The organism is Streptomyces sp. NPDC085937 (assembly GCF_044540535.1).
Classification (GTDB): Bacteria; Actinomycetota; Actinomycetes; order Streptomycetales; family Streptomycetaceae; genus Streptomyces.
The window spans coordinates 1-57,671 of sequence record NZ_JBITSH010000021.1 but is presented as its reverse complement, the minus strand read 5'-3'; the positions used below and the strand labels follow the sequence as shown (position 1 = coordinate 57,671).

47 protein-coding genes are annotated in these 57,671 nt (G+C 72.7%); 27 read left to right on the top strand and 20 right to left on the bottom strand.

Annotated elements, in window-relative coordinates; translation table 11 throughout:
* Positions 1–24: 24 nt before the first annotated feature.
* Entirely contained in the window at positions 25–588 is a 564-nt protein-coding gene (locus ACIF8S_RS31015; protein ID WP_400003594.1) for an ATP-binding protein, read from the top strand.
* Positions 589–1,418: 830 nt separating this feature from the next.
* Here the strand turns inward: ACIF8S_RS31015 and ACIF8S_RS31010 are convergent.
* Positions 1,419–2,915, bottom strand: coding sequence for an oligopeptide:H+ symporter (locus ACIF8S_RS31010; RefSeq protein WP_400003592.1), 1,497 nt, complete (start codon positions 2,913–2,915; stop codon positions 1,419–1,421).
* 518 nt (positions 2,916–3,433) lie between these two features.
* On the opposite strand from ACIF8S_RS31010, the gene ACIF8S_RS31005 reads away from it, so the two are divergent.
* Positions 3,434–4,111, top strand: a complete 678-nt coding sequence (locus tag ACIF8S_RS31005; RefSeq protein WP_349791738.1) for a response regulator transcription factor — start codon at positions 3,434–3,436, stop codon at positions 4,109–4,111.
* 34 nt (positions 4,112–4,145) lie between these two features.
* A complete protein-coding gene (locus tag ACIF8S_RS31000; RefSeq protein WP_349791739.1) occupies positions 4,146–5,420 on the top strand; it encodes an ATP-binding protein in 1,275 nt (424 codons plus the stop codon).
* Positions 5,421–5,432: 12 nt separating this feature from the next.
* Here ACIF8S_RS31000 and ACIF8S_RS30995 read toward each other — a convergent pair whose 3' ends face one another.
* Positions 5,433–5,924, bottom strand: coding sequence for a GtrA family protein (locus tag ACIF8S_RS30995; RefSeq protein WP_400003590.1), 492 nt, complete (start codon positions 5,922–5,924; stop codon positions 5,433–5,435).
* A 166-nt stretch (positions 5,925–6,090) separates the two neighbouring features.
* Here ACIF8S_RS30995 and ACIF8S_RS30990 point away from each other — a divergent pair, with 166 nt between their 5' ends.
* From ACIF8S_RS30990 to ACIF8S_RS30975, 4 genes are all read left to right on the top strand, one after another.
* Positions 6,091–7,230: a 5-(carboxyamino)imidazole ribonucleotide synthase gene (locus ACIF8S_RS30990; protein ID WP_400003588.1), complete on the top strand. Its 1,140-nt coding sequence runs from the start codon at positions 6,091–6,093 to the stop codon at positions 7,228–7,230.
* Positions 7,227–7,751 carry a 5-(carboxyamino)imidazole ribonucleotide mutase gene (gene purE, locus ACIF8S_RS30985; protein ID WP_349791745.1) on the top strand — a complete coding sequence of 175 codons (525 nt, stop codon included), beginning with the start codon at positions 7,227–7,229 and terminating at the stop codon, positions 7,749–7,751. The genes ACIF8S_RS30990 and purE overlap by 4 nt, the downstream gene beginning before the upstream one ends.
* Positions 7,752–7,765: 14 nt before the next feature.
* Complete coding sequence (locus ACIF8S_RS30980) at positions 7,766–8,944, top strand: dipeptidase (protein ID WP_349791747.1); 1,179 nt, start codon at positions 7,766–7,768, stop codon at positions 8,942–8,944.
* A 125-nt stretch (positions 8,945–9,069) separates the two neighbouring features.
* Positions 9,070–10,197 (top strand): dipeptidase, encoded by a 1,128-nt coding sequence (locus tag ACIF8S_RS30975; protein ID WP_400003586.1) that lies wholly within the window; start codon positions 9,070–9,072, stop codon positions 10,195–10,197.
* Positions 10,198–10,540: 343 nt separating this feature from the next.
* On the opposite strand, the gene ACIF8S_RS30970 is transcribed toward ACIF8S_RS30975, so the two are convergent.
* Both ACIF8S_RS30970 and ACIF8S_RS30965 read right to left on the bottom strand, forming a co-directional pair.
* Positions 10,541–10,933 carry a VOC family protein gene (locus tag ACIF8S_RS30970; protein WP_400003584.1) on the bottom strand — a complete coding sequence of 131 codons (393 nt, stop codon included), beginning with the start codon at positions 10,931–10,933 and terminating at the stop codon, positions 10,541–10,543.
* A 16-nt stretch (positions 10,934–10,949) separates the two neighbouring features.
* Positions 10,950–11,309 (bottom strand): VOC family protein, encoded by a 360-nt coding sequence (locus tag ACIF8S_RS30965; protein WP_400003582.1) that lies wholly within the window; start codon positions 11,307–11,309, stop codon positions 10,950–10,952.
* Positions 11,310–11,417: 108 nt separating this feature from the next.
* Between ACIF8S_RS30965 and ACIF8S_RS30960 the strand changes: the two genes are divergently transcribed.
* Positions 11,418–11,924: a CGNR zinc finger domain-containing protein gene (locus ACIF8S_RS30960; protein ID WP_400003580.1), complete on the top strand. Its 507-nt coding sequence runs from the start codon at positions 11,418–11,420 to the stop codon at positions 11,922–11,924.
* Between the two features lie 100 nt (positions 11,925–12,024).
* On the opposite strand, the gene ACIF8S_RS30955 is transcribed toward ACIF8S_RS30960, so the two are convergent.
* The gene (locus ACIF8S_RS30955; RefSeq protein ID WP_400003579.1) at positions 12,025–13,368 is read right to left on the bottom strand and encodes a UDP-glucose dehydrogenase family protein; all 1,344 of its coding nucleotides are present in this window, start codon (positions 13,366–13,368) and stop codon (positions 12,025–12,027) included.
* Positions 13,369–13,560: 192 nt separating this feature from the next.
* On the opposite strand from ACIF8S_RS30955, the gene ACIF8S_RS30950 reads away from it, so the two are divergent.
* Positions 13,561–14,718, top strand: coding sequence for an acyl-CoA dehydrogenase (locus ACIF8S_RS30950; protein ID WP_400003577.1), 1,158 nt, complete (start codon positions 13,561–13,563; stop codon positions 14,716–14,718).
* Positions 14,719–14,808: 90 nt separating this feature from the next.
* Here the strand turns inward: ACIF8S_RS30950 and ACIF8S_RS30945 are convergent, their stop codons facing one another.
* Together ACIF8S_RS30945 and ACIF8S_RS30940 are read right to left on the bottom strand one after the other, a co-directional pair.
* Positions 14,809–15,453 carry a dihydrofolate reductase family protein gene (locus ACIF8S_RS30945; protein ID WP_400003575.1) on the bottom strand — a complete coding sequence of 215 codons (645 nt, stop codon included), beginning with the start codon at positions 15,451–15,453 and terminating at the stop codon, positions 14,809–14,811.
* A gap of 64 nt (positions 15,454–15,517) precedes the next feature.
* A complete protein-coding gene (locus ACIF8S_RS30940; protein WP_400003573.1) occupies positions 15,518–16,681 on the bottom strand; it encodes a phosphatidylserine/phosphatidylglycerophosphate/cardiolipin synthase family protein in 1,164 nt (387 codons plus the stop codon).
* A gap of 179 nt (positions 16,682–16,860) precedes the next feature.
* Between ACIF8S_RS30940 and ACIF8S_RS30935 the strand changes: the two genes are divergently transcribed.
* Positions 16,861–17,226, top strand: coding sequence for a four-helix bundle copper-binding protein (locus ACIF8S_RS30935; protein WP_400003571.1), 366 nt, complete (start codon positions 16,861–16,863; stop codon positions 17,224–17,226).
* A gap of 67 nt (positions 17,227–17,293) precedes the next feature.
* Here the strand turns inward: ACIF8S_RS30935 and ACIF8S_RS30930 are convergent, their stop codons facing one another.
* Positions 17,294–18,559: an LCP family protein gene (locus ACIF8S_RS30930; RefSeq protein ID WP_400003569.1), complete on the bottom strand. Its 1,266-nt coding sequence runs from the start codon at positions 18,557–18,559 to the stop codon at positions 17,294–17,296.
* A gap of 141 nt (positions 18,560–18,700) precedes the next feature.
* Between ACIF8S_RS30930 and ACIF8S_RS30925 the strand changes: the two genes are divergently transcribed.
* The gene (locus ACIF8S_RS30925) at positions 18,701–19,258 is read left to right on the top strand and encodes an acyl-CoA thioesterase (protein WP_349791765.1); all 558 of its coding nucleotides are present in this window, start codon (positions 18,701–18,703) and stop codon (positions 19,256–19,258) included.
* Positions 19,259–20,061: 803 nt separating this feature from the next.
* Here ACIF8S_RS30925 and ACIF8S_RS30920 read toward each other — a convergent pair.
* Positions 20,062–21,423: an LCP family protein gene (locus tag ACIF8S_RS30920; protein ID WP_349791788.1), complete on the bottom strand. Its 1,362-nt coding sequence runs from the start codon at positions 21,421–21,423 to the stop codon at positions 20,062–20,064.
* A 242-nt stretch (positions 21,424–21,665) separates the two neighbouring features.
* On the opposite strand from ACIF8S_RS30920, the gene ACIF8S_RS30915 reads away from it, so the two are divergent.
* Positions 21,666–22,703 (top strand): glycosyltransferase family 2 protein, encoded by a 1,038-nt coding sequence (locus ACIF8S_RS30915; RefSeq protein WP_400003568.1) that lies wholly within the window; start codon positions 21,666–21,668, stop codon positions 22,701–22,703.
* Positions 22,704–22,772: 69 nt separating this feature from the next.
* On the opposite strand, the gene ACIF8S_RS30910 is transcribed toward ACIF8S_RS30915, so the two are convergent.
* The 5 genes from ACIF8S_RS30910 to ACIF8S_RS30890 all read right to left on the bottom strand — a co-directional run bounded on the left by ACIF8S_RS30910 (position 22,773) and on the right by ACIF8S_RS30890 (position 30,465).
* Positions 22,773–24,347 (bottom strand): LCP family protein, encoded by a 1,575-nt coding sequence (locus ACIF8S_RS30910; protein ID WP_400003567.1) that lies wholly within the window; start codon positions 24,345–24,347, stop codon positions 22,773–22,775.
* Positions 24,348–24,506: 159 nt separating this feature from the next.
* Positions 24,507–26,165: an LCP family protein gene (locus tag ACIF8S_RS30905; RefSeq protein WP_400003565.1), complete on the bottom strand. Its 1,659-nt coding sequence runs from the start codon at positions 26,163–26,165 to the stop codon at positions 24,507–24,509.
* A 77-nt stretch (positions 26,166–26,242) separates the two neighbouring features.
* The gene (locus ACIF8S_RS30900; RefSeq protein ID WP_400003564.1) at positions 26,243–28,009 is read right to left on the bottom strand and encodes an LCP family protein; all 1,767 of its coding nucleotides are present in this window, start codon (positions 28,007–28,009) and stop codon (positions 26,243–26,245) included.
* Between the two features lie 242 nt (positions 28,010–28,251).
* Complete coding sequence (locus ACIF8S_RS30895) at positions 28,252–29,472, bottom strand: LCP family protein (RefSeq protein WP_400003562.1); 1,221 nt, start codon at positions 29,470–29,472, stop codon at positions 28,252–28,254.
* A 231-nt stretch (positions 29,473–29,703) separates the two neighbouring features.
* Complete coding sequence (locus ACIF8S_RS30890; RefSeq protein WP_400003560.1) at positions 29,704–30,465, bottom strand: TIGR03089 family protein; 762 nt, start codon at positions 30,463–30,465, stop codon at positions 29,704–29,706.
* A 140-nt stretch (positions 30,466–30,605) separates the two neighbouring features.
* On the opposite strand from ACIF8S_RS30890, the gene ACIF8S_RS30885 reads away from it, so the two are divergent.
* Positions 30,606–32,132, top strand: coding sequence for a peptidoglycan recognition protein (locus ACIF8S_RS30885; protein WP_400003559.1), 1,527 nt, complete (start codon positions 30,606–30,608; stop codon positions 32,130–32,132).
* Between the two features lie 97 nt (positions 32,133–32,229).
* A complete protein-coding gene (locus ACIF8S_RS30880; RefSeq protein WP_400003557.1) occupies positions 32,230–33,312 on the top strand; it encodes a sugar phosphate nucleotidyltransferase in 1,083 nt (360 codons plus the stop codon).
* Positions 33,313–33,825: 513 nt separating this feature from the next.
* Here ACIF8S_RS30880 and ACIF8S_RS30875 read toward each other — a convergent pair.
* Genes ACIF8S_RS30875 through ACIF8S_RS30860 form a run of 4 tightly spaced genes read right to left on the bottom strand, consistent with a single transcriptional unit; the run spans position 33,826 to position 37,735 of the window.
* Positions 33,826–34,827: a DNA-3-methyladenine glycosylase family protein gene (locus tag ACIF8S_RS30875; protein WP_400003555.1), complete on the bottom strand. Its 1,002-nt coding sequence runs from the start codon at positions 34,825–34,827 to the stop codon at positions 33,826–33,828.
* A gap of 60 nt (positions 34,828–34,887) precedes the next feature.
* The gene (locus ACIF8S_RS30870; protein ID WP_400003553.1) at positions 34,888–36,204 is read right to left on the bottom strand and encodes a coenzyme F420-0:L-glutamate ligase; all 1,317 of its coding nucleotides are present in this window, start codon (positions 36,202–36,204) and stop codon (positions 34,888–34,890) included.
* The gene (gene cofD / locus ACIF8S_RS30865) at positions 36,201–37,160 is read right to left on the bottom strand and encodes a 2-phospho-L-lactate transferase (protein ID WP_400003552.1); all 960 of its coding nucleotides are present in this window, start codon (positions 37,158–37,160) and stop codon (positions 36,201–36,203) included. The genes ACIF8S_RS30870 and cofD overlap by 4 nt, the downstream gene beginning before the upstream one ends.
* Positions 37,161–37,201: 41 nt before the next feature.
* Positions 37,202–37,735: a cysteine dioxygenase gene (locus tag ACIF8S_RS30860; RefSeq protein ID WP_400003550.1), complete on the bottom strand. Its 534-nt coding sequence runs from the start codon at positions 37,733–37,735 to the stop codon at positions 37,202–37,204.
* A 717-nt stretch (positions 37,736–38,452) separates the two neighbouring features.
* On the opposite strand from ACIF8S_RS30860, the gene ACIF8S_RS30855 reads away from it, so the two are divergent.
* From ACIF8S_RS30855 to ACIF8S_RS30845, 3 genes are all read left to right on the top strand, one after another.
* Positions 38,453–38,716, top strand: a complete 264-nt coding sequence (locus ACIF8S_RS30855) for a WhiB family transcriptional regulator (RefSeq protein ID WP_003975777.1) — start codon at positions 38,453–38,455, stop codon at positions 38,714–38,716.
* Between the two features lie 213 nt (positions 38,717–38,929).
* A complete protein-coding gene (locus ACIF8S_RS30850) occupies positions 38,930–42,697 on the top strand; it encodes a glycosyltransferase family 2 protein (protein WP_400003548.1) in 3,768 nt (1,255 codons plus the stop codon).
* Positions 42,694–44,295, top strand: coding sequence for a DUF5719 family protein (locus ACIF8S_RS30845; RefSeq protein ID WP_400003546.1), 1,602 nt, complete (start codon positions 42,694–42,696; stop codon positions 44,293–44,295). The genes ACIF8S_RS30850 and ACIF8S_RS30845 overlap by 4 nt, the downstream gene beginning before the upstream one ends.
* A gap of 63 nt (positions 44,296–44,358) precedes the next feature.
* On the opposite strand, the gene ACIF8S_RS30840 is transcribed toward ACIF8S_RS30845, so the two are convergent.
* A complete protein-coding gene (locus ACIF8S_RS30840; protein ID WP_349794198.1) occupies positions 44,359–44,742 on the bottom strand; it encodes a metallopeptidase family protein in 384 nt (127 codons plus the stop codon).
* Positions 44,743–45,094: 352 nt separating this feature from the next.
* On the opposite strand from ACIF8S_RS30840, the gene ACIF8S_RS30835 reads away from it, so the two are divergent.
* The 9 genes from ACIF8S_RS30835 to ACIF8S_RS30795 all read left to right on the top strand — a co-directional run bounded on the left by ACIF8S_RS30835 (position 45,095) and on the right by ACIF8S_RS30795 (position 55,200).
* Positions 45,095–45,514: a DUF3499 domain-containing protein gene (locus ACIF8S_RS30835; RefSeq protein ID WP_400003544.1), complete on the top strand. Its 420-nt coding sequence runs from the start codon at positions 45,095–45,097 to the stop codon at positions 45,512–45,514.
* Between the two features lie 153 nt (positions 45,515–45,667).
* Positions 45,668–47,284 (top strand): L-lactate permease, encoded by a 1,617-nt coding sequence (locus ACIF8S_RS30830; protein ID WP_400003542.1) that lies wholly within the window; start codon positions 45,668–45,670, stop codon positions 47,282–47,284.
* Between the two features lie 201 nt (positions 47,285–47,485).
* A complete protein-coding gene (locus tag ACIF8S_RS30825) occupies positions 47,486–48,850 on the top strand; it encodes a phosphomannomutase/phosphoglucomutase (protein ID WP_400003540.1) in 1,365 nt (454 codons plus the stop codon).
* A gap of 138 nt (positions 48,851–48,988) precedes the next feature.
* Entirely contained in the window at positions 48,989–49,159 is a 171-nt protein-coding gene (locus ACIF8S_RS30820) for a Trm112 family protein (RefSeq protein ID WP_078541071.1), read from the top strand.
* 66 nt (positions 49,160–49,225) lie between these two features.
* Positions 49,226–50,356: an SIS domain-containing protein gene (locus ACIF8S_RS30815; RefSeq protein WP_400003538.1), complete on the top strand. Its 1,131-nt coding sequence runs from the start codon at positions 49,226–49,228 to the stop codon at positions 50,354–50,356.
* Positions 50,357–50,441: 85 nt separating this feature from the next.
* A complete protein-coding gene (gene manA / locus ACIF8S_RS30810) occupies positions 50,442–51,593 on the top strand; it encodes a mannose-6-phosphate isomerase, class I (protein WP_400003536.1) in 1,152 nt (383 codons plus the stop codon).
* A 143-nt stretch (positions 51,594–51,736) separates the two neighbouring features.
* The gene (locus ACIF8S_RS30805) at positions 51,737–52,720 is read left to right on the top strand and encodes a cation diffusion facilitator family transporter (RefSeq protein WP_400003534.1); all 984 of its coding nucleotides are present in this window, start codon (positions 51,737–51,739) and stop codon (positions 52,718–52,720) included.
* Positions 52,721–53,019: 299 nt separating this feature from the next.
* Complete coding sequence (ahcY, locus tag ACIF8S_RS30800; RefSeq protein WP_400003532.1) at positions 53,020–54,477, top strand: adenosylhomocysteinase; 1,458 nt, start codon at positions 53,020–53,022, stop codon at positions 54,475–54,477.
* Between the two features lie 108 nt (positions 54,478–54,585).
* Entirely contained in the window at positions 54,586–55,200 is a 615-nt protein-coding gene (locus ACIF8S_RS30795) for a hypothetical protein (protein WP_400003531.1), read from the top strand.
* A gap of 22 nt (positions 55,201–55,222) precedes the next feature.
* On the opposite strand, the gene ACIF8S_RS30790 is transcribed toward ACIF8S_RS30795, so the two are convergent.
* On the bottom strand, positions 55,223–56,155 hold the full coding sequence (locus ACIF8S_RS30790) for an RDD family protein (RefSeq protein WP_400003530.1): 933 nt from the start codon (positions 56,153–56,155) through the stop codon (positions 55,223–55,225).
* Between the two features lie 146 nt (positions 56,156–56,301).
* Here ACIF8S_RS30790 and ACIF8S_RS30785 point away from each other — a divergent pair, with 146 nt between their 5' ends.
* Positions 56,302–57,309, top strand: coding sequence for a stage II sporulation protein M (locus ACIF8S_RS30785; protein ID WP_400003529.1), 1,008 nt, complete (start codon positions 56,302–56,304; stop codon positions 57,307–57,309).
* Positions 57,310–57,671: the final 362 nt, after the last annotated feature.

The following is a 57,671-nucleotide window of genomic DNA, read 5'->3' as shown; positions in this document are numbered from 1 at the left end:
GTGACACGGTGAGGTGAAGCGCTGATGAGCACCACCCGGCCCTACTCGCCGGGCGACCGCGGTCCGGAGCCCAGCGGTGCTTCCGGGACGCCCGGGGGCGCTGCACCGATCGGGGGCGCCCAGGACGGCGGTGTGGCTGTGCCGACGGCCCCGGAGCCGGCTCCTGGGCCGGCCGGTGACGCCCAGGTCCGCCGGCTGAGCTTCGAGGACCAGAGCGGTGTCGTGCCGCTCGCGCGGGACTTCACCCGGCAGGCGCTGTACGACTGGGGCTGGCTGCCCGCGGACACCGCGGACCGGCGGGCCGCCGCCGAGGACGTCCTGCTCGTCGTCTCCGAGCTGGTCACCAACGCGTGCCTGCACGCGGAGGGGCCGGACCTGATGACGATCACCTGCGACCGCAAAGTGATCCGGATCGAGGTCACCGACCGGGGCACGGGCCAGCCGTCACCGCGCACGCCGCACCGGGCGGGGCGGCCGGGGGGACACGGCATGTTCATCGTCCAGCGCCTCTGCCTGGACTGGGGCGTCGTCCGCTCCGCGGACGTGGCGGGCAAGACGGTCTGGGCCGAACTCGGCACCCCGTCGTAACCCGGGCCACCGCCCGGACCCCGGTCGCGCCCCACGCGGGCCGGCCGCGGGCCCGCGAGTCCGGCCCGGCGCAACGGCGGCGGGCCGCATGACGAGCAGCGCGCGGATCCCACGCGTCGCAGTCCGACGGCAGCGGCGGGCGGTGGCCGCGTACAGCGGCGGGTCCCCTGTACGGCCCTGAGACCGCCGCACACAGCACCTCCCGCCCGCGTACGCCCTGCCCCGCCCTCCGGGCCCTCAGCCCCCGCCTGAGCGCCTCCTCACCCCGCCCGACGCGCCCTGACAGCAACGACACAACCGGGCGCCCAGCCCCCTGATGCCACCGGCCCCGGCACCCCGAGCGTCCCGGCTCCCGCCGTCGCGCTCCGGCGACTCCCGCCACCGCGCCCGGCGCCCGTAAGCCACCCGCCGAGGGACGGCAGCTCCCGCGGCATCCCGTCGCCGCACCATGGCGCCCGCACGCGCCCGCCCCGGGCCTGCCCCACCCGTACCCGGGGTTCCAGGGCGCGGTCTCAGCTCCGGCAGCAGGCCGCCGCCGAGGCCCTCGACGCGGGGCGCCCCTGCACCCGTCCCGCTCCACGCCGGGGTGCTCCCCGTCCAGTGGCCCGAGGTGATGGCCTCGGTGGCGTGCCCGCCTCCGCCTCCGTCCCGCGCTCGGGAGGCGGAGGCGGGGCGCCCCCTGCCGCTCCGCCCCGCGCCCGCCCGCAACCGGCCCGCGCCCCAGGCGCACCACTCGCGCCCCGGCGCACCGCCCCCCGTACGCGCGGAGGGCCCCGCAGCTACTGAGCTGCGGGGCCCTCCGTCGAGTGGGGGTGCGGGTTACGGGCGGGTCAGCGGACGTCGCCCATCAGGGACTTCACCTTGTTGCGGTACATCCAGACCGCGATACCCGCCACGACGGCGAGCGTCGCCTCCAGGGCGACGATGCCCGTCCTGTTCAGGTCGACGCCGGCGATGGACAGCAGACCGGTCGTCGCGTCACCGGCGGTGACGGCGAGGAACCAGACGCCCATCATCTGCGAGGCGTACTTCGCGGGCGCCATCTTCGTGGTGACCGACAGGCCGACCGGGGAGAGCAGCAGCTCACCGACGGTCTGGACGAAGTAGATCGCCACCAGCCACAGCGCCGCCGCCTTGTGGCCGCCCTCGGCGATCGACAGCGGGGCCAGGAACAGGAAGAAGGAGACACCGACCAGCACCAGGCCGGACGAGAACTTCACGATCGTGCTCGGCTCCTTGCCGCGCCGGTTCAGCGCGAGCCAGATCCAGGCGAAGACCGGGGCCAGAGCCATGATCAGGACCGGGTTGACCGACTGGTACCAGGAGACCGGGAAGTCCCAGCCCAGCACGCTGTTCTCGGCCGACGAGTCGGCGAAGATCGACAGGGTCGAGCCACCCTGGTCGTAGATCATCCAGAAGATCGCGGCGGCGACGAAGAACCAGATGTACGCGGACATCTTCGACTGCTCGGTGCGGTCCAGGTCCTTGTCGCGCTTGATCCGGGCCAGCACCATCACCGGGATGATCACACCGAGCAGGGTCAGCGGGACCAGGACCCAGTTCAGGGTGTAGTGGCCGGAGAAGCCGAGGATCGCGTACGCGACGACGGCGATGCCCGCCCACAGCGCGGCCTTGCGCAGCGTGGACGCCTTCTCCTCGGCCGACAGCGGCTTCGGGACGACGCTGGACTGCGCGTCCAGGTGACGGCTGCCCAGCAGGAACTGCGTGACGCCCAGACCCATGCCGACCGCGGCGAGCGCGAAGCCCAGGTGCCAGTTGACGCTCTCACCGATGGTGCCGATGATCAGCGGCGCGGCGAAGGCACCGAGGTTGATGCCCATGTAGAAGACGGTGAAGCCGCCGTCCCGGCGCGGGTCGTCCGGGCCCTTGTAGAGCTGGCCGACCATCGTGGAGATGTTGGCCTTCAGCAGACCGGAGCCGATCGCGACGAGCCCGAGGCCCGCGTAGAAGGTGCCCGAGTTGGGCAGGGCCAGCGTCAGGTGGCCCAGCATGATGATGCCGCCGGCGACGGCGACGGTCTTGCGGGGGCCCCAGACCCGGTCACCGAACCAGCCGCCCGGCATGGCGAGCAGGTACACCAGGGAGAGGTACACCGAGTAGATGGCGGTGGCGGTGCCCGCGCTCAGACCGAGTCCGCCCGGCGCGACGAGGTACAGCGGGAGCAGGGCCCTCATGCCGTAGTAGGAGAAACGCTCCCACATCTCGGTCATGAAGAGAGTGGCCAGTCCGCGGGGGTGGCCGAAGAAGGTCTTCTCGGATCCGGGGGTGCCCGGGGAGACCGAGTCCTTCGTCAGGCTGGACGCCATGGTCGTTCCTTGCTGTCGGGACGCGTCGCGCGAGGAGCGGGTACGCGCCCGGTGGGGGGCTGGCCGGCACCGGCAGGCCGTACCGTCCGCCCCACGCCCGGGGGGTGCCGCTCCGGATCACGGAGCGACGGACGGCGACCACCGGGATCCACACCTCCGCCGTGCGTCGACGCGCGGTGAAGGCCCGGCCACAGGTCATTGCTTCGGGGCCGGTACGACATACCGGCCCGCACACAAAAGAGACCTTCAGCGTCAACTGCCGCCAAAGGTCCCCACGGTGCAACAGGCGTTGATTCACCATACGGCAGGACAGTGCCGGATATGGAAGGACTTGAGACGTGAATCACAGGTTGCAAGACGCCTTGATCACCCATTCGAAGGCCCTACCCAGCATCGCACCCCACACCCTCAGGTCCGTACCAGGGCTTGCGGAGGTGAGAAACGGGTGAGGCGACGGTAAGAACCGAGCCGGGCGATCACACCCCTGCGGCCCGACCGGCGGGTCTACCATCATCGGCATGACCCGTGTACTGCTCGCCGAGGACGACGCGTCCATCTCGGAGCCGCTGGCCCGCGCCCTGCGCCGGGAGGGCTACGAAGTCGAGGTGCGTGAGGACGGACCCGGCGCACTGGACGCCGGAATGCAGGGCGGCGTCGACCTGGTCGTGCTGGACCTCGGACTGCCGGGCATGGACGGCCTGGAGGTCGCCCGCCGGCTCCGCGCCGGGGGGCACACGATCCCCCTGCTGATCCTCACCGCGCGCGCCGACGAGGTGGACACGGTCGTCGGCCTGGACGCGGGCGCCGACGACTACGTCACCAAGCCGTTCCGGCTCGCCGAACTGCTGGCCCGGGTGCGGGCCTTGCTCCGGCGCGGCGCGGCCGAGCCGCAGCAGCCGCCGGCCACCCACGGGGTGCGCATCGACGTCGAGTCGCACCGGGCGTGGATGGGCGACGAGGAGCTGCAGCTCACCGCCAAGGAGTTCGACCTGCTGCGGGTTCTGGTGCGCGACGCGGGCCGGGTCGTCACCCGCGACCAGCTCATGCGCGAGGTCTGGGACACCACCTGGTGGTCCTCCACCAAGACCCTCGACATGCACATCTCCTGGCTGCGCAAGAAGCTCGGCGACGACGCGGCCAACCCCCGCTACATCGCCACCGTGCGCGGCGTGGGCTTCCGTTTCGAGAAGAGCTGAACCCCGCCGGGGTTCCGCCACCGGGTAAGAGAACATGCGCCGCCGTCTGATCCAGTCCACGCTCGCCGTGGTGCTCGTCGTGATCGCCGTCTTCGGCGTCTCGCTGGTGATCGTCGAGACCCGCACCATCACCGAGACCGCCAAGGAGCGCGTGGAGTCCGAGGCGGTGCGGCTGGCGAGCATCGTCGACAGTCGGCTGCTCGTCGAGGACAAGGTCACCGCCGGGATCCTCGCCGACCAGGTCACCGAGGACCGTTACGCCGTCGTCCGGATCCCCGGCAAGCCGCCCATCGAGCTCGGCTCCCGTCCGGACGGCGACGTCATCAGCGCCACGGCACCCGGCGAGGAGGGCGAGACGGTCACCGTGCAGGAGCCGCGCTCCTCGGTGACCCAGGAGGTCGCCCGCACCCTCCTGATCATCGGCCTGGTGGCGCTCCTCGCGGTGATCGCGGCGGTGCTGCTGGCGATCCGGCAGGCCAACCGCCTCGCCTCGCCGCTGACCGACCTCGCGGAGACCGCCGAGCGCCTCGGCTCCGGCGACCCGCGCCCCCGCCACCGCCGCTACGGCGTCCCGGAGCTGGACCGGGTCGCCGACGTGCTGGACGCCTCCGCCGAGCGCATCGCCCGCATGCTGACCGCCGAGCGGCGCCTGGCGGCCGACGCCTCCCACCAACTGCGCACCCCGCTCACCGCGCTGTCGATGCGCCTGGAGGAGATCACCCTCACCGACGACCCGGACACGGTGAAGGAGGAGGCGACCATCGCGCTCGCGCAGGTGGAGCGGCTGACGGACGTGGTGGAGCGGCTGCTGACCAACTCCCGGGATCCGCGCACGGGCTCCGCCGTCACCTTCGACCTCGACGAGGTGATCAAGCAGCAGCTCGCGGAGTGGCGCCCCGCCTACCGCAGCGCGGGCCGGGCCATCGTCACCTCCGGCAAGCGGGAGCTGCGGGCGGTGGGCACACCGGGGGCGGTCGCCCAGGTACTGGCCGCGCTGATCGAGAACTCGCTGATGCACGGCGGCGGCACGGTCGCCCTGCGCACCCGCGTCACCGGCAACCAGATCGTCGTGGAGGTCACCGACGAGGGGCCGGGCGTCCCCGCCGAGCTGGGCTCGCGGATCTTCGAACGGGCGATCAGCGGCCGCAACTCCACCGGCATCGGCCTCGCGGTCGCCCGGGACCTGGCGGAGGCGGACGGCGGCCGGCTGGAGATGCTCCAGGCCAATCCGGCCGTCTTCGGTCTGTTCCTCTCCAGCACGCCCCCGCGGAAGGACCCGGACGAGGAGAACCGCAGGACGGTGCGCTGAGCCGGACCCGGCCTACGGCACCCGCTGCCGAGCCCGGTCACCGGTGACCGGCGCCGAGCCGGCCACGGGCACGTCCCGCCCCGGCAGCGCACGGAACACCCACGTGCGGTAGGACCAGAAGCGGAACAGCGTGGCGACGCCGATGCCGACGAACTTGAAGATGTTGCTCTGCAGCGAGCTGTCCCAGCCGAAGCCGTACGTCGCGGTGTAGAGCACGCCGTTCTCGATCACCAGGCCGATGACGCTGAACAGCAGGAACAGCGACATCTCGCGGGTGCGGCGGGACTTGTCGCGGTCGCGGTAGGTGAAGTACCGGAACCCCACGTAGTTGAAGACGATCGCCACGACGGTGGCGATCACGCTCGCCCGGACCACCGGGAGATCGGACGCCTGCCGGACCAGATTGAACACACCGAGGTTGACCAGAACCCCGGCTCCCCCCACCGCGCCGAACTTGGCCACCTCACGGAAGAGCCGCCGAAGCCCCGAGGAACCTCGTTCCATCGCCCACAGGCTCCTGTCGGTAGAAGTGCGTCAACTCCGCCATGCTAACCACCAGCAGGCGCGATCTTCCTGCGGACGCCGTGCTCCGTCCGCCCCAGGTGCCCCGTGCGTCCCGCGCGGAGGGCGGGAATCGGCCACCCTGGCGCGGGCGGATACCCTGGGGGACGTGACGTTCCCGGTAGTCGGCATGGTCGGCGGTGGCCAGCTCGCTCGTATGACACACGAGGCGGGCATCCCGCTCGGCATCAGGTTCAAGCTCCTCAGTGACACCCCGCAGGACTCAGCGGCCCAGGTGGTGAGCGATGTCGTCGTCGGCGACTACCGCGACCTGGACACGCTGCGCGCCTTCGCGCGCGGCTGCGACGTGATCACCTTCGACCACGAGCACGTGCCCACCGAGCACCTCAGGGCCCTGGAGGCCGACGGCATCCCCGTCCGCCCCGGCCCCGACGCGCTCGTGCACGCCCAGGACAAGGGGGTGATGCGCGAGAAGCTCGACGCGATCGGCGTGCCCTGCCCGCGGCACCGCATCGTCTCCGGGCCCGAGGACGTGGCCGCGTTCGCGGCGGAGGGCGAAGGCTTCCCCGTCGTCCTGAAGACGGTTCGCGGCGGCTACGACGGCAAGGGCGTGTGGGTCGTCCGCACCGTCGAGGAGGCCGCCGAGCCGTTCAAGGCCGGCGTCCCCGTCCTCGCCGAGGAGAAGGTCGACTTCGTGCGCGAGCTGGCCGCCAACGTGGTCCGCTCCCCGCACGGCCAGGCCGTGGCCTACCCGGCGGTGGAGTCGCAGCAGGTGAACGGCGTCTGCGACACCGTGATCGCGCCCGCCCCCGCCCTCGACGAGGACCTCGCGCTGCGGGCCGAGGAGATGGCGCTGAACATCGCCAAGGAGCTCGGTGTCGTCGGCCACCTCGCGGTGGAGCTGTTCCAGACCCGCGACGGCCGCATCCTGGTCAACGAACTCGCGATGCGCCCGCACAACTCCGGTCACTGGTCCATGGACGGCGCGATCACCTCGCAGTTCGCCAACCACGTCCGCGCCGTGCTCGATCTGCCGCTCGGCGACCCGCGCCCGCGCGCGAAGTGGACCGTCATGGTCAACGTGCTCGGCGGTGACTACCCGGACATGTACTCCGCGTACCTGCACTGCATGGCCCGCGACCCCCAGCTGAAGATCCACATGTACGGCAAGGACGTGAAGCCCGGCCGCAAGGTCGGTCACGTGAACACCTACGGCGACGACCTGGACGACGTGCTGGAACGCGCCCGTCACGCAGCCGGCTACCTGAGAGGCACGATCACCGAATGAGCCCGGTTGTAGGCATTGTCATGGGGTCCGACTCCGACTGGCCCGTCATGGAGGCGGCGGCCAAGGCCCTCGACGAGTTCGAGATCGCCTACGAGGTCGACGTCGTCTCCGCGCACCGCATGCCCCGCGAGATGATCGCGTACGGCGAGCAGGCCGCCGACCGCGGGCTGAAGGCGATCATCGCGGGCGCGGGCGGCGCCGCCCACCTGCCCGGCATGCTCGCCTCGGTGACCCCGCTGCCCGTCATCGGTGTGCCCGTGCCGCTGAAGTACCTCGACGGCATGGACTCGTTGCTGTCGATCGTGCAGATGCCCGCCGGTGTGCCGGTCGCCACCGTCTCCGTGGCCGGCGCGCGCAACGCCGGTCTGCTCGCGGCCCGCATCCTCGCCGCCCACGACGAGGAACTCCTCGGCCGTATGAAGGAGTTCCAGCAGGAGCTGAACGACCAGGCGACCGAGAAGGGCAAGCGGCTGAAGGCGAAGGCCGAGGGCTCCGGCGCCGGCTTCGGCTTCGGCAAGTGAGCGGGGTGGGCGGCATGACATCCCTGGACGAAGCCCGCGCGCTGCTCGCCGAGTTCCCCGTCGTCGACGGGCACAACGACCTGCCCTGGGCGCTGCGCGAACAGGTCACCTACGACCTCGACGCCCGCGACATCTCCGCCGACCAGTCCGCACACCTCCACACCGACATCCCCCGGCTGCGCGCCGGCGGCGTGGGCGCGCAGTTCTGGTCGGTGTACGTCCGCGCCGACGCCCCCGACCCGGTCCCGGCCACCCTGGAACAGATCGACTGCGTACGGCAGTTGGCGGCCCGTCATCCGCGGGACCTGGCGCTTGCGCTGACCGCCGCCGACATGGAGGCCGCGCGCCGCGAGGGCCGTATCGCCTCCCTCATGGGGGCGGAGGGCGGTCACTCCATCGCCAACTCCCTCGGCACCCTGCGCGGGCTGTACGACCTCGGCGTGCGCTACCTGACCCTCACCCACAACTTCAACGTGGCGTGGGCGGACTCGGCGACCGACGAGCCCGCCGTGGGCGGCCTGTCGGCGTTCGGCCACGAGGTGGTGCGGGAGATGAACCGCCTCGGCATGCTGGTCGACCTCTCCCACGTCGCCGCCACGACCATGAGGGACGCGCTCGACACCAGCACCGCGCCGGTGATCTTCTCCCACTCCTCCGCCCGCGCGGTCTGCGACCACCCGCGCAACATCCCCGACGACGTGCTGGAGCGGCTGCCCGCCAACGGCGGCATCGCGATGGTGACGTTCGTGCCGAAGTTCGTGCTCCAGGCCGCCGTCGACTGGACGTCCGCCGCCGACGAGAACCTCCGCGCGCACGGCTTCCACCACCTCGACACCAGCCCCGAGGCGATGAAGCTGCACCGCGCCTTCGAGGAGAGCCGCCCGCGGCCCGTCGCCACGGTGTCCACCGTCGCCGACCACCTCGACCACATGCGCGAGGTCGCCGGCATCGACCACCTCGGCATCGGCGGCGACTACGACGGCACGGCCTTCACCCCCGACGGCCTCGACGACGTCTCCGGCTACCCCCGGCTGATCGCCGAGCTGCTGGACCGAGGCTGGTCCCGGGCCGACCTGTCCAAGCTGACCTGGCAGAACGCGGTCCGGGTGCTGGGCGCCGCCGAGGACGTGGCCCGCGACCTGCGGGCGACGCGCGCGCCGTCCAACGCTCGCATCGAGGCGCTGGACGGCTGACCGGCGGACGCGGCGCGGGGGCGGGCGGCCCGTCTTACCCCGAACGCCGCGTTCACCAGGAAGCCCGTGGGTGCTCCGTGCGACGGTGACCGTACCGCCGAGGTCACGACGTACGGAGCCCCGTGATGGCCGATCTCCAGGACGACCTGCATCCCGCCGCCGAGGTCGGCCGTGTCGACGAGCCGTTCCCGCAGGAGGCGGTGGTCGTCGGGCCGGAGGAGTACCGGCCCGTCTCCGACCCGGACGACGACCCTTTGTACCGCGCCCGGGCCGTCCTCGCCGCCCACCCCGTCGCCGACGGCTACAGCGGGCTGCCCTGGGCGCTGCGCGGACTGCCCTGGTACGACCTCGACCTCGGGGAGAGCGCCGTCGACGCGGACGTGCCCCGGCTGCGCAGGGGGCAGGTCGGCGCCGTCTTCTGGGCGCTGCACCTGCCCGAGGGACACGACGGCGACCGGGCCCTGACCACCACCCTGGAACAGCTGGACCTGGCGCAGGCGGTCGTCGCCGGCCACGACGAGGACCTGCGCCCCGCCCGCACCGCCGGGGAGTTCGTGGACGCCCGGAACTGCGGCCGGGTCGCCGTGCTGTTCGGACCGGCCGGGGCGCCCGCACTCGGCGATTCCCTGAGCGTCCTGCGGGCGCTGCACGCCCTCGGCCTGCGGGTGCTCACCCTGACCGGCACCTCATGGGCCGGTCCCGCCGGGCTCACCCGGTTCGGCGAGGAGGTCGTGCGTGAGATGAACCGGATCGGCATGGTCGCCGACCTCTCCCACGCCTCCACCCCGACGATCCGCCGGGCCCTCACCGTGTCCAAGGCGCCCGTGCTGTTCAGCCGGTCCGCAGCCCGTGACCTGCGCCCGCACCCGGCCAACCTGCCCGACGACCTGCTCACCGCGGTGGGCGAGGCCAAGGGCCTGTGCCTGGTGCCGCTGACCGCCGAGCAGGCGGGCCCGACCGTCCGGGACGTCGCCGACCACCTCGACCACGTCCGTACCCTCGCCGGCCCGGACTGCGTCGGCCTGTCCGGCACCTACGACACCGGAAGCGCCCACCCGCAGGAACTGAGCGACCCGTCGTGCTATCCGAGGCTGATCGCCGAGCTGCTGCGGCGGGGCTGGGACGAGGCCGACGTCGCCCTGCTGACCTGGGGCAACGTCCAGCGGGTGCTGCGCGCCGCGGCCTTCACCGCGCACACCGCGCAGCAGCGCCGCCCGCCGTCGACGGCGACGGTCACCGCCCTCGACGGCTGAGGCGCTGCCCGGACGCGGCCAGCCCCGGAGGTCCCGCACCCGCCCCCAGGGGCGCGGGGAACTGCGCGACCAGCCACAAACCACCCGCACCCGCCCCCCCGGGGGCGCGGGGAACTGCGCGACCAGCCACGGAGGTCCCGCACCCGCCCCCCAGGGGCGCGGGGAACTGCGCGACCAGCCACAAACCACCCGCACCCACCCCCCGGGGGCGCGGGGAACTGCGCGACCAGCCACAAACCACCCGCACCCACCCCCCAGGGGCGCGGGGAACTACGCGACCAGCCACAAACCACCCGCACCCGGCGTCGAAGCGGTGCCGCTCCTCTCGCGTCCCGAGCGCCGCCTAAGGCTGCTCGATGCGGCACAGACAGAAGGGATGGCCCGCCGGATCGGCGTAGACACGGAAGTCCTTCGTCTCCCAGTCCTCCCGGTCCAGCACCTTCGCCCCGAGCGCCAGCACCTTCTCCTCGGCCGCGTCGACCTCCTCCCAGGTCCCGCCCGCGTCGAAGTCGAGGTGGAACTGCTGCGAGTCGTGCTCGGCGCTCGGCCAGGCCGGCGGGGTGAAGCCGGGGGCCCGCTGGAAGGCGAGCCGCGGGCCCGAGGGGACCTGCAGGACCACCCAGTCCGCGTCCTCCGCCTCGGGGGTGCCGCCGGCGACGGCCGCGTAGAAGACGGCCAGCTCGTTGGGGTCGGGGCAGTCCAGGACGACACTGCGCAGTCGTGCCACGGGGGCCATCGGATTCCTCCTGATCTCAGCAGGCACAGAGGCAGAACGGGTGCCCGGCCGGGTCCGCGTAAACCCGGAACGTCCGCGAGCGGTCCTCCGTGTCCAGCGGCCTGGCGCCCAGCGCCAGGACCTCCTTCTCCGCCGCGTCCAGGTCCTCGACGGTCAGGTCGAGATGGAACTGCTGGGAGCGGTCGGCCGCGGGCCACCGCGGCGGCACGAACCCCTCGGCACGCTGGAAGGCCAGCGTCGGCCCACCGGGCACCTTCAGGTCCACCCAGTCGCCCTCACCCTCGGCCGCGCCGCCCACGACACCGGCGTAGAAGCCGGCCAGCGCGCTCGGGTCAGGACAGTCCAGGACGACGGCGCCCACCTTCGCTACGGACATGACTGCCTCCTCGTGTTACCGCCAAAAGCGGTCTGCTGGTAACCGTTACCGCATGCTCCCGCAGAGGCGGTAACGTTGCAAGGGATTTGAGAGAGGTGGCCTCGCGTCATGACCGAAAGAGCGGCCCCGCCCGGGCGACTGACCCTGGTGCAGGCCCTCGTCAACACGGTGGACCTGGCCACCGGCCGGGACGCGCTGGACACCCCCGAGGGCCGCGCGCCCTTCGGGCTCACCGAGGACACCGTGGACGCCGCCCGGGAACTGCGCGAGTCCCTCCGGGCCACCCTGCTCGCGCACGCCGGCCACCCCGCCCACGGCCCGGTCACCCCGCTCGGCGACCTGCTCGCCCGCGCGCCCCTGGTGGTCACCGTGGACCCCGCCGACGGCTCGGCCGCCCTCGCCCCGGTCGACGAGGGTCCGCTGCTCTCCCGGGTCGCCGTCGCCGTCGCCGAGGCGCTCACCGCCGGCACCTGGCAGCGCTTCAAGGCCTGCGAGTCCCCGACCTGCCACTGGGCGTACTACGACCGCAGCCCCGGCGGGCGTGGCCGCTGGTGCTCGATGCAGGTGTGCGGGGCTCGCGCGAAGATGCGCCGATACCGGGCGAAGCAGGGGTAGCGGCACCACATCCGCGCGCCGTGGGGCAGAATGCGATGCGACGCCGGTTCGGCCGACTGAGCCTCGGCCGAACCGGCGTCACCTGTGTCCGGTTCCTCGATCAGGCGCCGGGGCGGCCCATCGCCCGGTAGCGCCAGCCCGCCCGCCGCCAGGCCTCCGGGTCGAGGGCGTTGCGCCCGTCGAGCACCAGCCGGTCGGCCACGACCTCGCCCAGCTCCGCCGGGTCCAGCTCGCGGAACTCCTGCCACTCCGTCAGGTGCAGCACGACGTGCGCACCGCGCACCGCCTCCAGTGCCGAGCCGGCGTACCCCAGCGTCGGGAACAGGCTGCGGGCGTTCTCCATGCCCTTCGGGTCGTACACCGTGACCTGGCCGCCCTGCAGATGGATCTGCCCGGCCACGTTCAGCGCCGGCGAGTCGCGCACGTCGTCCGAGTCCGGCTTGAACGTCGCGCCCAGCACCGCCACCCGCTTGCCGAGGAACGCCCCGCCGCCCAGCGCCTGCCGGGTCAGCTCCACCATCCGGCCGCGCTGGCGCATGTTGATCGAGTCGATCTCCCGCAGGAACGTCAGCGCCTGGTCCGCGCCCAGCTCACCGGCGCGCGCCATGAACGCGCGGATGTCCTTCGGCAGGCAGCCGCCGCCGAAGCCGATCCCGGCCCGCAGGAACTTCCGGCCGATCCGGTCGTCGTAGCCGATCGCCTCCGCCAGCTTGGCGACGTCACCGCCGGTGGCCTCGCACAGCTCCGCCATCGCGTTGATGAACGAGATCTTGGTGGCCAGGAAGGAGTTCGCGGAGGTCTTCACCAGCTCCGCCGTCGGGAAGTCCGTCACCACGAACGGCGATCCCTCCTCGACCGGCGTGGAGTACACCTCGCGCAGCAGCTTCTCCGAGCGCTCGCTGCGCACGCCCACCACGATCCGGTCCGGGTGCAGGGTGTCCTGCACCGCGAAGCCCTCCCGCAGGAACTCCGGGTTCCAGGCCAGCTCCGCGTCCGCCCCGGCCGGCGCGTGCTCGGCGAGGTAGGCGGCCAGCCGGTCGGCCGAGCCGACGGGCACCGTCGACTTGCCCACGACCAGCGCGGGACCCTTCAGATGCGGGGCGAGCGAGGCGATCGCCGAGTCGACGTACGACATGTCGCAGGCGTACTCGCCGTGCCGCTGCGGGGTGTTCACGCAGACGAAGTGGATGTCGCCGAACTCGCCCAGCTCGGCCCAGTCCATGGTGAACCGCAGCCGGCCGGTCGAGCCCTCGATCCCGGCCACGTGTCGGCGCAGCAGCTCCTCGAGTCCCGGCTCGTACATCGGGACCTCGCCGCGGCGCAGCTTGTCGATCTTCTCCGGCACCACGTCGAGGCCCATCACCTCGAATCCCAGCTCCGCCATGGCCGCCGCGTGGGTCGCGCCGAGATAACCGGTGCCGATCACGGTGATCTTGAGGGCCATGGGTGCTCCAGGGGTCTGCGGCAGGCACGTGCGCGCCCGAGCATATCCGGGGCGCCCGCGGCCTTCCCGCCCGGCGGTCCCGCCGCTGTCGCCCAGCTCACCTATCCACGGCCAGGGGGGAGGGCTAACATTTGAGTTACTTAACGGTAGTTAGCGTGACCAGCATCGCAGTGTTTTGGAGCGTGAGAGACCTTGGCCGGATCGGCTGACTTCGACCTGTACCGCCCGTCCGAGGAGCACGACATGCTCCGTGACGCCGTCCGCTCGCTGGCCGAGGCGAAGATCGCGCCGCACGCCGCCGCGGTGGACGAGGAGGCCCGCTTCCCCCGCGAGGCCCTCGACGCGCTCGTCGCCAACGACCTGCACGCCGTGCACGTGCCCGAGGAGTACGGCGGCGCCGGCGCGGACGCCCTCGCCACGGTCATCGTGATCGAGGAGGTGGCCCGCGTCTGCGCGTCCTCCTCCCTCATCCCCGCGGTGAACAAGCTGGGCTCGCTGCCCGTCATCCTCTCCGGCTCCGAGGAGCTGAAGAAGAAGTACATGGGCCCGCTCGCCAAGGGCGACGCGATGTTCTCGTACTGCCTCTCCGAGCCGGACGCCGGCTCCGACGCGGCCGGCATGAAGACCAAGGCCGTGCGCGACGGCGACCACTGGATCCTCAACGGCGTGAAGCGCTGGATCACCAACGCCGGCGAGTCCGAGTTCTACACGGTGATGGCCGTCACCGACCCGAGCAAGCGCTCCAAGGGCATCTCCGCCTTCGTCGTGGAGAAGTCCGACGAGGGTGTCTCCTTCGGCGCGCCGGAGAAGAAGCTCGGCATCAAGGGCTCGCCCACCCGCGAGGTCTACCTGGACAACGTCCGCATCCCCGCCGACCGCATGATCGGCGAGGAGGGCACCGGCTTCGCCACGGCGATGAAGACCCTGGACCACACCCGCATCACCATCGCGGCACAGGCCCTCGGCATTGCCCAGGGCGCCCTCGACTACGCCAAGGGCTACGTCCAGGAGCGCAAGCAGTTCGGCAAGCCGATCGGCGACTTCCAGGGCGTGCAGTTCATGCTCGCCGACATGGCCATGAAGATCGAGGCCGCCCGCCAGCTCACCTACGCGGCCGCCGCGAAGTCCGAGCGCGGCGACAGCGACCTGACCTTCCAGGGCGCCGCCGCCAAGTGCTTCGCCTCCGACGTCGCCATGGAGGTCACCACCGACGCCGTCCAGCTCCTCGGCGGCTACGGCTACACCCGCGACTACCCGGTCGAGCGCATGATGCGCGACGCCAAGATCACCCAGATCTACGAGGGCACGAACCAGGTCCAGCGCATCGTGATGGCCCGCAACCTGCCGTAAGGGCGGAGGCAGAGCCTCGGGAGGGTGTCCGGTGACGGGCGCCCTCCTTCGCCGTGCGGGCCCTCGGCGCCGTCCGGGCCGCCGTGGCCGTCACTTACGCCAGAACAGGTGGTGCGCCACCCCGCTCGGGCTCGGCACGACCTCCAGGTGGAACCGGTCGAGCAGGTCGTCGGGGGAGTCCCACAGGCGCAGCCCGGAGCCGATCTTCATCGGTGACACCGCCACGTGCAGGGTGTCGACCAGACCGGCGTCCAGGAACTGCCGTACGGTGCTCACCCCGCCGCCGAGCCGCACGTCCTTGCCGTCCGCCGCCTCCCGCGCCAGATCCAGCACCGTCCTGGGGTCGCCCTCGACGAAGTGGAACGTGGTGTCGGACAGCGTGACGGACGGACGCGGGTGGTGGGTCATCACGAACACCGGCGTGTGGAACGGCGGCTCGTCCCCCCACCAGCCCTGCCATTCGTGGTCCCGCCAGGGCCCGCGCTGGGGCCCGAACTTGTTGCGCCCCATGATCTCCGCGCCGATGTTGTTCGCGAAGTCCCGGGTGAAGTAGTCGTCGATGCCCCGGGTCCCGCCGGGGGCGGTGCGGTTCGGCCAGCTCGCGGTCGCGCCGGCCCAGGCGAAGAGCGCGCCGGGGTCCACGTGGCCGAAGGGCCGCTCCAGGGTCTGGTCCTCGCCCGCGCCGACCCCGTCGCTCGAGACGTTGAAGTTCTGCACTCTCAGCAGCTGTGGCACTGTCCCTCCTCGCCAGGTGACAGTGTGAGGACTCCCCGGAAGGGGAGAACTCATCGCCGCCGGCTCACAGGAAACGCCGGATCGGGGTGACCGCCGCCTCGGCCAGACGCGCGGGCAGCGGACGGCGCCGCCAGCGCTCCGCGTCGATCGGCTCGCTCAGCTTGCGGTCGGCGTCGAAGTCGGCGTCGAGCGCGGCGGTGAAGTCCTCGTCGAGGACGGCCAGCATGACCTCCTCGTCGTGCTCCAGGGAGCGGCGGTTGAAGTTGGTCGAGCCGATCAGGGAGCAGACCCCGTCCACCGTGATGATCTTCGTGTGGAGCATGGTCGGCTGGTACTCCCGCACCTCCACGCCCGCGTCCACCAGCGTCTGGTAGTGCTGACGCCCGGCCAGCAGACAGGCGCGCTGGTCGGTGTGCGGGCCGGGCAGCAGGATCTCCACCTTCACGCCCCGGCGGGCGGCGGCCGCCAGCAGGTCGATGAAGTACTCGTCCGGCGCGAAGTACGCCGTGGACAGCCGGAACCGCTCCTGCGCCGAGGTGATCACCACACGCAGCAGGGTCTGCATGTCCTGCCAGCCGAAGCTGGCCGAGCCCCGCACCACCTGGACCGTGGCGTTGCCCGGCTGCTCCTGCGAGGTGAAGCGGTCGTGCTCGTCGTACAGCTCGTCGTGGCACTCCGCCCAGTTCTGCGCGAAGGCCGCGGCGATGCCGTCCACGGCCGGGCCCCTGACCTGCACATGGGTGTCGCGCCATTCGTCGGGGTTGCGGGCGTTGCCGCACCACTCGCGGGCGATGCCGACGCCGCCGGTGAAGGCGGTGTGCTCGTCGGTGACCAGCACCTTGCGGTGGCAGCGGTGGTTCTGCCGCATCGGCGACAGCCGGGTGGGCTTGCGGAACCAGGCCACGTGGACGCCCGCGTCCGCCATGGCCTCCAGCAGGCCCGGCTCGATCTCCTTGGCTCCGAAGCCGTCCAGCAGCAGCCGTACCCGCACCCCCGCGCGGGCCCGGTCCGCCAGGGCCTCGGCGAACTCGCGCGCGATGTCGCCCCGCCAGTAGACGAAGGTCATCATGTCGACCGTGTGCTCCGCGGCACGGATGGCCGCCAGCATCGCGGGGAAGATCTCGTCGCCGTTGCGCAGCGGCACGAGCTCGTTGCCCTCGGTCGCCGCTATGCCGATGAGCCGCTCCAGCCGTCTGCGCAGCCTCTTGCGCTCCGTCTGTGGTGTCACGTCCCTCTCCCCTGTGTGTCCTGCGACCGCCCCCTCGGCGCCGTGGTCAGGAGCGCCACCCCTCCTTGTTGCCGCTCCCGGTGCGGTCAAGCAGCGCCGCGTGGTGGTCATGGCCACAGGGGCGTAGGACGGAAGGTGCGGGGCCGAGCGGCGGCCCGCGCCGTCCCCCGGGAGGAACCATGACCCAGCAGCAGCCGACCGTCGAACCGCTGAGCAAGGAGATGCAGGACTGCGTCCAGGCGTGCATGGAATGCCACGGCGTGTGCGAGGAGACCATGAGCGCGTGTCTGCAGACGGGCGGCGAGGCCCAGACGCGGATCATGCGGGCGCTCCTGGACTGTTCGGAGATGACCCGCTCTTGCGCGGACATGATGATGCGCCGCTCGCCGCTGGCGAACGAGATGTGCATGATCTGCGCGCAGGCCTGCGACCTGTGCGCCGAGGCGTGCATGTCCATGCCGGACGACGAGCGGATGACGCGGTGCGCGGAGTCCTGCCGCCGCTGCTCCGAGACGTGCCGCGCGATGGCGGGCGCGCCCATGTGACCGACCGCTCCGGACGTGCGCGAGGGCACCCCCGCGGGGGTGCCCTCGTACGGTGCCGTTCGGGGCGTCAGTTGCCCTTGACGGTGACCTTCTCGTCGTTGTTCAGCTGGTCGACCAGCTGCTTCACCTTTGCCTTGTCCCACAGCAGGTTGCCGCCGGTGGAGCCGGAGATCGGCATGTTCATCGACGTGCCGTCGCCGCCGCTGACGCCCTTCATCGACCAGAACATGTCGGCCAGGTCGAACAGGCCCATGTCCTTGTCGACGATCAGGGAGTCCAGGCCGGCGCCCATCGTCGGGTACAGCTTGAAGGGGTTGAGCACGGTGCTGGGGGTCGCCACCTGGTTGGCCAGGGCGGACAGGAACTTCTGCTGGTTCTTGGTGCGGTCCAGGTCGGACCCGGCCAGGGCGTAGCGGGTGCGGACGAAGGCGAGCGCCTCCTCGCCGTTCAGGGTCTGCTTGCCCTTCTTGAGGTCGGCGCCGGACTTGGTGTCCTTGATGTCCTGCGGGATGTCGATCTCCACGCCGCCGACCGCGTCCACGATGTTCGCGAAGCCGCCGAAGCCGATCTCCACGTAGTGGTCGATGTGCAGCCCGGTGTTGAACTCCACCGTGCGGACCAGCAGCTCCGGGCCGTCCTCGGCGTAGGCGGCGTTCAGCTTCACCTGCCGGCCGGTCCCGGGGTAGGTCTTGCCCGACTCGGAGCCCTTGAAGGCGGGGATCTCCACGTTCGAGTCCCGGGGGAGGGATATCAGGGTCGGGCCGTTGTCCCCGGTGTGCAGGATCATCACCGAGTCCGTGCGCTTGCCGTCGGCGGAGCCGGTGTGCAGCTTCTTCTTGTCCTCGGCGGTCAGCCCCTCGCGGCTGTCGGAGCCGACGATGAGGTAGTTGGTGCCCTCGCCCTTCTCGGGCCGCTCGATCACCTTCGACAGGTCGACCTCGCGGTTGAGCTTGGAGTCGGCCCAGAAGTACGTCGCGACGGTCGTGACGAACAGCACGGTCACCAGCGTGATCGCCGTCCACTTGATACGACGGCGCCAGTCCGGGGCGGGGCGCTGCGGGCCGCCGTAGCCGTCACCGCCGCCGTGTCCGCCGGCGCCGCCGTAGACCTGGCCGGTGTTGTAGCCGCTGTCGTAGCCGCCGCCGTGTCCGCCGCCGTCGACGTAGTTGGGCTGCTGCGGCACGCCGCCGTAGGCGCCCTGCCCGGGAGGGGCCGGCTGTCCGCGGCGGACCTGCCGCATGACACGGGCGCCCTCGGGCTGTGCGCTCCCGCTCCCGCGTCCGTAGCGGCCGCCGCGGTTGTCGTCGGACCATGCCTCGGGCCAGTCATTCATGGGAGACAGTGTGCAGGTCCGGGTGGTGGGCCATACAAGGGTCGTCGGAAAATCAGGGCACCGCTGTTGCGAAGCTGACACATATCGGGCCTCTGTCACCGCCGTACAAGCCGGTTGTCACCAGCGCATAAGGTGGAGGCCATGACAGACCAGGCCCCTGCCGTGCCGACGGACAGTCCGGAAATCCCGGGCAAGCCCGTCTCGGCGTCCCGCACCACGCTCAGCCACATCATGACGCACAACGACACCAACCTTCTGGGCACCGTGCACGGTGGGGTGATCATGAAACTGGTCGACGACGCGGCGGGCGCCGTCGCCGGCCGGCACTCCGGGGGGCCGGCCGTGACCGCGTCCATGGACGAGATGGCGTTCCTGGAGCCGGTCCGCGTCGGTGACCTGGTCCATGTGAAGGCCCAGGTCAACTGGACCGGGCGGACCTCGATGGAGGTCGGCGTGCGGGTGCTGGCGGAGCGCTGGAACGAGTCGGCGCCGGCCACGCAGGTCGGCTCGGCCTACCTGGTCTTCGCGGCCGTCGACGCCGACGGCAAGCCGCGCCGGGTGCCGCCGGTCACACCGGAGACCGAGCAGGACCGCCGCCGCTACCAGGAGGCCCAGATCCGCCGCACCCACCGCCTGGCCCGCCGCCGAGCCATCATGGACCTCCGCGCGAAGCGAGCCGCGGAAGGCTTCGAGGACTGACACCCTCGGCCCGCCCGGCCCTCCCGGAGGCCGGGCCCTGACGCGCCGGCCCGGGGCCTGGAGAACCGACCGGGGCTGCCCAGCACCCCGGCCCAGGCACGCCAGGCCCCCGACCGGCCGTGGACCGAGGGCTCGGAACCCGCCGGTGCCGTCCGGCACCCGGAGCCGGGCCCACCCCGGCCGCCGACCGGGGAGGCGGCAGATCGCAGGGCGTTCGCCGTCAGGGCAAGGGCGGCGGCCGGACCTCGCCGGAGCCGACAGGCCGGAGCCCACGCCCTGCCGGGCCGCCCGCCGGTCCGGGGACCTGACAGTCCACCACGCGGTGCGACGACCCAGGGCGAGGCGCCCGCAGGGCGCGGCTCGAAACTCCGTCAGGCCTCAGGCAACCGTCGGGCAAGCGCCCTGCCTCACCGGGGCGCTTGCGTGTCGCGCCGGGCCCGCCGCCCGCGTCGGGCGGGGTGAGCTCCGCCGGCGAGCGGGGCGACATACCCGCCGGGACGGAACCCGGTCGCCCGCCTGCGGGGCTGTCCGGCGCCCGGGGCCGCGCCGCCGGGCCGCTTGCCCACGGGGCCGCGCCCGGAGCCCGGCCCGCCGCCCGACCCGGGCGGGGTGGGGCGGGCCCGGCTCACCAGGGTGCTCGTCTGCCGGGACGGGACCGGTCGCCGGGATGGTCCGTCCGTGCCGTCGGGGCGGTCCGCGATACCCAGAGCTTCGGCCGCCGTCGGGGGCCGGCGCCCGCCGGGGCGCCCTGCGGGCGAGGCTCCGCCCACGTGGTCGAAGAGGGGATCCGCCCATGGCGGGGCTCAGGAGCAGCTGACCTCGTCGCCTCGCACCACGCCCAGTTCGCCCTGGCCCGGGTCCTGGGCGCGGACCTTCCGGACCTTTTCGAAGTCGGTGCCCGCGATCACCTTCAGGGTGGCGCCCTGGCCCTTCACCGCGCGCAGCTCGCTGCCGGGCAGCGCCGTCGCGAGGGACTTCGCGGAACGGTCCCAGCGGGGGTCGTAGGCGACGACCGTGCGCCGGACGTCCTGCCGGTCCGCGTTGACCGGGGCCTTGGTGGTGGCGAAGCCGGTCGCCGCCAGGGCCGCGTCCACGCGGCGCCCGAGGCCCGGGGTGCGGGTGCCGTTCTCGACCTGCACCCGGATCTGCCGGGGGTCCACCGGCACCCGCCGGGCCGCGTCGGGCGCGGGGCGGGTGGACAGCGGCTGGTCCCGGCGCAGCGCGTCGAAGATGTGCTCGGCCTTGTCGGTGTCCCACTTCAGGGTCGAGCCGACGCCCTTCACGGCGTACCCCATCGTCGCGACCGGCACGGTGGTGAACTCGGATGACGACGGCGAGAAGTTCCGCATCGCCCGGCCCAGGTCGAGCAGCTCGCCGGTGCCGAACCCCTCGTCCGCCCGGACCGACCCCAGCACGGAGCGGGTGACGTCGCGGAACCGCATCGGGTTCAGCAGGATCCCGGACGAGGTGGCCCGGTCCACGAGCGCCGCGAGGAACTGCTGCTGGCGCCGCATCCTGCTGAGGTCGGAGGCGCCGTCGACGTGCCGGGCGCGGACGTACTGCAGGGCCTCGCCGCCCTTGAGGGTGTGCCGGCCGGCGGGCAGGTCGAGGCCGGTCTGGCGGTCCTTGAGCCGCTGGTCGGTGCAGATCTCCACACCCCCGACCACGTCGACGGTCTTCATGAAGCTGGTGAAGTCGACCTCCAGGTAGTGGTCGATCTTCACCCGGGTCATCTTCTCCACCGTCCGCACGGTCAGCTGCGGCCCGCCCTCCGCGTACGCCGCGTTCAGCTTGAGCGGGTGCCCCCTGTGCTGCTTGCCGCTGACCCGGTCGGTGTGCGGCGGGGTCTCCGCGTAGGAGTCGCGCGGCAGGCTGACGACGCTGGCCCGGTCCCGGTCCTCCGAGATGTGCACGATCATGATCGTGTCCGTGCAGTGGCAGGGCGCCCCACCGAGCCGGTACCTCTCCCGCTCCTCCTTGCCGACACTGTCCCGCCCGTCCGTGCCGACCAGCAGGATGTTCATGCCGTGACCGGCCCGCGGGCGGTTCTTCATGTCGCGGAACGGGTCGACCCGGGCGATGTCGTCGTCGAGCCCGCTGAGCAGCGCGTGCCCGATCCCGGCGGAGGCGAGCACCACCACCGACAGCGCGGTGACCGTCCGCATCACCCAGCGCGGCCTGCGCCGCGGGGGAGCGGGCGGGCGCGGTCCCGGGCGGGGCGGCCGCGCCGGACGCCGGTCGGGCGTTCGGGGCCGGGGGGAGCGCGGCGGCGTGGGCAAGGGGGCACCTCCGGACGACGGCCGAGCGTGGAATCGTGAGCACCGTAGGCCGATACGATCTGCGGCCCTCCGCACAGCACCCCGGCACGCGCAGACGTGTCCCCCGTTCGCGGTAACGTGAGGCTCCTATGAACGCCAATGCCGACGTGCGGCTCCCCGCCGTTTCCGTGATCATGCCCGTCCTCAACGAGGAGCGGCATCTGCGCGGCGCCGTCCGCGCCATCCTCGCCCAGGAGTACGCCGGCGAGATGGAGGTCGTGATCGCCCTCGGTCCGTCCACGGACCGCACGGACGAGATCGCCGCCGAGCTCGTGGCCGAGGACCCGCGGGTGCACACCGTGCCCAACCCCACCGGCCGCACCCCGGCCGCCCTCAACGCGGCGATCAAGGCCTCGCGCCATCCGGTCGTGGTCCGGGTCGACGGGCACGGGATGCTCTCCCCGAACTACATCGCCACCGCCGTCCGTCTCCTGGAGGAGACCGGCGCGCAGAACGTGGGCGGCATCATGCACGCCGAGGGCGAGAACGACTGGGAGCGTGCCGTCGCCGCCGCGATGACCTCGAAGATCGGCGTGGGCAACGCCGCCTTCCACACCGGCGGCCAGGCGGGGCCCGCCGAGACCGTGTACCTGGGCGTGTTCCGGCGCGAGGCGCTGGAGCGGCAGGGCGGCTACAACGTGGAGTTCATCCGCGCCCAGGACTGGGAGCTGAACTTCCGCATCCGTGAGGCGGGCGGCCTGATCTGGTTCTCGCCCGAGCTGAAGGTGTCGTACCGGCCCCGCCCGTCCGTGCGGGCGCTCGCCAAGCAGTACAAGGACTACGGCCGTTGGCGGCACGTGGTGGCCCGCTACCACTCCGGGTCCATCAACCTGCGCTATCTCGCCCCGCCGACCGCGGTGTGCGTGATCGCGGCCGGGATCGTGGTGGGCGCGGCGCTCACCCCGTGGGGCTTCGTGGTTCCCGGCGGCTACCTCGCGGCGATCGTCGCGGGGTCCATACCCGCCGGCAAGGGGCTGTCGCTCAAGGCGCGGCTGCAGATCCCGGTGGCCCTGGCCACCATGCACATGTCGTGGGGCTGGGGCTTCCTGACCAGCCCGCGCTCGCTGGCCAAGAAGGTCATCGCCTCCCGGCGTCCCGCCGTCCACGCGGACACCCAGGCGGCCTGAGGCTCGCACCCGGCACACCGAACGGCACGTCGAAGGCCCCTTCCCGCGACCGGGAAGGGGCCTTCGTGGTCACCAGCTGAAGTTCGGGTCGACGTGCATGCACGCCTCGTCGTCGGCCCCGTTGAGCGCCTGTGCCGACTCGGGCGTGGTGTCGTCCTCCTCGGTCGCCTCGTACCGCGCGCCCTCGCGCCAGTCCGCGCCCACCAGCAGCGTCACGCCGGACACGTCGGTGGACCGCTCCACCGCGTCCGCGGGGATGCCGAGGACCGCGGCGACCCGGCGGGCGTCGCCCTCCAGGTCGGCGCTCGGGTAGCGCACCACGGTCCGCTCCTCGCTGAGGGCGCTGGTGGTGTCGGCGGTGGCCTGGACGAAGCCCTTGTCCTTCAGCACCCCGGCGACGGCGCTCGCCCGTCCGGAGGCCGGCGCGAGGGTGTCGGTGCGGGTGCCGTTGCGGACCTGCACGGCGATGGCGGCGTCGGCGGCGGCCGGATCGGCGGGGGGCCTCTCCACGGCCGGCTTCGGCTTGGCGTCCCTGCCGTCCAGGGCGATGTCCTCGCGCACCAGCCGGAACAGCTTCTCGGCGTCCTCGGTGGGCTCCACCCGGGCACCCACGTACCGGTTGGGCATCGTGGTCATGGTGATGCGCTCCGGCTCGACCTTGCGCAGCTCGGTACTCAGGTCGTAGAGCTTCTTCACCGTGTCCAGGCCGGGGTCGACGGTGAGCGCCCGGGTGGCCTCCTCGGCCAGCCGGCGCAGGTTGTTGGGGCTGCTGAGGGTGGCGCTCTCCCGCAGCCGGCGGGCCAGCGAGTTCATGTACATGTGCTGGGCCTTGGCGCGGGCGAGGTCGCTGCCGTCCTCGAAGCCGTACCGGGTGCGCAGCCACTGCAGCGCCTGCTTGCCCTTGACCGGGTGGGTGCCCTTCGCCAGCTTCAGCCCGGAGCCGTGCCCCTGGCTGTCGCGCGAGTGGACGTTGGCGTCGACGCAGACCGGGACGCCGCCGACCGCGTCGGCCATGGCCACCACGCCGGCGAAGTCCACCATGACGAAGTGGTCGATGTGGATGCCGGTGAGCTTCTGCCAGGTGGCCACGGTGCAGCCGGGACCGCCGTGCCCGAGGCTCTCGTTGGCCATCCGGCGGCCCTCGCTCGCCGGGTACACCGTCCCGTCGTCCGGATCCGTGCACTTGGGGATGTGCAGCAGGGTGTCGCGCGGCATGCTGATCACCGACATGTTGCTGCGGTCGGCGGACAGGTGCACCAGCATCTGCACGTCCGCGAGCGGCGTGGAGCCGAACGTCTCGCGGGCGCCGCCGAGTTTCTGGTTGGCCTCGGAGTCCCGCGCGTCACTGCCGATGAGCAGGATGTTCAGCGGGGTCTGTCCGGCCGCGTTGGGCGTCGGCTCCGCGACCTTGGCGTCGCCGAGGTTCAGCGGGTCCTTCTTGATGTTGTCGTTCAGCTGCCGGTAGTACAGGTAGCCCGCACCGCCGGCCGCGAGTATCAGCAGCGCGAGGACCGCGGCCGACCACTTCAGTATCCGGCGGCCGCGCCGCGGACGGGGGCCCGCGTCGTCGGCGGGCGGCGCGTCGTCGGTGGCCGGTTCCTGTCCCTCGTCACCGGCCGTCTCCCGCGTGGCGTTCTGCGTCACTGCCCCCGTCCTTCCCACCCCTGGAAACACCTCGCTCCGACAAGCAGGCCCGCCCTGCGTCCTGTTAGACGCACGAAGGGCCCGTCAGTTGCCCCGGGAAACCCCTCGATTTCCCCAAGGCGCGGCCGGCGTCAGGCGTGCCCGCGGGCCCCGTGACCGTTACCAGCGGTAGGGCGCGTAGACGTTCATGCAGGCGCCCTTCTCGGCCGCGTTGAGGGAGTCGACGTCGGCCGGCAGGTCCCCCGCCTTCGGCGGTTCCTGCCGCGGATACGTGTCGCCCTCGCGCCAGTCCGCGCCGACCACCACGGTGACGCCCGCGACGTCGGCGGACCGGCGCACCGACGTCAACGGGATGCCCAGGGACTTGGCGACCCGCTGGGCGTCCCCCTGAAGACCGGCGGTCGGGTAGCGCACGACGGTCCGCTCCTCGGCGAGCGCCGGCGAGGTGTCCCGCACGGCCCGGGTGAAGCCCTTCGCGGCCAGCTCCTGCGCGATCGCGCCCGCCCGGCCGGTGACCGGGCCCTCGGTCACGGAGCGGGTGGCGTTGCGCACCAGAACCTCGATCCGGTCGTCCGGGGCGGAGGGGTCCGCGGTCCGCACCTGGCGGGACGTCTTCCCGCCGTCGTTCTTCGCGGTCCCGCCGCCCTTCTTGTCGAAGGACACGTCGTCGCGGAGCATGGCCCACATCCGCTCGGCGCTCTCCCCGGCCGGGAGCAGGTGGTTGGCGTTCTGCGGGTCCGCGACGGTGGGCAGCGTGGTCATGGTGATGCGGTCCGGCGGCACCGTCCTGAGCTGCATCGCCAGGTCGTACAGCTTCTTCACCGAGCCGATCTCCTCGGAGACCCGCAGCGACTTGGTGGCCGCCTCGGCGAGGTCGGTGAGCCGGCCGGTGTCGGTGAAGACGTTCTGGCCGCGCAGCGTGCGGATCATCGAGTTCATGTACATGCGCTGCGCCCGGGTGCGCAGGATGTCGCTGCCCCACGCGTGCCGGGTGCGCAGCCACTGCAGCGCCTCGACGCCCTCCACCTTGGTCGTCCCGGCCCGCAGCTTCAGCCCGGAGCCGCCCGGCACGCCGGGCAGCGGCCGGTCCCAGACGTTCTGGTTCACGCAGACGTCGACCCCGCCGACGGCGTCGGCCATCCGCACCACGCCCGCGAAGTCGATGGTCATCCAGTGGTCGACGTAGACACCGGTGAGGTTCTCCCAGGTGGCCAGCGTGCAGCCCGGACCGCCGCGGGCGAGCGAGGTGTTGATGATGTCGTTGGTCGCCGGGTACGTCGTCCCGCTGTCCGGGTCGGTGCACTTGGGGATGTCGACCCGGGTGTCGCGCGGGATGCTCACCACGGCCGCGCTCCTGCGGTCGGCGGCGAGGTGGATCAGCATCTGCACGTCGCCCAGCGGCGGGTTGCCGCGGGTGTCCCGGCCGCCGCCGAGCTCGACGTTGGCCTCGGAGGCGCGGCTGTCGGAGCCGATCAGCAGGATGTTCACGGGCGTCTGCCCGGCCGCGTTGGGCTCGGACCGCCGGGCCTTGGAGTCGCCGCTGCTGCGCTCGCCCTTGACCAGGTTGTCGTTGAGGTGGTCGTAGTACAGGTAACCGGCGCCGGCCGTGCCGAGTATCAGCGCTGCCAGGGTCGTCGCCGACCAGCGCAGGACCCGCCGGCCCCGTCCGCCGCGCGGCCTGCCGTGGCCTCTTCCCGGGCCGTCGCCGTTCCCCGGGGCGTGCCGCCGCCCCTCGGAACGGCCCCCGTCCGGCGGGCCGGACCGGCGCGGGGCGCCGTCCGGCCGTGCCCCCTCCTCGTGCACATCGCTTCGCGTCATCGTGAGGTCTCCCCACCCCTGGACATGGAACGGGCCCGTCCGCGCCCTGGAGGACGCGAGACGGGCCCGTCAGGTGCCTACTCGGCGCACACGACCTTGTCGGCCGTGGACTTGTTGGCGCTGTCGGGCACCTTCGCCGTGGGCGCGCTGATCTTGACGCCCGCGCCCTTGAAGTCCTTGCCGAGGGTCAGCGTCATCGCGGGCAGCCCCTGGGCGTTGGTGACGCTCTCGCCCGGCTTCATCGCTGATCCGGACAGGCCCATGATGTCGGCCAGCCGACGCGCCTGGTCCGCCTGGTCGGGGGCGTACTCGAGGGTGGTCTTCGCCAGTTGCGCGGGCGCGTTGCCCGCGTTCTCCGACTTGCCGACGCCCTGCTCGACCTGGAGCCAGCTCAGGGTCGACTGGGCGCTTCCGCCCGGCGCGCCGCCGTTGAGGATGCGCACCCGCACCTCGGACGCCGGGGCCTTCTCGCCCTTCAGGCGGGCGGCGACGGCGGCCTTCTCCTTCTTCTGCTGCTGCTTGACCTCGGTGAACGACACGTCGTTGCGGATCATGTCGAAGACCTGCGGCGCCTCCGCCTCGTTGAGGACGACGGTCGCCTTGACCTTCTCCGCCGGGTTGTCGAGCACCGGGATCGTGGCGAACGTCAGGTTCTTGACGTTGAGCTTGCCCAGCTCCATGCCGAGGTCCTTGAGCTTGTTGATGCTGTTCAGCTGGGAGTCGACGGTGAGCGCCTCGGTGCCCGCCTCGGCCAGCTTGAGCATCTTCGACGGGCTGGTGAGCGTGTCGTTCGACTTCAGCTCCCGCATCAGCGCGCTGAGGAACTGCTGCTGCAGCCCGATCCGGCTCAGGTCGCCGCCCAGACCCACCGAGTGCCGGGTACGGACGAACGCCAGCGCCTGCTCGCCCTCGATCCGGTGCGTGCCCTTGGGCAGCTTCAGGTGCGAGTCGGGGTCGTCGATGTCCTTGCCCAGACACACCTCGACGCCGCCGACCGCCGAGGTCAGCGTCTTCACCGCGTTGAAGTCCGCCACCATGAAGTTGTCCGGCTTGATGCCGGTCAGCTCGGTGACGGTCCGCATGGTGCAGCTGGGCGTACGGCCGCCCTGGCCGAGGCTGGTGTTGAAACGGACGCCGGTGGAGCCGGGGATGACCTTCTGGCTCCCGTCCTCCTGCTCGGTCGGGCAGTCCGGGACGTCGACTATCAGGTCGCGCGGGATGCTCAGCGCGGTCGCGTTGGAGCGGTCCTTGGACACGTGCAGCAGGATCGTCGTGTCCGCGTGTCCCTCGCTGCCCTTGTCGCCGTAGCCCTCGTTGCCCGCGCCGGTGCGCTTGTCGGTGCCGATCAGCAGGATGTTGATGGCCTGGTCCTTCTTGAAGCCACCGGTGCTCGCGCCGTCGTCGGACACGGACGTGATGTTGTCGTTCAGGTGCTCCAGGTACAGGTAACCGGCCACGCCCGTGCCGAGCACCAGGAAGGCCAGGGTGCCGCTGCCCCACAGCAGGACCTTCTTCGCCTTCTTGTTCTTCTTCGCCGGCCGGCGCCCGCGGCGGCCGGGCGGCGGCTCCTCCGGCGCCCCCCGGCGCCGGCGCTGCGGCGGCACGTCCCGCCCGGGCGCCTCACGCCCGGGTGAGGGCCGGCCGGGGCGCTCGGGCGCCTGCTCGGGCGACGCCGAACGGGGCCGCGCACTTCCCCCACCGGAGGGCCGGGGCCCACGCGGGGAGGGAATGGGCGACTGTGCGGAAGGGCTCAGTCGCAGTTCGTATTCGCCGGTGCTCGGATTGAGTACCCACTGGTCTGCGGGATCGATGTTCTCTCCCCGCCCACGGCCTTGCGCGTCCACGGTCGCTCGAATCCTCCGTCGGGGCCACGCGGCGCCTTTCCCCTCCCAGGCGCTCGGGTCTCGGTCACACAGTGCGGGATCTCAGGACGGACCTGAAGGAACGGACGCACCGGAGGGCTCACACTAACGGGCCCGATCGGCCCTGAGCGACGTCGGTGACGAATTGCACGCCCTCACAAGGGGCATTCCACCCATTTCCGTGGACAGGAGTTCGGAGTCTGTGAGTTCCCTTTGGGTTTCTTTTACGCGCAGCTGTCCTCGGCGGCCGTGTTCCCGGAGAACGTCGGTGCCGGGGAACTGCTCTGCGACGGCGCCCTTGTTTCCTTTTGCGTGGCCTTTTGCTCACCGTGCGTATTCACGCTCACGGGTTCGTCCTTGCGCAGACGCTCGAACAGTTCCCCGGCGGCGGGCTGGGCGAGCTGGTCCCGATTGACGTCCCCGGCATACGACTCCCGCGGCACGGTGAGGAATTGCACCCCTTCCGTGGGGATGTCGCGCAGTCCTCGTACGAGTTCGTACAAGCCGCGCAAGCTGGCCAGCTCGGGGTCCGTGGTCAGCGACGACGTGGCCGCGTCCAGCAGGGGATACAGCTTCACCGGATTCAGCAGGACGCCGTTGCTGCGGACCTTGTTCACCAGCGCGCCGAGGAACCGCTGCTGGCGCTCGATGCGGCCGGTGTCGCTGCCGTCCCCGAGCGTCTTGCGGGCGCGGACGTAACCGAGCGCCTGTTCCCCGTCGAGGGTCACCCGCCCCGCCGGGAGGCGCAGGTGGGCGTCCTTGTCGTCTATGGGCTCGCTCAGGCACACCTCGACGCCGTCCACCGCGTCGACCATGTCCTTGAAGCCCTCGAAGTCGACGACGACGTGGTGGTCCACGCGGATGTCGGTGAGCTTCTCGACGGTGCGGACGGTGCAGGCCGAGCCGCCCACCTCGAAGGCGGCGTTGAACTGCGCGAACATCGGCGCCGAACGCGAGCCGTCGGGACGGCGGCAGCCGGGCACGTCCACCATCAGGTCCCGGGGCATCGACACCGCGGTGGCGCTCTGCCGGCCCGCCGACAGGTGCAGCAGGATCACCGTGTCCGAACGCTCGGTCCCCGGGTCGTGCCCGTAGCGGCCGTTCTCCGCGCCCGCGCGCGAGTCCGAGCCGATCAGCAGGACGTTCAGGGCGTCCTTCACCAGCGCCGTGGGCCGGTCCTTCTCGTACCGGGCGAGCTCGGCCGCCGCCGCCTCGTCCGGGGTGATGTTCCCCTCCAGCTTCATGTACACCGCCCACCCGGCGGCCGCGCCGCCCACCAGCGCGAGGGAGACGGCGATGCCGGTGCCCCACACCCAGCGCCGCCGGCGCCGGCGGGCCAGGCCGCGCCCGCTCGGTGAGGAGCCGGTGCCGGGGCGAGGGCTCTGGCCGGGGGTGCGCCCCGGCGGTCCCTGCCCCTCGGGGGAGGCGCCTGCGGTGTCGCTCATACCGGGTCCACCCCTCCCTGCGTACGGCGTACGGGCCGGGACGGCGCACGGCTGCGTGCTGCGTGCCGCTCCCTACGACGATGACGCGAACGGGGGAGCGGCGGGGGGTGATGCTGAGCCGAACGGGTGAGGTGGGGCGACGACGGGACCGGCCGGATCGGGCGTGGCGGCGGGCGGGCCGGGGGGTGGACGGGGCCCGGGTCGGGTGGGCCCCGTCCGGTGGCGGGTGGGTCAGCGGGAGATGGTGGTGACCCGTTCGCTCTCCACCCTCTTGTCCAGGGCGTCCGCGACGAGCCGGTCCAGGTTCCGGCACAGCACGACGGAGCCGCCGGTCGCCAGCGGGGCGTACAGCCCCGCGCTGAGCCCCTCCCACGTGTCGTAGGGCAGCCCCGAGAGGATGCGCGAGGCGGGGCCGGTCAGGCCGAGCTCCGGCGCCTCGGCCCGGGCCCGCTCCACGACCTCCGCCCCGGTGAACTCCCGGCCCGCCACGATCAGCGCCGGCTCCTCCGGGTCGACGGGCGCGTACGGCACGAACCGGTCGCCCTGGCCCGGCACCTCCACGGCGTAGTCGGCGAAGCCCTCCGGCGGCTGCGGGAAGCGCCCGCCGAGCGGCCGCAGCGCCAACGCGATCCGGGGGCCGGAGCAGGCGCGGGCGGCCTCCAGCGTCTCCGGCTCCGGGCCGCTCACCACCACGTCCGCGGCGGACGGGTCGCCGGCCACGTCCGCGACCACGCCCACCGACGCGCACGCCAGCAGCCACACCGCGGTCTGCCAGTGCGCCGGCAGCAGGAGGGTCACCCGGTCGCCGGGTTCGACGGACAGTTCGTCCTGGAGGAGGTTCGCGGTCTTGGCCACCCAATTGGCGAAGGTGGCCACGGACAATTCGACCCGCTCGCCCGTGGCGTCGTCGTAGAAGGTCACCAGGGGGCGTCCCGGGTCCGCGGCGAGCGCGGAACTCAGCAGGTCGGCAGGGGTGCGGTCGGTGGCGTTCACCCGCGCAAGGGTACGCGGCCCCGGCCGCGCGCATCCTCCGCGCGGGCCAGGCGCGGGGCACCGGTTCGGGGGAACGGCAGCCAACGGACCGTCATCTGAGCGATGGACAGATTTGTCTGACTATGTCCAAGCTCAGGGGCATGCGTGGAATCCTTGCTTCCTCAATCGGCGTCACCTGCGCCGCGGCCCTCGCCCTCCCGCTCGCCCCGCCCGCCACCGCGTCGGCCGAGAGACCGGCGCCGACAGCGGACGCGGCCACGCGGGCGGCGGTGAACTCCCGTACCTCCAACGTCCCCGAGGTCCCCGGCAGCACCCAGTCGCTGCCCCTGGGGCCCCTCACCCACGACCGTGCCTCCGGCGCCGTGCTCGGCCTGGTGCCGCGAGCCGTACGGAACTTCTCCCTCCTCGGTGTCGTCTGGGACGACCCCTCCGCCGCCCTGCACGGCCGGGTGCAGGTCCGCACCCGTGCGGCCTCCACCGGGGAGTGGTCCGACTGGCAGGACGTCGAGACCCACTACACCGAGCACGGGGCGGACCCGGACTCCGCGGAGGCCGCCTCCGGACGGGTACGGGGCGCCACGGCACCGCTGTGGGTGGGCGAGTCGAACGGCGTCGAGGTGCGGGTGCGGCCCGAGGCCGGTGAGACGGAGACGGGTGAGACGGAGACCCGTGAGCCCGGGGGTGAGGCACCTGAGCCGGACGCGGAGGCGGGCGACGTGGACCCGGTCGACGTGGGTTCAGGTGACACGGACTCAGGCGTGGTCGGCGCGGGCGAGGCCGGGACCGGTGGCGACACACCCCCCGCGCTGCCCGCGGGTATGCGGCTCGACCTCGTCGACCCCGGCGACGCGGAGCCGGCCGAGGCCGCTCCTCCCGGCAGCGGCGCGGAGGCCCCCCGTACCGGCGTCATGACCGCCGCGGCGAAGGCCGCCTCCGCCGCCAACTCCGACATCGCGCCGCTCGGCGCCACCGAGATCCCGATGCTGACCGCCGAGGAGACCCGGCGGGAACTCGTCACCCTGCGCGGCTCCGAACTGACCGAGCAGCAGCAGGCCGACGCGCACATCGGGCCCCGCCCGTCCATCGTCACCCGGCGCGGCTGGGGAGCCGACGAGAGCCTGCGCGAGAAGAACTTCTCGTACACGAGCAAGGTCAAGGCGGCCTTCGTGCACCACACCGCGTCCGGCAACGGCTACTCCTGCTCCCAGGCGCCGTCCCTGATCCGCGGCTTCTACCGCTACCACACCAAGAGCCTGGGCTGGCGGGACATCGGCTACAACTTCCTCGTCGACAAGTGCGGCCGGATTTACGAGGGCCGGGCCGGCGGTGTGGCCAAGGCCGTCAAGGGCGCCCACACCCTCGGCTTCAACTCCAAGACCACCGGCATCGCCGTCATCGGCTCCTACGGCTCCAAGAAGCCGTCGTCCAAGGCGGTGAAGGCCGTCGCCCGGCTCGCCGCCTGGAAGCTGGGGCTGTACGGCATGAACCCCAAGGCCAAGACCACGCTGACGTCCGGCGGTGGAAACCTGTACGCGAAGGGCAAGAAGGTGAAGATGAAGGTGGTCTCCGGTCACCGGGACGGGTTCAACACCTCCTGCCCCGGGGGGAAGCTGTACAAGAAGCTGAGCAGCGTGCGCTCCAAGGCGGCCGGGTACCAGGGCCGCTGAGGCGGGCCGGCCGCTCCTCTCCTGCCGGGGACGGTCTGCATACACTGGCCGGCCGAAAGACAGTTCGGCCGGTCCCGGCAGGAAGCAGAGACGACAGGTGACAGAAGCGATCCTCCTGGTCGGCGGCAAGGGCACGCGGCTGCGTCCGCTCACGGTGCACACGCCCAAGCCCATGGTCCCGGCGGCCGGGGTGCCGTTCCTCACGCACCAGCTCGCGCGGGCGCGCGCGGCGGGCGTGGAGCACATCGTGCTCGCCACGTCCTACCTGGCCGAGGTCTTCGAGCCGCACTTCGGCGACGGGTCGGCGCTGGGATTGCACATCGAGTACGTCACGGAGGAGGAGCCGCTCGGGACGGGCGGCGCCATCCGCAACGTCGCCTCGCGGCTGCACTCGGGGCCGGACGAGCCGGTGCTGGTGTTCAACGGGGACATCCTCACGGGGCTGGACATCCGGGCGCTGGTGCGGACGCACGAGACGTCGGGGGCCGACGTCTCGCTGCACCTGACGCAGGTGACCGACCCGCGCGCGTACGGGCTGGTGCCGACGGACGGGACCGGGCGGGTGCTGGCCTTCCTGGAGAAGCCGCAGACGCCGGAGGAGATCGTCACCGACCAGATCAACGCGGGGGCGTACGTGTTCCGGCGGTCGGTCATCGACACGATCCCGGCGGGACGGGTGGTGTCGGTGGAGCGGGAGACGTTCCCGGGGCTGCTGGCGGCGGGGGCGCATCTTCAGGGGATGGTCGACTCCACGTACTGGCTGGACCTCGGGACGCCGGCGGCGTTCGTGCGGGGGTCGGCGGACCTGGTGCTGGGGAAGGCGCCGTCGCCGGCGGTGCCGGGGCGGTGCGGGGACCGGCTGGTGCTGCCGACGGCGCGGGTGGCGCCGGACGCGAGACTGGCGGGCGGGACCGTGGTGGGGGAGGGGGCGTTCGTCGCGGAGGGTGCGCGGGTGTTCGGCTCCACGATCCTGCCCGGTGCGGTGATCGAGCCGGGGGCGGTCGTGACGGACTCGCTGATCGGGACGCGGGCGCGGGTGGGGGAGCGGTCGGTGCTCACCGGGGCGGTGATAGGTGACGGCGCGGTGATCGGTGCGGGCAACGAGCTGCGGGAGGGTGTGCGGGTGTGGTGCGACGCGCGGATCCCCGCGGGGGCGGTCCGGTTTTCCTCCGACCAGTAGGCGGGTTGGGGCCCGGTGCCTGCGGCGCAGGATTCTGTCCGGTGGGGGCCGGTGCAGCGCCTGCGGTGGGGTGGTGGTGCGGGGACGGGGTGGGGGTGGTCGTCCTCGGTCCGGCGCGATGAGGCTCGCTTGACGGTGCGGGGCACTGACGCGCCGGCCGCTGCGGGCGCCCACCCCCACCCCGCCCCCTCCCCGCCGTACGCGGCCACATCAACGCCGTGGCGGTCCATCGCCCTCCGCCGCCGCGGGCGCGCGGCCGGACGGCGGCCGCAAGCTGCCGCCAACCGCGGGCAGTCGTGCCGCTGGGGCGATGGGGGTCCCCCGCTCGAGCGAAGCCGAGAGTGGGGGAGGGTGGGCGCGGCGGCGCCCCGGAGCGCCGGGCCGCGCGAACTCCCCCCGGTCCGCACCCACGCCGGGTGACGGGGGGAGGGAACGGGTGCACAGCACACATCGGGTGCCGCAGCCCACGGTGCGTGTACGGCGGACGTACGCCCGCTCCCGTACGGGACCCGCTCAGAAGCGGGCGATGTCGCCGTGCGCCATACGGGGCGCCCGCCGCGGAGGCGTCCTCCCGCTCAGCAGAACCAACCGCGCGGCCCGATGCCGCTGCCCCGCATAAGGCTCCAGCAACGACAACATCACGGAGTCGTCCGCATCCCGGTTCCCCGCCAGGGCCCACCCCACGATCCCCGGCAGATGCAGATCCCCCGTCGTCACCGAGTCCGCCGCCCCATGACTGCGCTGCACCGTCTCCGCCGACGTCCACGGCCCGATCCCCGACACCAGCTCCAGCCGCGCCCGCGCCTCCTCCGGAGGCATCCGCACCGCCTCCTCCAGCCGCGCGGCGACCCGCACCGCGCGCAGCACCGTGGACGCCCGCTTGTCGTCGACCCCGGCGCGGTGCCACTCCCAGGAGGGGATCAGCGCCCAGGTGCGCGGCGCCGGCATCACCGCCATCCGCTCAGGGGCGGGCCCCGGCGCCGGCACGCCGAATTTGCGGACCAGCAGCCGCCACGCCCGGTACGCGTCCCCGGTCGTGACCTTCTGCTCCAGGATCGACGGGATCAGTGACTCCAGCACCAGGCCGGTGCGCAGCAGCCGCAGTCCCGGACGCCGGTGACGGGTGTGCGCCAGGAGTTTGTGCCGGGGGACGAAGGCGGACGGGTCGTCGGCGGCCCCGAGCAGCTCCGGCAGCTGCTCCAGGAGCCAGTCGGCACCGGGCCCCCACGCCTCGCCCCGGATCCCGTCACTCCGCTGCGTGATCCGGAGCGTTCCCGGGCCGGCGGGCGTCAGGCTGGTCCGCCACGCCGCTCCGTCCGGGGTCGTCCGGAACGTCGGATCGCCGGTGCCGCGCCGCAGCGGCCCGAGCACCAGGCCCAGGTCGAGGGGGCCGTCCGGCACCCAGGTCCGCACCCGCGCGGCGGCCGGTGCCTGGCGCGGGACCCGCGCGGAGACGACGACATGACCGCCGCGCACGGTGGTCCGCGTCGGGCGGGGAGCGAAGCGTCCGGCCACGAGTCATCCCTGGGGTGAGAGCGAAGGGCACCTACGAGGGTAGGCGCCCGCGCGCCGGGCTCACCGCACTTCGACGAAGCGACCCGCGTCACGCTCGGGCCGCGGGCGGGGATCCTCGGCAGGGTGGCCCACCGCCACCGCGCCCATCGGGTCCCAGTCGGCGGGCAGGTCCAGGACCTCCCGGACCACGTCACGGCAGAACATCGTCGACGACACCCAGGCCGACCCCAGCCGCTCGCCCGCGAGGGCCACCAGGAAGTTCTGCACGCCCGCGCCCGTGGCGACGACGAACATCTCACGCTCCGCGCCGTCCCGGCGGGCGTCGCCGTAGTGGTGCGAGCCGTCCATGACCAGGCAGGGCACGACCAGGTACGGCGCGTTGCGCAGGACGTCACCGCGGCGGATCCGCTTGGCGACGGACTCCTCCGTCCTGCCGTCGCGGCGCAGGTCGGCGATCCACGCGTCACGCATGGCGTCGAGGAGCCGGGTGCGGGACTCGGGGGACTCGAGGAGGACGAAGCGCCAGGGGGTCGTGTGGTGGGGTGCCGGGGCCGTGACGGCAGCGGCCACCGCGCGGCGCACCGCGCCGGGGTCGACCGGTTCGTCCGTGAAGGCCCGCACCGTACGGCGCTGGGTGACCGCCTGACGGACCGCCTCGGACGTGCCGAGGCGGAACATGTCGTCGCGCGCGCCGCGGACCAGCGTCCGGGCGCCCTCGCTGTCGTCGGGAGCCACCGTGTGCGGCAGGCCGCGGACCACGGCCACCGGCAGGCCGGCCGTCTTGCCCTTGACCAGGTCGCCCGCCGCGGCGAGCTCGTCGGCGGTGGCGACGACCGTGGCGGCGAGCGGGTTGCCGTGCGCGTCGGTGCCGCCGCGCAGGTCGTCCAGGACGCGGACGCCCGCCGCGCCGATCGCCACGTCGGTCAGTCCGGCGCGCCAGGGGCGGCCGGAGGTGTCGGTGACCAGCACGCCGACCTCGACGCCGAGCGCGTCGCGCAGGCCCTCGCGGATCGTGCGCGCGGAAGCGTCCGGATCCTCGGGCAGCAGCAGGACCGTGCCCGGGGGTGTGTTGGAGGCGTCGACCCCGGCCGCGGCCATGACCAGGCCCTGCCGGTTCTCCACGATGCGCAGCGGGCCGCGGCGGGCCACCACGCGCACCGTCTCCGCGTCGATCGCGGCCTCCCGGTCGGTGGCCTCGACGACCCGGCCCTCGGCCTTGGAGACGATCTTCGAGGTGACCAGTACGACGTCGCCGTCGGCCAGGTCGGGTGCGGAGGCCGCGATCAGCTTGGCCAGGTCGTCGCCGGGCCGTACCTCGGGCAGGCCGGGCACCGCCCAGACCCGGTAGCCGCCGGTGGCCGGATTCGCCTCGCTCATGCCGTCCGGACCTCCTCGGCCAGGGCCAGCGCCTCCCGGGCCATCCCGGCGGCGGCGTCCACGTCGGTCATCATCAGCGGTACGGCCCGGCAGCGGATGCCCGCCGCCTCGACCCGGTCCACCCAGGCCGTGTCGACGGTGTCGACCAGCCAGCCGTCCAGCAGCCCGGAGCCGTAGTGCTCGGCGACGGCCGCGGCCGTGGACTCCACGCCGACGGCGGCGAGCACCTTGTCGGCCATGCCGCGCACGGGCGCGTCTCCGACGATCGGCGACAGGCCGATCACCGGCACGCCCGCGTCGGCGATGGCCTCGCGGATGCCGGGCACGGCGAGGATGGTGCCGACCGACACCACGGGATTGGACGGCGGGAAGAGGACGACGTCGGCCTCGGCGATCGCCTCCAGGACGCCCGGGGCAGGCTTGGACTGCTCCGCGCCGACCGGCACGACCGCCTCCGCGGGCACCGAGGCGGGCAGCCGCACCCAGTACTCCTGGAAGTGGACCGCCTTGCGCTCGCCGTCGAGCTCGACCGCCACGTGCGTCTCCACGCGGTCGTCGGTCATCGGGATGAGGCGCACGCCGGGCTGCCAGCGGTCGCACAGCGCTTCGGTCACCGCGCTGAGCGGGAAGCCGGCGCCCAGCATCTGTGTGCGCACGATGTGCGTGGCGAAGTCGCGGTCGCCCAGCCCGAACCACTCCGGGCCCACGCCGTACGCCGCGAGTTCCTCCTTGAGGTGGAAGGTCTCCTCGCTCCGCCCCCAGCCCTGCTCCTCGTTGATACCGCCGCCGAGCGTGTACATCACCGTGTCGAGGTCCGGGCAGACCTTCAGCCCGAAGAGGTGGATGTCGTCCCCGGTGTTGCCGATGACCGTGATGTCCGCGTCCGGCACGGCCCGCTTCAGACCACGCAGGAAACGGGCACCGCCGATGCCGCCTGCCAGAACCACAATGCGCATGGGGCCATCCTCGCAGGCCGCTACGACATCGCGTCAGCCAGTCACCGGACCGGCGCCCGGCGTGCCTCGCAGTGCGGGGCGGCGGGGGAGGCCGCGGCCGGACGGAGCCGGGAGGCGGGGTGCATCGGCATCTCGGTCAGGCCCGGGTAGTAGATGTGCAGGCTGACCGCGGGTTCGAGGGCGTCGTTGACGACGTCGTGGGCGTAGCCCGGGGCGCACACCTGGAGGGTCCCGGCGGTCAGCACGCGCGTGCCGCGGTCGGTGTGCTCGGTCAGGGTGCCGTCCAGGACGGTGAACACGCCGGAGGAGTGACCGTGGTCGTGCGGACCGCTGCCCTGGCCGGGGACCCAGGACAGCAGCCACACCTCGTAGCCGGGGCCGGTGCGCAGCCGGTGGTACCAGCGGGTGGTGGCGTCGTACCGCACGAGGTGCTCCCACTGGGCGCGGTCGGCGGCGACGGCGCGGGCCAGTCCGGCGAACTCGGCGACGGTGGAGGGGTGTTCACGCGGCGGCTGGAGCAGGTGCGGGACTTCGAGGATGTCACCGGCGATCTGGAGGTCGCTGTCGCTGTTCATGGGATACGGGGGTCCTCGACGCAGATAAGGAGGGGCGGTGGGGGTGTCACGCCGCGTCGGGCCCGGATCGCGGGCGGCGGCAGGGGTGCCCCGGTGGGAGCGGGTGGAGACAGCGGCCGCGTCGTGGCGATGCGGCGGGGCGGGAGCGGTGGGCTCAACAGCCGGTACAGCGACAGCTGCAGCGAGCACGGGCAGCACCGAGGGACCCGGCGGAGCGGGTCGTGGTGAGTGCCGAATTCGCGAGCATGCCCCCAAGGACAGCCGTTCACTCCACCCCTGTCAACTCGACGCCCGGTATGTGGGATCGGGTTCACCTCATCCGGTGCATCTGAGAGGCGAAAGGTTTGCTCAGTCGCTTGCCGGGACACAAGGTGCGCACGGCCGGGCACCCTGTGCGCCGTTGCGATCCCGTGATCCGACTGTGATCCGGTTCGCTTCGACGCGGGTGTCGGAACGAGATCGATCTCCAGGGCGTCCTCCCCTATGAGGCTCTGCGTAGGGCTGGACGTCCTCGTGGGTCCCACACGTGCGTCAAGGTTTAGGGTGATTTGAACACTTTCCGCTCGGCCTTGGTTCCGCAGAGTGAATAAGGGGCTCAATAGCAGATCTCGGCTTGACTCGCCCGGAGCAGCACACTTGTAATTTCACTCGTGTCGTTCAGCCGGAATCGGTAACGGCTACATCACGGGGACGCGAAAAGACTGACGAGGGGCGCACATGACCGAGCTGGTGCAGCAACTGCTGGTCGACGACGCGGACGAGGAACTCGGCTGGCAGGAGCGCGCACTGTGCGCCCAGACCGACCCCGAGTCCTTCTTCCCCGAGAAGGGCGGCTCCACCCGGGAGGCCAAGAAGGTCTGCCTCGCCTGCGAGGTCCGTTCCGAGTGCCTCGAGTACGCCCTCGCCAACGACGAACGCTTCGGCATCTGGGGCGGCCTGTCCGAGCGTGAACGCCGGCGCCTCAAGAAGGCCGCCGTCTGACGGGCGACGTGTCACCACCGCGCCCCGTCACTCCGTACATACGCACGCTTCTTCGTACAAACATCACTTAAGGCCCGTCGCCGGTGGGTTGTCCACAGGCGACGGGTCCCCTTGTTGTCCAGCCGATAGTGTGGGCGCTCGTCCGAGACGCCCCGCCGCCCCCACCGGGCACGGGTGTCCCCACAGTCCATTCGAACCGGGGCCCGTACCTCGATGTCCGTGCACAGCCACCCGGCAGCCCGTCAAGACCTCGCTGCCGCACCAGAGTTCCCGCGTCACGTGGTGACCGCGGTCCTCGTCTCCCACGACGGCGCCCGCTGGCTGCCGGACGCGCTCGCCGGGCTGCTCGGCCAGGAGCGCCCCGTGCAGTTCGCCATGGCCGCCGACACCGGCAGCGCGGACGACTCCGCCCGGCTGGTCACCGAGGCCCTGGGCGACGACCGCGTGCTGCACCTCGCCCGGCGCACCGGCTTCGGCCAGGCCGTCGAGGAGTGCCACCGCGGCGCCCCCCACCTCACCCCGGACGACCTGCCCTATCTGAAGCGGCCGAGCGGCTGGGACCCGGTCACCCGCAGCTGGCGCGACGACGCCTACGACCTGCCCGACCTGCCGCACGGCGAACCGGTCCAGTGGCTCTGGCTGCTGCACGACGACAGCGCCCCCGAGCCGGGCGCGCTGTCCGAACTGCTGCGCGTCGTGGAGAACGAGTACGAGCTCGGCCGCGAGGACGTGGCCGTCGTCGGCCCCAAACTCCGCGGCTGGTACGACCGCAGGCAGCTGCTCGAGGTCGGCGTCTCCATCGCCAACTCCGGCCGCCGCTGGACCGGCCTGGACCGCCGTGAGCAGGACCAGGGCCAGCACGACCACGTACGGCCGGTGCTGAGCGTGTCCACGGCCGGCATGCTCGTCCGCCGCGACGTCTTCGAACAGCTCGGCGGGTTCGACCGGCACCTGCCGCTCATGCGTGACGACGTCGACCTGTGCTGGCGCGTCAACGCGGCCGGCTACCGGGTGCTGGTCGCGCCCGAGGCAGTCGTCCGGCACGCCGAGGCCGCGTCCCGCGAGCGCCGCACCGTCGACTGCGTGGGCCGCACCGCCGCCTCCCCGCACAAGGTGGACAAGGCCGGCGCCGTCCACACCCTGCTCGTCAACACCCGTACCGCCGCCCTGCCCTGGGTGCTGCTGCGGATCGTCCTCGGCACCCTGCTGCGCACCCTCGCCTACCTGGTCGGCAAGGTGCCCGGGCAGGCCGTCGACGAGATCCGCGGCCTCATGGGTGTCCTGCTGCGCCCCGAGCGCGTCCTCGCCGGACGCCGTGACCGCGGCAGCCCCCAGGTCGGCAAGGACGAACTGCGGCCGCTGTTCCCGCCGCCCGGCGCGACCGTCCGCGTCACCGTGGAACAGGTCGCGGGCAACCTCGTCGGCCGCTCCGACCCCGAGGCCGTCTCCGGCGCGGGCCGGCACGGCAGCGGGCTGGAGTCCGGACCCGGCGGCGACGACGCCGACTTCCTCGAGGTGGAGCAGTTCGCCCGCCTCAAGCGCATCGCCCGCCGGCCCGGCCCGGTGCTCTTCCTGCTCCTGCTGCTGGTGTCCCTGGTGGCCTGCCGCCAGCTCCTCGGCGGCGGCGCGCTGGCCGGCGGTGCCCTGCTGCCCGCGCCCGCCGACTCCGGCGACCTGTGGGCCCGCTACACCGACGCCTGGCACGCCGTGGGCGCCGGCGGCACCGGTACGGCTCCGCCCTACCTGGCGATCCTCGCGGCGCTGGCGTCCCTGCTGCTCGGCTCCACCGGCCTCGCCGTCACCGTCCTGCTGGTCGGCTCGGTGCCGCTGGCCGGCTTCACCGCGTACTTCGCCTCCCGCCCGCTCGTCGAGTCCCGGCTGCTGCGCGCGTGGGCGGCCGTCGCCTACGCCTTCCTGCCCGCCGCGACCGGCGCCCTGGCCTCCGGCCGCATCGGCACCGCCGTGCTCGCCGTCCTCCTGCCCCTGCTCGCCCGCGCCGGCATCGCCGCGAGCGGCCTCACCGCCCCCGACGGCCGCGGCAGCTGGCGCGCCACCTGGGCGTACGCGCTGCTGCTCACCGTCACCACCGCGTTCACCCCGATCGTGTGGCCCATCGCGCTCGTCCTCGGCATCGGCGTGCTGGTGCTGCGCAGGAGCGACCTCACGGCGTACGGCCCGCGCTTCCTGGCGCAGTTCGGCAGCCCCCTGCTCGTACTCGCCCCCTCGTCGCTGTCCCTGCTCCCGTTCGGCTTCTTCAAGGAGGCCGGTCTGCCGTACGGGCCGTCGGCCGCCTCCGCGCTCGACCTGCTCGGCGCCGATCCCGGCGGGCCGGGCACGAGCGGCGGGCTGCTGCTGATCGGCCTGGTCCTCGCCGCGCTTGCCGCCCTGCTGCGCGCCGAGCGCCGTACGCCCATCCTGACCGCGTGGACGGCCGCCCTGGTGGGCCTCGTCTTCGCGGTCCTGTCCAACAACTCCGCCTGGGCCGGCCCCGCCACCCTCGTCTACGGCATCGCGCTGCTGGCCGCCGGCACACTGGGCGCCGACGGGGCACGCGCGCGGGTCGCGGAGCAGAGCTTCGGATGGCGCCAGCCGGTCGCTGCCCTGATCGCGCTGGCCTGCGCCGTCGGCCCGCTGGTGCTCGCCGCCGGCTGGATGGTCCGCGGCGCCGACGGGCCCGTCGAGCGGCGCGACCCCGTGCAGGTGCCGGCGTTCGTCGCCGAGGAGAGCGTCACCCGCGACCAGGCCCGCACCCTGGTCCTCGACACCGACTCCTCCGACCACGTCGGCTACGTCCTGGTGCGCGGCTCCGGCGCCCGTATGGGCGACGCGGAGATCACCGCCCAGGACGGCGAGAACAAGCTGCTCGACGGCGTCGTCGCCAACCTCGTCGCGGGCTCCGGCGCGGACCAGGCCGACGAACTCGGCGGCTTCGCCGTCCGCTACGTCCTGGTGCACCAGGGGGCCCCGCGCGAGGTCACCCGGGTGCTGGACGCCACCCCCGGTCTGAGCCGGCTCAGCCAGCAGGCGGGCGGCGCGCTGTGGCGGGTCGACCGGCAGGTCGCCCGCGCGACCGTCGTGCCCGCCGAGGGCAGCGGTACCGCACCCGAGCCGGTGGCCGCGGGACCGGTCGAGATCCACACCGAGATCCCGGACGGCGAGGAGGGCCGCGTCCTGCGCCTGGCGGACACCGCCGCGGAGGGCTGGACCGCCACCCTCGACGGCAAGCCGCTCACCGGCACCACCGTCGACGGCTGGGCCCAGGGCTTCGAACTCCCCGCCTCCGGCGGCAAGCTCGACGTCATCTACGAGGAGCCGTTCACCCACACCGTCTGGCTGTGGGCGCAGGGGCTGCTCGCCGTCGTCCTCGTCGTCATGGCCCTGCCCGGCCGGCGCCGCGACATCGACGACGACCTGCCGGAGGAGGCACCCGTCCCGGCCGAGGCCATGGCCGGGGAGGGCCGCCGGGCCCGCCGGCTGCGCGCCCAGGCCGAGGCGGAGGCCGCGGCGGCGGAGGGCACCGACGGCGCCGAGTACGCCGACGACGACCGGTTCCCCGACGGCGCGGAGTACACCGGTGGCGCGGAGTACACCGGTGGCGCGGAGGCGGACGGCGGCGTGCCCGCCCCGCCCGAGCACCTTCCGGCCCCGCAGGAGCAGCCCCCGGCGCCCGTCCCGCACCAGGGCGACTACGGCGACTGGGACCAGGGGCGGTACCAGAACGCCGACTACGACGAGAACGCCTACGCGGCGGCCCCCTACCCGCAGTACCCGGCCGGCACCGACGCCTACGGCGGCCAGTACCAGGCGGACGGCTACCCGCAGCAGGACGGGACGTACGACCCGTACGCCTACGGCACCCCGCAGCAGGGTTACGACCAGACGTATCCGCAGGGCTACGACCCGCACTACACGCAGGGCTACGACACCCCGTACGACCCGCACGGCACGGGCAACGAGCGTCCCGACGGGAGCCAGCAGTGAACCGCACCACCCTGTCCCTGATCGCGGGCGCGACGGCGCTCGCCGCCGTCACCGGTTTCGCCGCGGTCTCCGCCCCGGACTCCGGGTCCGCCACGGAGCGGACCGGGGCGGCGGCCACCCTCCCCGTGGAGCGCACCGGCCTGCTGTGCCCGCGGCCCAGCATCTCCGACCTGGCCGAGACGACGTACACGTCGTTCACCCCGGTCACGCGGGGCGCGGAGGGCGAAGGCACGGCGGCGCTGCGGTCGGCCGCCGAGCAGTCGGCCCCGGACGACGCGACCGGCAAGGGCGAGAAGGACGGCGATCAGGCCGGCGACGGCGAGCAGGAGAAGGACGGCGAGAAGGGCGACAAGGACGCCGAGGACGGCGAGGGGAGCGCGAAGGGCGGCAAGGGCGGTACGGCCGACAAGCCCGTGCTGCAGCTGCGGGAGCCCGGCCAGCCGGTGACCGCGGACGCCTCCGGTGCCGAGGCCCCCGCCCTCATCGGCACCGCCGACGGCCGCTTCGCGTCCGGCTGGACCGCGCAGCAGACCACCGAGGTGGCCGCCGGGACCGGCCGGGGGCTGCAGGGCGTCGCCTGCACGGCCGCCGACACGCAGTTCTGGTTCCCCGGCGCCAGCACCGACGACAGCCGCACCGACTACGTCCACCTGACCAACCCGGACGACTCCGCCGCCGTCGTGGACATCGAGCTCTACGGCAAGAACGGCGCGCTCAAGACGACGGTGGGGGAGGGCATCACGGTGAAGCCGCGCTCCGCCGAGCCGGTCCTGCTGTCCACGCTCACCGACGAGAAGCAGACCGACGTGACCGTGCACGTGGTGGTCCGCAGCGGCAGGGTCGGCGCCGCCGTGCAGGCCCTGGACGACGAGCTGGGCGGCGACTGGCTGCCCGCGTCGGCCGACCCGTCGGGCAGCCTGGTCATGCCCGGCATCCCCAAGGACGCCACCGGCGTGCGCCTGATCGCCTTCACCCCCGGCGACTCCGACGTGGACCTGAAGGTGCGTCTGGCCTCCCCGTCCGGCCTGATCACTCCGGCCGGCAACGAGACGCTGCACGTCAAGGGCGGTATGACGACCGGGTTCGACCTGGGCGACCTCACCCGCGGCGAGGCGGGCTCCCTGGTGCTGACGGCGTCGGACCGCTCGGTGCCGGTGGTGGCGGCCGTGCGGGTGCTGCGCGGCAAGGAGGGCAAGCAGGAGACGGCGTTCATCCCGGCGGCCCGGCCGGTCGAGACGCGCGCGACGGCGCTGGACAACACCGCCAAGGGGACGACGCTCTCGGTGACCTCGCCCGAGGGCACCGCCGAGATCAAGGTGACGGCGTCGGCGGGCACCAAGGGCGGTACGCCCGCGACCAAGACGTACACCGTCAAGTCGGGCACCACGCAGGACATCCAGGCGCCCGTGCCGGCGGGTGTGAAGGGCACGTACGCGCTGACCGTCGAGCCGCAGGGCGGGGCCACCGTCTACGCCTCACGCACCTTGTCCTCCACGGAGGGCGGTGTCCCGTTCTTCACGGTGCAGCCGCTCCCCGACGACCGGGGGATGGTGGCGGTGCCGGACGCGAGCGAGGACCTGTCGGTCCTGCAGCGGTAGCCGTACGACTTCGCAGCGGTAGGCGGCACGGGCCGGGCGTCCCTGGGGGCGGCGGGGGCGCCCTCAGTCCTCCCCGTACCGGGGGTCGACCGTCTCGGGGGTGAGTCCCAGCAGGTCGGCGACCTGCTCGACCACGACCTCGTGGACGAGCGCCGCCCGCTCGTCACGGCCCTTGGAGCGGATCTCGACCGGCCGCCGGTAGATCACCACGCGCGCCGGGCGTCCCTCGCGCGCGGTCACCGTCCCGCCGAGCGGGATCGTCTCGTCGCTCCAGCCCGCGCCCGCCGCGCCGTCCAGCCGGGGCACGTCAAGGACCAGGAAATCGATGTCGGCGAGCTGCGGCCAGCGCCGCTCGAGCCGCTCCACCGAGTCCTGCACCAGATCCGCGAACGTCTCCGCCCGGCTGGCGGCCAGCGGAACCTGGGGAGGCGCGATCGGGCCGCGCATGCCCCGGCCGTGTCGATCACGGCGTCGGGGCCCGGGGCCTGCTGGGCGAGGGGTCACGGGGCTGTCCATCACAGCGAAGGGTAGTCGCCGTGTCGCCGCCCCGCCCGACGCCCACACGCCTTCCGGCCGAGCCGTACGCCATGTCACAACATGACCATTCCAGCCAAGCTTGGGCTCGATTCCATATCTCTCCGCGACCGATGACCTCAAAGCTTTTGACGGTGTTTGTGCCAACTGGTGACCGCAATCAGAACCGGCCGGGCGTCTGCGGCCCGCCGTCCGGGCAGGTCACAGAGGTGTGCCCAAAGGGGTATGTGGGGCGTTTCACAGCCCGACACGGGGGAGTGACCTGGTGGAGAGTCGTCGCGGCCCGCTCAAGAGTGCGGTACCGTCCAACGTCGTGAGCCCTGTACGTCGCTGTTCGCGCACCGCCTGCGGCCGTCCCGCCGTCGCGACGCTGACGTACGTCTACGCCGACTCGACCGCGGTCCTCGGCCCGCTCGCCACCTACGCCGAACCCCACTGCTACGACCTGTGCGCCGAGCACTCCGAGCGCCTCACCGCGCCGCGCGGCTGGGAGGTCGTCCGCCTGCTCGACGGGTCCGCCCCGGCGCAGCCCAGCGGGGACGACCTGGAAGCGCTTGCCAACGCCGTGCGCGAGGCGGCCCGCCCCCAGGAGCGGGCGGCCGGGGCCGGCGGCACGCGTGGCGCGGACCCGATGGAGGTCGCGCGCCGCGGTCACCTGCGGGTCCTGCGCTCCCCGGACAACTGACACCACGCGCACCGCGCGGCGCGTCACCGTCCGCGGGCTTCCCTCGTCACATCCCTTCACCGCACACCCATTGACGCCTCCTTGTCACGGACACGACCATTCCGGTGACCCCGCGAGAAATCGCTTTCGCATGGCGGAATCCGGGAGGCGCAGGTGTACGTCCAGGAACTGGAACCCGTCGCAGGATCGCTCGGCCTCTCCGCGCTCGTGGCGGCCCTGCCCCTGGTGACCGTGCTGGTGCTGCTCGGCGGTGTCCGCCTGAAGGCCCACCTCGCGGGCCTGACCGGCCTCGCGGTGGCCGTCGCCGTGGCCTGGCTGGCGTACGGCATGCCGCTCGACCAGACGCTCTCCAGCGGCGTCCAGGGAGCCGTCTTCGGGCTCTTCCCCATCATGTGGATCGTCGTCAACGCCTTGTGGATCTACCGGATGACCGTCCGCACCCGCCACTTCGACATCCTGCGCCGCTCCTTCGGCCGCCTCTCGGACGACCCCCGCATCCAGGCCCTTGTCATCGCGTTCTGCTTCGGCGCCCTGCTGGAGGCCCTGGCCGGATTCGGCGCCCCCGTCGCGATCTCCGCTGTGATGCTGGTCGCCCTCGGCTTCGACCCCGTACGCGCCGCCGTGGTCGCGCTGGTCGCCAACACCGCTCCGGTGGCGTTCGGCGCGATGGGCACGCCGGTGGTCACGCTCGCCCAGGTCACCGGGTTGCCGCTGGACTCCGTGGCGTCCGTGGTGGGCCGTCAGACCCCGCTGCTGGCCCTCGTGGTGCCGCTGGTGCTGGTCTGGCTGGTCGACGGCCGGCGCGGACTGCGCGAGACCTGGGTGCCGGCCCTGGTCTGCGGTGTGGCCTTCGCCGTCGCGCAGTTCGCCGCGTCCAACTACGTCTCCGCCCAGCTCGCCGACATCGGCGCCGCGCTGGCCGGGGCGGGCGCCCTGATGGCCGTCCCCCGCGCCCGCGTCCCCGCCGCCGAGTCCGTACGGGCCTCGGTGCTGACCGGCACGCGCAGCGAGGAACTGGACGCGGAGGACCCGCACGGGGAGGTGCTGCGGGCCTACGCCCCCTACGCGCTGATCGTCGCGATCTTCGCCGTGGCGCAGATCCCCGCGGTGAAGGACTGGCTGGCCGGCGCCACGCAGACCTACGACTGGCCCTTCCTGGACGTCGCGGGACCGGACGGCGAGCCCGTCGGCGGCAACATGTTCAGCCTGCCGGTCGTCTCCACCGGGGGGACGCTCGTGCTGTTCGCCGGACTGGCCACCGCGGCCGTCCTCAAGCTGCACGCGGGCGTGGCGGTCAGGGAGTGGCTGGCGACCGTGCGCGAACTGCGGTTCGCCCTCCTCACGGTGACCAGCGTCCTCGCCCTCGCCTACGTCATGAACCTCTCCGGCCAGGCCGCGACCATCGGCCACTTCGTCGCGGCGGCCGGGGCGGGGCTCGCCTTCCTCTCCCCGGTGCTGGGATGGTTCGGCGTCGCCGTGTCCGGCTCGGACACCTCCTCCAACGCCCTCTTCGGCGCCCTCCAGGTCACCGCCGCCCAGCAGTCCGGCCTCTCGCCCGACCTGCTCGCCGCCGCCAACAGCTCCGGCGGCGTGCTCGGCAAGATGATCTCGCCGCAGAACCTCACCATCGCCTGCGCGGCCGTCGGACTGGCGGGCCGCGAGGGCGACCTGCTGCGCAAGGTGCTGCCCTGGAGCCTCGGCCTGCTGCTCGTGATGTGCCTGATCGTGGTGGGACAGAGCACGGCGGTGCTCGGCTGGATGCTGCCCTGACCTGACCGGCGGACCGGTTGTCCAACGACTGGATGCTGCCCTGACCTGACCGGCGGACCGGTTGTCCAACGACAACCGGCGGACCGGTTGTCCACAGGCGCCGGCGGACCGGTTGTCCACAGGTCCGCCGGGCACCGCGCCGGAGCGTCACGGCCTGCGGGTAGTTTGTGGTGACCGACAGGACCTCCGGAAGGGCTGGCCGTGGCTGCTGATCTCTCGCAGATCGTGAAGGCGTACGACGTGCGCGGGGTCGTCCCCGACCAGTGGGACGAGTCGCTCGCCGAGCTCTTCGGCGCCGCGTTCGTCCGGGTGACCGCCGCGGCCGCCGTCGTCACCGGCCACGACATGCGCCCCTCGTCCCCCGGACTGTCGGCCGCCTTCGCCCGCGGAGCGGCGGCCCAGGGCGCGGACGTGACCGAGATCGGCCTGTGCTCCACCGACCAGCTCTACTACGCCTCGGGCGCCCTGGACCTGCCCGGCGCGATGTTCACCGCCTCGCACAACCCGGCGCGGTACAACGGCATCAAGCTGTGCCGCGCGGGAGCCGCACCGGTCGGCCAGGACACCGGCCTCGCGGACATCCGGGCCCTCGTCGAGGAGTGGAGCGGCGCGGGCGCCCCCACGCCGGCCGCCGGCACCGGGAAGGTCACCCGGCGCGACACCCTCGACGACTACGCGGCCCACCTGCGCTCCCTCGTCGACCTCACCGGCATCCGCCCCCTGAAGGTCGTCGTCGACGCGGGCAACGGCATGGGAGGGCACACCGTCCCCACCGTGTTCGCCGGACTGCCGCTGACCCTCGTTCCGATGTACTTCGAGCTCGACGGCACCTTCCCCAACCACGAGGCCAACCCGCTCGACCCGGCCAACCTCGTCGACCTGCGGAAGCGGGTCCGCGAGGAGGGCGCCGACATCGGCCTGGCCTTCGACGGCGACGCCGACCGCTGCTTCGTCGTGGACGAGCGCGGCGAACCGGTCTCCCCCTCCGCCGTCACCGCCCTGGTCGCCTCCCGCGAACTGGCGCGCCACGGCGGCAAGGGCACCGTCATCCACAACCTGATCACCTCCTGGTCCGTGCCCGAGGTCGTCCGGGAGAACGGCGGCACCCCCGAGCGCACGAGGGTGGGCCACTCCTTCATCAAGGCCGAGATGGCCAGGACCGGCGCGATCTTCGGCGGCGAGCACTCCGCCCACTACTACTTCCGCGACTTCTGGAACGCCGACACGGGCATGCTGGCCGCCCTGCACGTCCTCGCCGCGCTCGGCGAGCAGCAGGGCACCCTGTCCGCGCTGGTCGACCGGTACGACCGCTACGCCGGCTCCGGCGAGATCAACTCCACCGTCGACGACCAGGCCGCCCGGATCGCCGCGATCAGGGCCGCCTACGAGGGCCGCGAGGGCATCACCCTCGACGAACTGGACGGCCTCACCGTCACCGCCGCCGACTGGTGGTTCAACGTCCGTCCCAGCAACACCGAACCGCTGCTGCGGCTGAACGCCGAGGCGCGGGACGAGGCCACGATGACCCGCGTCCGGGACGAGGCCCTGGCTCTCATCAGGGCGTAGTCCCCGAGACCGCCGACGGCCGCGGCAGCCGGGACCGGGGAGGGCGCGGGAGACGTCCGGGGCGGACCGCCCCGGACCCGCCGCGCGACCCCCACCAGCGGTACCCTGACCAGCACATCCACCAGCGAAGGGACCCTCATGCCTCTCGAAGCCGGCCTCCTGGAGATCCTGGCCTGCCCGGCCTGCCACTCCCCCCTCGAGGAGCAGGACACCGAGCTGGTCTGCACCGGCCAGGACTGCGGTCTGGCCTACCCCGTCCGCGACGGCATCCCCGTCCTCCTCGTCGACGAGGCCCGCCGCCCGGCATAACCGGAGCCGCACGCCCCGGAGCATCCCGCGTACCGCCGACGCCCCGCCGATCGGAGCCTGCCGCCCATGCTCGACGAATCGCTGCTCGACTCACCGGAGGGCCTCGCCGAGGCCGACCACCGCGCACTGCTCCGCGGCGCCGCCGAGGCCGGCGCCCGCGTCCGCACCGCGGCACGCCACGCCGCCGAGGCGGGCGTGGGCAACCTGAAGCCCGACGGCCGCCCCCGCGCCGTGCTGATCGCCGGCCCCGGCGCCGCCGCCACTCAGGCCGCCGACCTGCTCGGCACCCTGGCCGGCGCCGGCAGCCCGGTCACCCGCCTCGCACCCACCGGCGTCGCGCCCGCCGCGGGCGCCCTGCGCTGGGAACTGCCGGGCTGGGCCGGATCGGTGGACCTGCTCCTGATCGCCACCCCGGACGGCACCGAACCAGGCCTGTCCCTGCTGTCCGAGCAGGCGTACCGCCGGGGCCTCACCGTTGTCGCCGTCGCCCCCTCCGGCACCCCGCTCGCCGAGGAGGCCGGCGGCAGCCGCGGTCTGTTCGTCCCCATGGCGACCGCGCCCTACGACCACGACGAACCCCTCGCCGCCTCCGCACCCGGGGTGCTGTGGGCGCTGCTCACGCCGCTGCTCGCCCTGCTGGACCGCACCGGACTGCTCAGCGCGCCGCCGGAGGCCCTGGAGAAGGTCGCCGACCGCCTCGACTCCGTCGCCGAGCGCTGCGGCCCGGCCGTCGCCACGTACAGCAACGCGGCCAAGACCCTCGCCGCCGAACTCGCCGAGTCCCTGCCCGTCGTGTGGACCGAGGGCGTCTCCGCGGGCCCGGCCGGCCGGCGTTTCGCCGCCGCGCTCGCCGAGCTGTCCGGCACGCCCGCCGTGGTCGCCGAACTGCCCGAGGCCCTCGCCGCGCACAGCGCCCTCCTCGCCGGCCCGCTCGCCGCCGGCGCCGACCCGGACGACTTCTTCCGCGACCGCGTGGAGGAGGCACCCGCCCTGCACGCGCGCGTCGTGCTGCTCCGCGACCGGCCCCTCGGCGGCCTCACCGCCGCCCCCGCCGCCCGCGAGCTGGCCCTCACCCACGACACGCCGATCAGCGAGCTGGAACCGGAGGAGGGCGGCGAACTGGAGACCCTCGCGGAACTGATCGCCGTCACGGATTTCGCCGCCGTCTACCTCGCGCTCGCCTCGGCACCCCGCTGATGCCCGAGGCTGACTGACCTCCCCCGCGGGCACCCCTGCCACGCGCGCCCGCACGAGAACCGGCAGAAGGAACGCAGAGAGCCCCATGGACCGCCTCGACAACACCGTCCGCCCCTACGCCTGGGGTTCCCCGACCGCCATCCCGCGGCTGCTCGGCACCGAACCGACCGGCGAACCGCAGGCGGAGATGTGGATGGGCGCCCACCCCGGCGCACCCTCGCGCACCGGCCGGGGCACCCTCGCCGAGGTCATCGACGCCGCCCCGGAGCGGGAGCTCGGCCCGGCCGCGGTCGCCAAGTTCGGCCCCCGCCTGCCGTTCCTGCTCAAACTCCTCGCCGCGGGCTCCCCGCTGTCCCTCCAGGTCCACCCCGACCTGGCCCAGGCGCGCGCCGGTTACGAGGACGAGGAGCGCCGAGGCGTCCCCGTCACCGCCCCGCACCGCAACTACAAGGACGCCAACCACAAGCCCGAACTGGTCTGCGCCCTCACCGAGTTCGACGGTCTGTGCGGCTTCCGCGACCCGCTGCACGCCGCCGAACTCATCGACGGCCTCGGCGTGGACTCCCTCAAGCCGTACGTCGACCTGCTGCACGCCCGCCCAGAGGAGGCGGCGCTGCGCGAGGTGCTCACCGCCGTCCTCACCGCCGACCCCGAGGAGATGGCCCGCACCGTCGTGGAGGCGGCCGCCGCCTGCGACCGCCTCGGCGGCCCCTACGCGCCCTACGCCGGCATCGCCCACCACTACCCGGGCGACCCCGGCGTCATCGCCGCGATGCTCCTCAACCACGTCCGGCTGCAGCCCGGCGAGGCGATGTTCCTGGGCGCCGGCGTCCCGCACGCCTACCTCGACGGCCTCGGCGTCGAGATCATGGCCAACTCCGACAACGTCCTGCGCTGCGGCCTCACCCCCAAGCACGTCGACGTCCCCGAACTGCTGCGCGTCGTCCGCTTCGAGGCCACCGACCCCGCCGTGCTGCGCCCGGAGGCCGGCCCGGACGACGAAGAGGTCTACGAAACCCCCACCGACGAGTTCCGGCTCTCCCGCTACGTCCTGCCCGAGGGCGGCATGACCCATGACCTCACCCTCACCACCCCGCAGATCCTGCTCTGCACCGCCGGCTCCGTACGGGCCGGGGAACACGACCTGACGCCGGGCCACTCCGTCTTCGTCCCCGCGGGTGAGAAGGCCGAGGTGTCGGGTACCGGAACGGTCTTCCGGGCCACGGTCGTCGTCTGACCGGCGGGTGACCGCGACCTGACGCGCCGTCGCCGGACGGGGCTGCAACAATGGCCCACCGTCACAGCACGGACAACGTCCTGACGGGCGTGCGCGCACGCCCGTCAGGACGCCCACGGCACACGAAGGGACAACGCGGACACATGAGCGCGTCAGGCGGCACCAAGGCGATCGTGGCGGCACTCGCCGCCAACCTCGCGATCGCGGTAGCGAAGTTCGTGGCGTTCCTCTTCAGCGGCTCCTCGTCGATGCTCGCCGAGTCCGTCCACTCGGTCGCCGACTCCGGGAACCAGGCGCTGCTGCTCGTCGGCGGCAAGAAGGCCCAGCGCAAGGCCACCCCGGAACACCCCTTCGGCTACGGCCGCGAGCGCTACATCTACGCCTTCCTCGTCTCCATCGTGCTCTTCTCGGTCGGTGGCATGTTCGCCGTCTACGAGGGCTACGAGAAGATCAAGCATCCGCACGAGCTGGAGCACTGGTACTGGCCGGTCGGCGTCCTGGTCTTCGCGATCATCGCCGAGGGCTTCTCCTTCCGCACCGCCATCAAGGAGTCCAACTCCCTGCGCGGCGGCCGCTCCTGGAAGGAGTTCGTCCGCCACGCCAAGGCGCCCGAGCTGCCGGTCGTCCTGCTGGAGGACCTCGGCGCGCTCGTCGGTCTGATCCTCGCCCTCGGCGGCGTCGGCCTGACCCTCGCCACCGGCGACAGCGTCTGGGACGGCATCGGCACCCTCTGCATCGGCGTCCTGCTCATCCTGATCGCCCTGGTGCTCGCCGCCGAGACCAAGTCCCTGCTGCTCGGTGAGTCCGCAGGGGCCGAGGAGACCCGGAAGATCGAGGCCTCCGTGGTCGACGGCGACACCGTCACCCGCATCATCCACATGCGCACCCTGCACCTCGGCCCCGAGGAACTGCTCGTCGCCGCCAAGATCGCGGTGCGGCACGACGACACCGCCACCGAGGTGGCCGCCGCCATCGACGCCGCCGAGTCCCGCATCCGCGAGGCCGTGCCGATCGCCCGGGTGATCTACCTCGAGCCGGACATCTACAGCGAGGCCGAGGCCGCCAAGGGCCCCGACCCCGAGGCCACCCCCGGCGGCCCCACCCAGCCGGATGCCGGCCACCCGTAGCCACCGCACACCACCGTCAGGCCGTTCCGGGACAGCCCCGCGCTCCCCAGAACGGCCTGATGTGTACGCGGCCGGACTGGGGGCCGCCGGGTGCGTCGGTGTAGCTTGGGACGGAGCCAGACGTCGCTGCTGATGGCGGTCGGGCGGTCCCACCGCGGACCGGCCGAGGGAGAGAGGGCCTCCGACGGACTGCGCTGCGCGTACGCGGGCATGCCTGTGCCCTCCTCGGGCACCCCTGTGTCCGCCGCCGCGCAGACCAGCCGTACCCACCTCGACCCAACCCCGAGGAGCAGCTCGCAATGACGACTGTCGACAACCGACAGGACTTCAAGGTCGCCGACCTCTCCCTGGCCGCGTTCGGCCGCAAGGAGATCACCCTCGCCGAGCACGAGATGCCCGGCCTGATGGCGATCCGCAAGGAGTACGCCGACGCCCAGCCCCTCGCCGGGGCCCGCGTCACCGGCTCCCTGCACATGACGGTGCAGACCGCCGTCCTCATCGAGACCCTGGTCGCCCTCGGCGCCGAGGTCCGCTGGGCGTCCTGCAACATCTTCTCCACCCAGGACCACGCGGCGGCCGCCATCGCCGTCGGCCCGGACGGCACGCCCGACAACCCGCAGGGCGTCCCGGTCTTCGCCTGGAAGGGCGAGACCCTCCAGGAGTACTGGTGGTGCACGGAGCAGGCGCTGACCTGGCCGGACAGCCCCACCGGCGGCCCGAACATGATCCTCGACGACGGCGGTGACGCCACCCTCCTCGTCCACAAGGGCGTCGAGTACGAGAAGGACGGCAAGGCCCCGTCCCCCGACACCGCCGAGTCGGACGAGCACCGGGTCATCCTCGAACTGCTCAACCGCACCCTGAGCGAGAACCCGCAGAAGTGGACCCAGCTCTCCTCCGAGATCCGCGGCGTGACGGAGGAGACCACGACGGGTGTGCACCGCCTGTACGAGATGCAGCGCGACGGCACCCTGCTGTTCCCGGCGATCAACGTCAACGACGCGGTGACGAAGTCGAAGTTCGACAACAAGTACGGCTGCCGGCACTCGCTGGTGGACGGCATCAACCGGGCCACGGACGTGCTGATCGGCGGCAAGACCGCGGTCGTGTGCGGCTACGGCGACGTCGGCAAGGGCTGCGCGGAGTCGCTGCGCGGCCAGGGCGCCCGCGTGATCGTCACCGAGATCGACCCGATCTGCGCGCTGCAGGCGGCGATGGACGGCTACCAGGTCACGACGCTGGACGAGGTCGTCGAGACGGCCGACATCTTCATCACCACGACCGGCAACAAGGACATCATCATGGCCTCGGACATGGCCAGGATGAAGCACCAGGCGATCGTCGGGAACATCGGTCACTTCGACAACGAGATCGACATGGCCGGCCTCGCGAAGACCCCGGGCATCGTCAAGGACGAGATCAAGCCGCAGGTCCACACCTGGACCTTCCCCGACGGCAAGAAGATCATCGTGCTGTCCGAGGGCCGCCTGCTGAACCTGGGCAACGCCACCGGCCACCCGTCGTTCGTGATGTCCAACTCCTTCGCGGACCAGACCCTGGCCCAGATCGAGCTGTTCACCAAGCCCGACGAGTACCCGACCGGCGTCTACGTGCTGCCCAAGCACCTCGACGAGAAGGTCGCCCGTCTCCACCTCGACGCGCTCGGCGTCAAGCTGACCACGCTGCGTCCGGAGCAGGCCGACTACATCGGTGTGAAGGTCGACGGCCCGTTCAAGCCCGACCACTACCGCTACTGAGCCGGCGCTCCCGACCGAGCCCCGAGGCAGGCCCCCGCACCCCCGTGTCGGGGGCCTGCCCCGTGGCGGACCGGCGACCGGCCCAGCCCGTCACGACCCAGGACCCCCATGCCCCGCGGCCGTTATTCGCTCCACGATCCGCACGATCACACCCCCCTCGCCGAGGAACACTTCCAGTGCGCCCCCGGGGCCTCCGGCTGGCGCTACGTCTCCCAGCTCACCGCCCCCGGCGGCGACCACCTGGGCTCCGTCGACCTGACCCTCGACACCCTCGGCCGGCCGCTCCGCCTGGAACTCCACGCGTCGAGCTGGCAGGTCCGCGGCGCCGCTCTCGACGGCGTCACCTGGGTCCGCACCGACCCCACCGGAACCCACGCCACCGAAGGCAATGTGCGCGCCCACGCCTTCACCGGCTCGTCCCCCGCCTTCCTCGTCGCCACCGCCCGTCTCCTGCGCCTCACCCCCTCCGCCGCGGCCACCCGCGTACGCCTCGTCGCCTTCACCGACCCGGTCCTCGCCCCCCGTACCGTGGACCAGTCCTGGGCGTTGGCCGACAGAGAAACACACGCCACTGACAACGGCCCCCTGACCGTGGACGCGTACCAGGTCACCGCCCTGGACACCGGCGAGCAGCACACCGTGCACCTGGCCGGCGACGTGGTCCTGGCAGCCCCCGGCATCGAACTCGAGGACCTCGAATCACCCCCGTCGGACCTCGGCTGACGGCACCAACCCTGGTCGATGCCTACGCCGGCGGCACGAACCCCGTCGAGGGCCCGTCGCCCCGCGCCGGACTGCCCGAAGAGGCCGCCTCCGCCCCCTTGGGGGGCACGACCGGCCGGACCACCGGGGCCGCGGCGACGGCGGGACCCGTGGGGAAGGACGGCAACGGCGCCCCCGCACCCGCCGCAGGCACGGGAGCGACGGCACCACCGCCGAACGCCCGTTGCGCCTCCCGCGTCTGGCGCTCGTGCAGCATCGCTGCCAGGTACATCGCGGGCGGCAGCCCGGGCGGCACCGGCGCCCCGGTGCGTCCCGCGACGTCGGCCGCCAGCCGCTCCGCCATCGACCAGCCGACCTGCGGGTCGAGCTGCCGGATCCGCGTGAGGTACTGACGGACGGCGAGCCACAGACCGTCCGGCACAGCCGACAGGTCGAGCTCGGCGAAACGGCCCGCGAGCCAGGGCGGAGGCGGCGGCACATAGCCGCCCGGCCCGGCGGGCACCCGCTCCCGTACCACGAGGGTCCCGGCGAACACGTCCCCCAGGCGGCGGCCGCGCGCCGACACCAGCGAGGCGACGCAGGCCACCACGCCGAACGTCATGAGGATCTCGATCACCCCGAGCAGCCCCCGCACGAGCGCGTGCCGGAACCGGATGGGCCCTCCGTCGTCCCGCACCACCCGCAGCCCGCACGCCATCTTCCCGAGCGACCGCCCGTGGCTCAGCGTCTCGACCAGGATCGGCCCGCCCACGAGCACCAGGACGAACGTCGCGATCGTCACCGCCGTCTGCGCCGCCCGGTCCAGCGAGGCCGTCGCCGCCACCAGAACAAGGGTCACCCCGACGTACGCGGCCACGGCCGCCGCCAGATCGAGCAGCACGGCCAGCCCTCTGCTGGGCAGCTTCGCGGGGCGCAGCTCCAACGCCACCGCCTCACCCGTCACCAGCTCACTCACGCCCGCCGCCCTTCCCTGGTCTGCCCCGGACACCGCCAGTCTGCCAAGCTGATGGCACATCGCACCGCAGTACGAGCAGCGCGAAGTCAGCTTGTCCTTCCCCCTCCGTCCGACCGCCGACGATCAGCCGAGGAGCAGGCACACCGATGGACCTCGACGTCTTCGTCTCCGCCCACCGTGCGGAGTGGGACCGCCTCGATGCCCTGCTCAAGCGCCGGCGCCGCCTCACCGGCGCGGAGGCGGACGAACTCGTCGTCCTCTACCAGCGCGCCGCCACCCATCTCTCCCTCATCCGCTCGGCCGCGCCCGACCCCCAGCTGACCGGCCGGCTCAGCCAGCTGGTGGCCCGGGCCCGCAATGCGGTGACCGGCACCCGCCAGGCGTCCTGGCGCGACGTCACGCGCTTCCTGACCCACGGATTCCCCGCGGCCGTCTACCGCGCGCGTCACTGGTGGGTGCCCACGGCTCTCCTCTCCACGGCCGTGGCGGCACTGCTCGGCTGGTGGATAGGCACCCACCCGGAGGTCCAGGCCTCGATAGCGGCGCCCGCGGAACTCCGCGAGATGACCCGCCCCGGCGGCCAGTACGAGACGTACTACTCCAGCAACCCGGCGACCTCCTTCGCCGCCCAGGTGTGGACGAACAACGCGTGGGCCGCGGCGCTGTGCCTGATCCTCGGGGTGTTCCTGGGGCTGCCGGTCCTGTGGATCCTCTTCCAGAACATGCTCAACCTGGGTGTCGGTTTCGGCCTCATGTCCTCCGCCGGGCGCCTCGACACGTTCCTCGGCCTGGTTCTCCCGCACGGCCTGCTGGAACTCACCGCGGTCTTCGTCGCCGCCGGCACGGGCCTGCGTCTGGGCTGGACCGTGATCGACCCCGGCCCCCGCACGCGGCGCACCGCGCTCGCGGAAGAGGGGCGCGCCGCCCTCGCCATGGCGATCGGGCTGGCCCTGGTGCTCTTCGTGTCCGGGGCCGTCGAAGGCTTCGTCACCCCGTCGGGCCTGCCCACCTGGGCCCGCATCACCATCGGTGTCGTCGCCGAGCTGGCCTTCCTCGTGTACGTCTACGTCCTGGGCGGCCGCGCCGCACGATCCGGTGCGACGGGCGACCTTGACGCATCCGAGCGCAGTGCCGACGTGCCCACCGCCGCCTGATGTGCGAACGGCCCCGCGGAGCTGCTAGTGTCCTCTTCGCCCCACGGGAGCCGTTGACGCGGAGCCGGTGGGGAGGTAGATTAGAACAGTTGCCTGGAGATGGGTTCGCACCCGGAAGGCGACAGTGAACATCTACTGGCTTCTCGCTGGGACTCAGGTTCCGCAGAAGCACCCCCCGATAAGTCGGAAGACGAAGGCCGGTCAATCCGCCCCGAAACTTCTGATAAAGTCGGAACCGCCGGAAAGGGAAAGCGCGAAAGCGTCGGCCTGGAAAGCGCCGAGGAAATCGGATCGGAAAGATCTGATAGAGTCGGAAACGCAAGACCGAAGGGAAGCGCCCGGAGGAAAGCCCGAGAGGGTGA

Coding starts and splice junctions, on each gene's coding strand:
- ACIF8S_RS30920 (WP_349791788.1), bottom strand. CDS start 21,423: ATGCGGACGGTCACCGCGCTGTCGGTGGTGGTGCTCGCCTCCGCCGGG.
- ACIF8S_RS30905 (WP_400003565.1), bottom strand. CDS start 26,165: ATGACGCGAAGCGATGTGCACGAGGAGGGGGCACGGCCGGACGGCGCC.
- ACIF8S_RS30895 (WP_400003562.1), bottom strand. CDS start 29,472: ATGAGCGACACCGCAGGCGCCTCCCCCGAGGGGCAGGGACCGCCGGGG.
- ACIF8S_RS30935 (WP_400003571.1), top strand. CDS start 16,861: ATGACCCAGCAGCAGCCGACCGTCGAACCGCTGAGCAAGGAGATGCAG.
- ACIF8S_RS30960 (WP_400003580.1), top strand. CDS start 11,418: ATGACCGAAAGAGCGGCCCCGCCCGGGCGACTGACCCTGGTGCAGGCC.
- ACIF8S_RS30995 (WP_400003590.1), bottom strand. CDS start 5,924: ATGGAACGAGGTTCCTCGGGGCTTCGGCGGCTCTTCCGTGAGGTGGCC.
- ACIF8S_RS30855 (WP_003975777.1), top strand. CDS start 38,453: ATGACCGAGCTGGTGCAGCAACTGCTGGTCGACGACGCGGACGAGGAA.
- ACIF8S_RS30965 (WP_400003582.1), bottom strand. CDS start 11,309: ATGTCCGTAGCGAAGGTGGGCGCCGTCGTCCTGGACTGTCCTGACCCG.
- ACIF8S_RS30870 (WP_400003553.1), bottom strand. CDS start 36,204: ATGAGCGAGGCGAATCCGGCCACCGGCGGCTACCGGGTCTGGGCGGTG.
- ACIF8S_RS30975 (WP_400003586.1), top strand. CDS start 9,070: ATGGCCGATCTCCAGGACGACCTGCATCCCGCCGCCGAGGTCGGCCGT.
- ACIF8S_RS30970 (WP_400003584.1), bottom strand. CDS start 10,933: ATGGCCCCCGTGGCACGACTGCGCAGTGTCGTCCTGGACTGCCCCGAC.
- ACIF8S_RS30815 (WP_400003538.1), top strand. CDS start 49,226: ATGCTCGACGAATCGCTGCTCGACTCACCGGAGGGCCTCGCCGAGGCC.
- ACIF8S_RS31010 (WP_400003592.1), bottom strand. CDS start 2,915: ATGGCGTCCAGCCTGACGAAGGACTCGGTCTCCCCGGGCACCCCCGGA.
- ahcY (WP_400003532.1), top strand. CDS start 53,020: ATGACGACTGTCGACAACCGACAGGACTTCAAGGTCGCCGACCTCTCC.
- ACIF8S_RS30795 (WP_400003531.1), top strand. CDS start 54,586: ATGCCCCGCGGCCGTTATTCGCTCCACGATCCGCACGATCACACCCCC.
- ACIF8S_RS30925 (WP_349791765.1), top strand. CDS start 18,701: ATGACAGACCAGGCCCCTGCCGTGCCGACGGACAGTCCGGAAATCCCG.
- cofD (WP_400003552.1), bottom strand. CDS start 37,160: ATGCGCATTGTGGTTCTGGCAGGCGGCATCGGCGGTGCCCGTTTCCTG.
- ACIF8S_RS30860 (WP_400003550.1), bottom strand. CDS start 37,735: ATGAACAGCGACAGCGACCTCCAGATCGCCGGTGACATCCTCGAAGTC.
- ACIF8S_RS30820 (WP_078541071.1), top strand. CDS start 48,989: ATGCCTCTCGAAGCCGGCCTCCTGGAGATCCTGGCCTGCCCGGCCTGC.
- ACIF8S_RS30980 (WP_349791747.1), top strand. CDS start 7,766: ATGACATCCCTGGACGAAGCCCGCGCGCTGCTCGCCGAGTTCCCCGTC.
- ACIF8S_RS30955 (WP_400003579.1), bottom strand. CDS start 13,368: ATGGCCCTCAAGATCACCGTGATCGGCACCGGTTATCTCGGCGCGACC.
- ACIF8S_RS30805 (WP_400003534.1), top strand. CDS start 51,737: ATGAGCGCGTCAGGCGGCACCAAGGCGATCGTGGCGGCACTCGCCGCC.
- ACIF8S_RS31000 (WP_349791739.1), top strand. CDS start 4,146: ATGCGCCGCCGTCTGATCCAGTCCACGCTCGCCGTGGTGCTCGTCGTG.
- ACIF8S_RS30850 (WP_400003548.1), top strand. CDS start 38,930: ATGTCCGTGCACAGCCACCCGGCAGCCCGTCAAGACCTCGCTGCCGCA.
- ACIF8S_RS30915 (WP_400003568.1), top strand. CDS start 21,666: ATGAACGCCAATGCCGACGTGCGGCTCCCCGCCGTTTCCGTGATCATG.
- ACIF8S_RS30785 (WP_400003529.1), top strand. CDS start 56,302: ATGGACCTCGACGTCTTCGTCTCCGCCCACCGTGCGGAGTGGGACCGC.
- manA (WP_400003536.1), top strand. CDS start 50,442: ATGGACCGCCTCGACAACACCGTCCGCCCCTACGCCTGGGGTTCCCCG.
- ACIF8S_RS30840 (WP_349794198.1), bottom strand. CDS start 44,742: ATGCGCGGCCCGATCGCGCCTCCCCAGGTTCCGCTGGCCGCCAGCCGG.
- ACIF8S_RS30885 (WP_400003559.1), top strand. CDS start 30,606: ATGCGTGGAATCCTTGCTTCCTCAATCGGCGTCACCTGCGCCGCGGCC.
- ACIF8S_RS30930 (WP_400003569.1), bottom strand. CDS start 18,559: ATGAATGACTGGCCCGAGGCATGGTCCGACGACAACCGCGGCGGCCGC.
- purE (WP_349791745.1), top strand. CDS start 7,227: ATGAGCCCGGTTGTAGGCATTGTCATGGGGTCCGACTCCGACTGGCCC.
- ACIF8S_RS31015 (WP_400003594.1), top strand. CDS start 25: ATGAGCACCACCCGGCCCTACTCGCCGGGCGACCGCGGTCCGGAGCCC.
- ACIF8S_RS31005 (WP_349791738.1), top strand. CDS start 3,434: ATGACCCGTGTACTGCTCGCCGAGGACGACGCGTCCATCTCGGAGCCG.